55 protein-coding genes (2 of these 55 cut by a window edge) are annotated in these 57,671 nt (G+C 45.3%); 42 read left to right on the top strand and 13 right to left on the bottom strand.

Going from position 1 to position 57,671, the window contains the following annotated elements:
• The 4 genes from MHB63_02035 to MHB63_02020 form a co-directional block, all read left to right on the top strand.
• Window positions 1–350 carry the end of a serine hydrolase gene (locus MHB63_02035; GenBank protein ID MEK3805368.1) on the top strand. The gene continues 733 nt to the left of window position 1, outside the view, so the window shows 350 of its 1,083 coding nt (coding positions 734–1,083); its start codon lies beyond the left edge, outside the window; its stop codon occupies window positions 348–350.
• Between the two features lie 161 nt (window positions 351–511).
• Window positions 512–832 carry a DUF3870 domain-containing protein gene (locus MHB63_02030; protein ID MEK3805367.1) on the top strand — a complete coding sequence of 107 codons (321 nt, stop codon included), beginning with the start codon at window positions 512–514 and terminating at the stop codon, window positions 830–832.
• A gap of 22 nt (window positions 833–854) precedes the next feature.
• Window positions 855–2,516: a sigma 54-interacting transcriptional regulator gene (locus MHB63_02025; GenBank protein ID MEK3805366.1), complete on the top strand. Its 1,662-nt coding sequence runs from the start codon at window positions 855–857 to the stop codon at window positions 2,514–2,516.
• A 109-nt stretch (window positions 2,517–2,625) separates the two neighbouring features.
• Window positions 2,626–3,168, top strand: coding sequence for a DUF420 domain-containing protein (locus tag MHB63_02020; protein MEK3805365.1), 543 nt, complete (start codon window positions 2,626–2,628; stop codon window positions 3,166–3,168).
• A gap of 40 nt (window positions 3,169–3,208) precedes the next feature.
• Here MHB63_02020 and MHB63_02015 read toward each other — a convergent pair whose 3' ends face one another.
• On the bottom strand, window positions 3,209–3,949 hold the full coding sequence (locus MHB63_02015) for a collagen-like protein (GenBank protein MEK3805364.1): 741 nt from the start codon (window positions 3,947–3,949) through the stop codon (window positions 3,209–3,211).
• A 355-nt stretch (window positions 3,950–4,304) separates the two neighbouring features.
• On the opposite strand from MHB63_02015, the gene MHB63_02010 reads away from it, so the two are divergent.
• The 22 genes from MHB63_02010 to MHB63_01905 all read left to right on the top strand — a co-directional run bounded on the left by MHB63_02010 (window position 4,305) and on the right by MHB63_01905 (window position 27,580).
• Window positions 4,305–4,832, top strand: coding sequence for a sigma-70 family RNA polymerase sigma factor (locus tag MHB63_02010; protein ID MEK3805363.1), 528 nt, complete (start codon window positions 4,305–4,307; stop codon window positions 4,830–4,832).
• Window positions 4,813–6,144, top strand: a complete 1,332-nt coding sequence (locus MHB63_02005; protein ID MEK3805362.1) for a DUF4179 domain-containing protein — start codon at window positions 4,813–4,815, stop codon at window positions 6,142–6,144. Before MHB63_02010 ends, MHB63_02005 begins: the two co-directional genes overlap by 20 nt.
• Window positions 6,145–7,248: 1,104 nt before the next feature.
• A complete protein-coding gene (locus MHB63_02000; protein MEK3805361.1) occupies window positions 7,249–8,397 on the top strand; it encodes an acyl-CoA dehydrogenase family protein in 1,149 nt (382 codons plus the stop codon).
• Window positions 8,398–8,416: 19 nt separating this feature from the next.
• Window positions 8,417–9,682, top strand: a complete 1,266-nt coding sequence (locus MHB63_01995) for an MFS transporter (GenBank protein MEK3805360.1) — start codon at window positions 8,417–8,419, stop codon at window positions 9,680–9,682.
• A 12-nt stretch (window positions 9,683–9,694) separates the two neighbouring features.
• The gene (locus MHB63_01990; GenBank protein MEK3805359.1) at window positions 9,695–11,314 is read left to right on the top strand and encodes a long-chain fatty acid--CoA ligase; all 1,620 of its coding nucleotides are present in this window, start codon (window positions 9,695–9,697) and stop codon (window positions 11,312–11,314) included.
• On the top strand, window positions 11,295–12,173 hold the full coding sequence (locus MHB63_01985) for a 3-hydroxyacyl-CoA dehydrogenase family protein (GenBank protein MEK3805358.1): 879 nt from the start codon (window positions 11,295–11,297) through the stop codon (window positions 12,171–12,173). The genes MHB63_01990 and MHB63_01985 overlap by 20 nt, the downstream gene beginning before the upstream one ends.
• Window position 12,174: 1 nt before the next feature.
• A complete protein-coding gene (locus MHB63_01980; protein ID MEK3805357.1) occupies window positions 12,175–12,993 on the top strand; it encodes a 3-hydroxyacyl-CoA dehydrogenase NAD-binding domain-containing protein in 819 nt (272 codons plus the stop codon).
• Between the two features lie 12 nt (window positions 12,994–13,005).
• Window positions 13,006–14,154, top strand: a complete 1,149-nt coding sequence (locus MHB63_01975) for an acyl-CoA dehydrogenase family protein (protein ID MEK3805356.1) — start codon at window positions 13,006–13,008, stop codon at window positions 14,152–14,154.
• Between the two features lie 20 nt (window positions 14,155–14,174).
• Complete coding sequence (locus tag MHB63_01970; protein ID MEK3805355.1) at window positions 14,175–15,356, top strand: thiolase family protein; 1,182 nt, start codon at window positions 14,175–14,177, stop codon at window positions 15,354–15,356.
• Window positions 15,357–15,746 carry a hypothetical protein gene (locus MHB63_01965; protein ID MEK3805354.1) on the top strand — a complete coding sequence of 130 codons (390 nt, stop codon included), beginning with the start codon at window positions 15,357–15,359 and terminating at the stop codon, window positions 15,744–15,746.
• A 4-nt stretch (window positions 15,747–15,750) separates the two neighbouring features.
• The gene (locus MHB63_01960) at window positions 15,751–16,533 is read left to right on the top strand and encodes an enoyl-CoA hydratase-related protein (protein MEK3805353.1); all 783 of its coding nucleotides are present in this window, start codon (window positions 15,751–15,753) and stop codon (window positions 16,531–16,533) included.
• 16 nt (window positions 16,534–16,549) lie between these two features.
• Window positions 16,550–16,969 (top strand): PaaI family thioesterase, encoded by a 420-nt coding sequence (locus MHB63_01955; GenBank protein ID MEK3805352.1) that lies wholly within the window; start codon window positions 16,550–16,552, stop codon window positions 16,967–16,969.
• Between the two features lie 432 nt (window positions 16,970–17,401).
• Entirely contained in the window at window positions 17,402–18,226 is an 825-nt protein-coding gene (locus MHB63_01950) for a M55 family metallopeptidase (GenBank protein MEK3805351.1), read from the top strand.
• 13 nt (window positions 18,227–18,239) lie between these two features.
• A complete protein-coding gene (locus MHB63_01945) occupies window positions 18,240–19,172 on the top strand; it encodes an ABC transporter permease (protein ID MEK3805350.1) in 933 nt (310 codons plus the stop codon).
• A complete protein-coding gene (locus MHB63_01940) occupies window positions 19,172–20,125 on the top strand; it encodes an ABC transporter permease (GenBank protein ID MEK3805349.1) in 954 nt (317 codons plus the stop codon). The genes MHB63_01945 and MHB63_01940 overlap by 1 nt, the downstream gene beginning before the upstream one ends.
• A gap of 4 nt (window positions 20,126–20,129) precedes the next feature.
• Entirely contained in the window at window positions 20,130–21,125 is a 996-nt protein-coding gene (locus MHB63_01935) for an ABC transporter ATP-binding protein (protein ID MEK3805348.1), read from the top strand.
• A gap of 32 nt (window positions 21,126–21,157) precedes the next feature.
• Window positions 21,158–22,774 carry a peptide ABC transporter substrate-binding protein gene (locus MHB63_01930; GenBank protein MEK3805347.1) on the top strand — a complete coding sequence of 539 codons (1,617 nt, stop codon included), beginning with the start codon at window positions 21,158–21,160 and terminating at the stop codon, window positions 22,772–22,774.
• A 58-nt stretch (window positions 22,775–22,832) separates the two neighbouring features.
• On the top strand, window positions 22,833–23,762 hold the full coding sequence (locus MHB63_01925) for an LD-carboxypeptidase (protein ID MEK3805346.1): 930 nt from the start codon (window positions 22,833–22,835) through the stop codon (window positions 23,760–23,762).
• Window positions 23,763–23,767: 5 nt separating this feature from the next.
• Complete coding sequence (locus MHB63_01920; GenBank protein MEK3805345.1) at window positions 23,768–24,871, top strand: dipeptide epimerase; 1,104 nt, start codon at window positions 23,768–23,770, stop codon at window positions 24,869–24,871.
• Window positions 24,868–25,788 carry a C40 family peptidase gene (locus MHB63_01915; protein MEK3805344.1) on the top strand — a complete coding sequence of 307 codons (921 nt, stop codon included), beginning with the start codon at window positions 24,868–24,870 and terminating at the stop codon, window positions 25,786–25,788. The genes MHB63_01920 and MHB63_01915 overlap by 4 nt, the downstream gene beginning before the upstream one ends.
• Window positions 25,785–26,798: an oligopeptide/dipeptide ABC transporter ATP-binding protein gene (locus MHB63_01910; GenBank protein MEK3805343.1), complete on the top strand. Its 1,014-nt coding sequence runs from the start codon at window positions 25,785–25,787 to the stop codon at window positions 26,796–26,798. Before MHB63_01915 ends, MHB63_01910 begins: the two co-directional genes overlap by 4 nt.
• On the top strand, window positions 26,795–27,580 hold the full coding sequence (locus MHB63_01905; GenBank protein MEK3805342.1) for a serine hydrolase: 786 nt from the start codon (window positions 26,795–26,797) through the stop codon (window positions 27,578–27,580). The genes MHB63_01910 and MHB63_01905 overlap by 4 nt, the downstream gene beginning before the upstream one ends.
• Window positions 27,581–28,048: 468 nt before the next feature.
• Here the strand turns inward: MHB63_01905 and MHB63_01900 are convergent, their stop codons facing one another.
• On the bottom strand, window positions 28,049–29,287 hold the full coding sequence (locus MHB63_01900; GenBank protein ID MEK3805341.1) for an ATP-binding protein: 1,239 nt from the start codon (window positions 29,285–29,287) through the stop codon (window positions 28,049–28,051).
• Window positions 29,288–29,471: 184 nt separating this feature from the next.
• Here MHB63_01900 and MHB63_01895 point away from each other — a divergent pair, with 184 nt between their 5' ends.
• From MHB63_01895 to MHB63_01865, 7 genes are all read left to right on the top strand, one after another.
• Window positions 29,472–30,329, top strand: a complete 858-nt coding sequence (locus MHB63_01895) for a dimethylarginine dimethylaminohydrolase family protein (GenBank protein MEK3805340.1) — start codon at window positions 29,472–29,474, stop codon at window positions 30,327–30,329.
• A 134-nt stretch (window positions 30,330–30,463) separates the two neighbouring features.
• Window positions 30,464–30,922, top strand: a complete 459-nt coding sequence (locus tag MHB63_01890; GenBank protein MEK3805339.1) for an RDD family protein — start codon at window positions 30,464–30,466, stop codon at window positions 30,920–30,922.
• Between the two features lie 113 nt (window positions 30,923–31,035).
• Window positions 31,036–31,950 carry a LacI family DNA-binding transcriptional regulator gene (locus MHB63_01885; protein MEK3805338.1) on the top strand — a complete coding sequence of 305 codons (915 nt, stop codon included), beginning with the start codon at window positions 31,036–31,038 and terminating at the stop codon, window positions 31,948–31,950.
• 59 nt (window positions 31,951–32,009) lie between these two features.
• Complete coding sequence (locus tag MHB63_01880; protein MEK3805337.1) at window positions 32,010–33,770, top strand: glycoside hydrolase family 13 protein; 1,761 nt, start codon at window positions 32,010–32,012, stop codon at window positions 33,768–33,770.
• Between the two features lie 105 nt (window positions 33,771–33,875).
• Window positions 33,876–34,919 (top strand): M42 family metallopeptidase, encoded by a 1,044-nt coding sequence (locus tag MHB63_01875; protein ID MEK3805336.1) that lies wholly within the window; start codon window positions 33,876–33,878, stop codon window positions 34,917–34,919.
• A gap of 153 nt (window positions 34,920–35,072) precedes the next feature.
• Entirely contained in the window at window positions 35,073–38,153 is a 3,081-nt protein-coding gene (locus MHB63_01870; GenBank protein MEK3805335.1) for a cell wall-binding repeat-containing protein, read from the top strand.
• 155 nt (window positions 38,154–38,308) lie between these two features.
• On the top strand, window positions 38,309–39,703 hold the full coding sequence (locus tag MHB63_01865; protein MEK3805334.1) for a cell wall-binding repeat-containing protein: 1,395 nt from the start codon (window positions 38,309–38,311) through the stop codon (window positions 39,701–39,703).
• A gap of 62 nt (window positions 39,704–39,765) precedes the next feature.
• Here the strand turns inward: MHB63_01865 and MHB63_01860 are convergent, their stop codons facing one another.
• Window positions 39,766–40,410, bottom strand: a complete 645-nt coding sequence (locus MHB63_01860) for an alpha/beta hydrolase (protein MEK3805333.1) — start codon at window positions 40,408–40,410, stop codon at window positions 39,766–39,768.
• 153 nt (window positions 40,411–40,563) lie between these two features.
• On the opposite strand from MHB63_01860, the gene MHB63_01855 reads away from it, so the two are divergent.
• From MHB63_01855 to MHB63_01835, 5 genes are all read left to right on the top strand, one after another.
• Window positions 40,564–41,517 (top strand): ABC transporter ATP-binding protein, encoded by a 954-nt coding sequence (locus tag MHB63_01855; GenBank protein ID MEK3805332.1) that lies wholly within the window; start codon window positions 40,564–40,566, stop codon window positions 41,515–41,517.
• Window positions 41,514–43,034: an osmoprotectant update ABC transporter permease/substrate-binding subunit OpuFB gene (opuFB, locus tag MHB63_01850; GenBank protein MEK3805331.1), complete on the top strand. Its 1,521-nt coding sequence runs from the start codon at window positions 41,514–41,516 to the stop codon at window positions 43,032–43,034. The genes MHB63_01855 and opuFB overlap by 4 nt, the downstream gene beginning before the upstream one ends.
• Before the next feature lie 301 nt (window positions 43,035–43,335).
• Window positions 43,336–44,265, top strand: a complete 930-nt coding sequence (locus MHB63_01845) for a patatin-like phospholipase family protein (GenBank protein MEK3805330.1) — start codon at window positions 43,336–43,338, stop codon at window positions 44,263–44,265.
• Window positions 44,266–44,364: 99 nt separating this feature from the next.
• On the top strand, window positions 44,365–45,873 hold the full coding sequence (locus MHB63_01840) for an MDR family MFS transporter (protein MEK3805329.1): 1,509 nt from the start codon (window positions 44,365–44,367) through the stop codon (window positions 45,871–45,873).
• 462 nt (window positions 45,874–46,335) lie between these two features.
• Complete coding sequence (locus tag MHB63_01835) at window positions 46,336–47,952, top strand: M14 family metallopeptidase (GenBank protein MEK3805328.1); 1,617 nt, start codon at window positions 46,336–46,338, stop codon at window positions 47,950–47,952.
• 45 nt (window positions 47,953–47,997) lie between these two features.
• Here MHB63_01835 and MHB63_01830 read toward each other — a convergent pair whose 3' ends face one another.
• The 10 genes from MHB63_01830 to MHB63_01785 all read right to left on the bottom strand — a co-directional run bounded on the left by MHB63_01830 (window position 47,998) and on the right by MHB63_01785 (window position 54,441).
• Window positions 47,998–49,179 (bottom strand): NupC/NupG family nucleoside CNT transporter, encoded by a 1,182-nt coding sequence (locus tag MHB63_01830; protein ID MEK3805327.1) that lies wholly within the window; start codon window positions 49,177–49,179, stop codon window positions 47,998–48,000.
• 158 nt (window positions 49,180–49,337) lie between these two features.
• Window positions 49,338–49,958: a hypothetical protein gene (locus MHB63_01825; protein ID MEK3805326.1), complete on the bottom strand. Its 621-nt coding sequence runs from the start codon at window positions 49,956–49,958 to the stop codon at window positions 49,338–49,340.
• A gap of 157 nt (window positions 49,959–50,115) precedes the next feature.
• Entirely contained in the window at window positions 50,116–50,844 is a 729-nt protein-coding gene (locus tag MHB63_01820; GenBank protein MEK3805325.1) for an amino acid ABC transporter ATP-binding protein, read from the bottom strand.
• Between the two features lie 29 nt (window positions 50,845–50,873).
• Window positions 50,874–51,539 carry an amino acid ABC transporter permease gene (locus tag MHB63_01815; protein MEK3805324.1) on the bottom strand — a complete coding sequence of 222 codons (666 nt, stop codon included), beginning with the start codon at window positions 51,537–51,539 and terminating at the stop codon, window positions 50,874–50,876.
• A 32-nt stretch (window positions 51,540–51,571) separates the two neighbouring features.
• Window positions 51,572–52,351 carry a transporter substrate-binding domain-containing protein gene (locus MHB63_01810; protein ID MEK3805323.1) on the bottom strand — a complete coding sequence of 260 codons (780 nt, stop codon included), beginning with the start codon at window positions 52,349–52,351 and terminating at the stop codon, window positions 51,572–51,574.
• Between the two features lie 170 nt (window positions 52,352–52,521).
• Window positions 52,522–53,025 (bottom strand): hypothetical protein, encoded by a 504-nt coding sequence (locus MHB63_01805; protein ID MEK3805322.1) that lies wholly within the window; start codon window positions 53,023–53,025, stop codon window positions 52,522–52,524.
• 142 nt (window positions 53,026–53,167) lie between these two features.
• Window positions 53,168–53,401 carry a hypothetical protein gene (locus MHB63_01800; GenBank protein ID MEK3805321.1) on the bottom strand — a complete coding sequence of 78 codons (234 nt, stop codon included), beginning with the start codon at window positions 53,399–53,401 and terminating at the stop codon, window positions 53,168–53,170.
• A 79-nt stretch (window positions 53,402–53,480) separates the two neighbouring features.
• Window positions 53,481–53,903 carry a pyridoxamine 5'-phosphate oxidase family protein gene (locus tag MHB63_01795; protein MEK3805320.1) on the bottom strand — a complete coding sequence of 141 codons (423 nt, stop codon included), beginning with the start codon at window positions 53,901–53,903 and terminating at the stop codon, window positions 53,481–53,483.
• A gap of 113 nt (window positions 53,904–54,016) precedes the next feature.
• Complete coding sequence (locus tag MHB63_01790) at window positions 54,017–54,223, bottom strand: PH domain-containing protein (GenBank protein MEK3805319.1); 207 nt, start codon at window positions 54,221–54,223, stop codon at window positions 54,017–54,019.
• A 35-nt stretch (window positions 54,224–54,258) separates the two neighbouring features.
• Window positions 54,259–54,441, bottom strand: a complete 183-nt coding sequence (locus MHB63_01785) for a hypothetical protein (GenBank protein ID MEK3805318.1) — start codon at window positions 54,439–54,441, stop codon at window positions 54,259–54,261.
• A 202-nt stretch (window positions 54,442–54,643) separates the two neighbouring features.
• On the opposite strand from MHB63_01785, the gene nagA reads away from it, so the two are divergent.
• The 4 genes in view from nagA to murQ are tightly spaced (each overlapping or abutting the next) and all read left to right on the top strand, a layout consistent with a single transcriptional unit that may run on beyond the window.
• Window positions 54,644–55,828, top strand: coding sequence for an N-acetylglucosamine-6-phosphate deacetylase (nagA, locus tag MHB63_01780; protein ID MEK3805317.1), 1,185 nt, complete (start codon window positions 54,644–54,646; stop codon window positions 55,826–55,828).
• The gene (nagB, locus tag MHB63_01775) at window positions 55,825–56,580 is read left to right on the top strand and encodes a glucosamine-6-phosphate deaminase (GenBank protein ID MEK3805316.1); all 756 of its coding nucleotides are present in this window, start codon (window positions 55,825–55,827) and stop codon (window positions 56,578–56,580) included. The genes nagA and nagB overlap by 4 nt, the downstream gene beginning before the upstream one ends.
• On the top strand, window positions 56,577–57,305 hold the full coding sequence (locus tag MHB63_01770; GenBank protein MEK3805315.1) for a GntR family transcriptional regulator: 729 nt from the start codon (window positions 56,577–56,579) through the stop codon (window positions 57,303–57,305). The genes nagB and MHB63_01770 overlap by 4 nt, the downstream gene beginning before the upstream one ends.
• On the top strand, window positions 57,302–57,671 hold the 5' portion of the coding sequence (gene murQ, locus MHB63_01765) for an N-acetylmuramic acid 6-phosphate etherase (protein ID MEK3805314.1). The gene runs 539 nt beyond the window's last position; the window shows 370 of its 909 coding nt (coding positions 1–370); the start codon lies at window positions 57,302–57,304; the stop codon falls past the right edge of the window. The genes MHB63_01770 and murQ overlap by 4 nt, the downstream gene beginning before the upstream one ends.

Genomic DNA, 57,671 nt, shown 5'->3' with positions numbered 1-57,671 from the left:
CCAATGACGGGAAATGGAAAGATAAGCAAATCATTCCGAAAAATTGGATTGATGCCAGTTTTGAAGCGTACTCTGAAATAACCGATGTAGACAGATTTACGGGGTACGGCTATTTATGGTGGCTGGAAAAGCAAAAGGATCAAACGCTGCAATGGGCGGTTGGTTCAGGGGGACAGTATATTGTTGTAGACAGAGAAAGCAAAATCTCTCTTGCGATGATGAACAACACGGGGACTTCTCCATTGGGAGTGTTCTGGTACCGCACATTTGATGGAGGGGAGGAACCTTATTCAGATGTCAGGGACGTTTTTGAGCTCGCTAAAAACAGTGTAATGAACAAACAGAAGTAAACTGCAGCCCCTTATGCTTATGCTGAGGGGCATTTTTTATGAGCTGTATTTTCATAAGTAAACGACTGTACGTTTTTGATTCAAAAGGAAGGATATTCGCAAATTGTAAAGAAGTAAGGTTTAAGAAACGAATTCATTTATTGAAAGAGAGGGACCTCACCATGCACTCACAGACGATGTTTATTGCGGGACATGCGCGCCTGCCGGCAGGAATGGCGGCGAAGAACGTATACGATATGCTGACGATCACGGTTGAAATTGATAAAAGATACGCGGTGATACTGGAAGCTTCCTGCACGCTTGCAACGGAGCACGGAAGGGATTTTGTCGGTCGCCTTCTCCGGGGCTACAGCCTTCAGAACGGGGTGGACGAAGTCACTGAGCATGTCAGGGAACATTATTGCGGAAAAGCCATCCATGCCATCACCGCTGCGCTGTCAGATCTGCATTTTCAGTATCAGCAGCTGAAGATCGAACGGTGAGGACATGAAAGCAGAGACCCTGATGAATATCCCTTTTCCGTGCATGATGACTACAGAAGAGCAAGTGATTGTACAGGCCAATGCCTCTTTAAAGAAGCTGAGTGGCGGCATGGAAACTAAGAGCCGTCATATTAATCAAGTGTTTGATGTGTGGGAAAAGCTGGGCGGCGGGAAGCTGATTCACGCTGCGTGCGGGAATACCAGCTGTATTTTTATCAAAACGTCCATACAGGATTCAGCGGACTGCCTGTATATCGGCACGATTTCGACTGAGCTTGTATCATTGATCGATGAACTGAAGGAATCACAACGGATAAACCGTGAACTGGATGCGATTATTGATAATTCCTATGACGGCATTTATATAACAGATAAAGATGGGGTCACGCTCAGAACGAACCGGGCTATTGAGCGGATTACAGGCATACCAAAGGAATATTACGCGGGGAAAAATGTAAACGCTCTTATTGAGCGCGGAATCCTAGAAAATTCGGTGACCCATAAAGTGATGGAAAAACGAAGAAGCGTGTCAGTTGTGCAGCTCAACCGGACAGGAAAGGAAACACTGCTGACAGGAAACCCTGTCTTTAATGACAATGGTGAAATTGAGAGCATCGTCACGAATATCAGAGACCTGTCCGAACTCAACGATTTGCAGAACGCTCTCAGAAAAGCGACAAAACTCAATGACAGCTATAAAAAAGAAATTGAACGGCTGAAAAGAAAAAACAGCAGCAGTGACGTCATTATCGAGAGCGAAGAGCTTGCCGCCATTTATGAAACGGCTGACAGAATTGTCAACGTGGAAGCGACCGTTCTCATTTTGGGAGAGACAGGTGTCGGGAAAGATGTGCTTGCCCGCTATATTTACAACAGGAGCGGGCGGTCAGATAAAGGACGGTTTATTAAAGTGAACTGCGGAGCAATCCCCCCGGATCTTCTGGAGTCTGAACTGTTTGGCTATGAAGGCGGAGCCTTTACAGGCGCTAATAAACATGGAAAGCCCGGGATGTTTGAGCTTGCAGATGGAGGCGTCCTTTTTCTGGATGAGGTGGGTGAGCTTCCGCTGAATCTGCAGGTCAAGCTGCTTCGGGTCATTCAGGAGAAAGAAATTCAGCGGGTCGGTGCAACGGTTTCTAAAAAAGCGGATGTCCGGATTCTTGCTGCGACAAATAAGGACTTAAAAGAAATGGTTCATAACGGAGAGTTCCGCGAAGATTTGTTTTACCGTCTCAATGTTGTTCCAATTTTCATTCCTCCTCTCCGGAACCGGAAAAACGACATACTGCCGATCGTTTCTTTCTTTTTGGAAAAAGCCAATTTGAAGTACGGCAAGAGCAAACGGATGGAAGCAGCGCTGAAAGATTTCTTTTACACGTACAGCTGGCCCGGCAATGTCCGCGAGCTCGCCAATTTAGTGGAGAGGCTTGTGCTGATCAGTGAAGAGGATGTGCTGACTCATAAGAATCTGCCGAATGAGTACAGAGAGGAAGGGCCGATCAAGCTTTCTGAAATTGTCACATTAAAAGAAGCAGCCGAACTTGCGGAAGAAAAAATCCTGACTCTTGCTGTTCAAAAATACAGGACAACGTATGAAATTGCAGAAGCTCTGGACAGCAGCCAGCCTACGATTGTCAGGAAACTGAAAAAGTACGGACTTGCAGTCAGGCAGCCTGTCCACTAATTTGCCTGCGGAACGGCCCATCAGCAGCACATCCTTCATACAATTGTCGAATATTCTGCGCTCTCTCCGTGGTACAATAAAGCATATTGAAACACAAGGAGAGAATTTTATGGAACAGACACATCGCTCAGGCAAGAATTACACGGCGATTATCGTAACCCTTTCCCTTGTCGTCAATGCGGTTATCCTCGGTTTATTCTTTTTGCCGATCGGATACGGCGGCGAGGTTACATTCGATATTCATATTTTCCCGCGCATCAATGCCGTACTGAACAGTTTTACATTTGTCTTTTTAGTTATTGCGCTCGTATCGATTATTAAGAAAAACGTCAAGCTCCACAAAGGCTTCATTCTGGCGGCCTTTACGACAACCCTGCTTTTCTGCGTGTCGTATTTGACCTATCATTACCTTTCAGTTGAAACAACGCGGTTCGGCGGAGAAGGAATCATCCGCAGCGTTTATTTCTTTATCCTGATTACACACAGTTTCCTTGCAGCCATCATCGTGCCGCTTGCGCTTTTCTCACTCGTTTGGGGTTGGACAGGCCAGCTTGACAAGCACCGCAAAATTGTCCGCTGGAGCATGCCGATCTGGCTTTATGTAAGCTTTACAGGTGTAGTTGTGTATTTAATGATCTCACCTTATTATTAAAAAGATGGTCCAGCTGAGCTGGACCATCTTTCTTTCATGTTTAGAAATTTTGCGAGCAGTCTGTACACGGACCGCCGGTTGGCTGGAATACTACGTTGTCGACATAAGAAGCAGCTCCTACGCCACCGCTGGTAGATATGTTCTGAAATGAGATGCATGCCATTGTCACATCTTCTGGTATACACACGACAAGCGTGTAGTGCTGGAATAATGACTGCGGCTGGTTGTCAACAGGCACGATGTGCGGTATCCCGTTTGGACCAAGCGTAGATGGTTCCGGGGGACAATCCTGTTCCAGTTCAGGAAACGATACCGATGCCACGAGCCTCCCGTTATCTCTTACATTGGCAGCAAATGACAAAGTATAGCAGCAGCCTTCATCCACCATTACAGTCTGTGTAACAAATCGTGTAGGGAGTATTCGGACAGACTGAATGCTTAGGGTGCCGTCCGGTAAAAATCGTCCACTGTGTGCATTAGGGAATCCCACTTCAGCAACGCCTGCTACTGACTGGTTCCATCCGGGCACAGGATCACCTGTTACCCCCGGTTCGTCAAAACCTGGATTATCTAAAAGGTTATTGCACGGACAGCATCCCTGAGCTGCTGGTCCGGTTGGTCCCTGAGGTCCAGTGGCACCAGTGGCACCAGTGGCACCAGTGGCACCAGTGGCGCCGGTAGCACCAGTAGCCCCGGAAGGTCCAGTTGGCCCCTGAGGTCCCGTCGGCCCTGGAGGACAAGGCGGACAAGGACATTGCGGCACGTTCACATTAACATTAATTTTGGGCTTAAATGTGATTTCACATTTGCACTTTGATTTACCGCAATCAGGACATTTCTTTTTGCATTCACACTTTCTATGACCGCATTCATCACACTTTTCTTTTTTGCATTTGCATTTCTCTTTGCCGCATTTGCCGCACTTTCTCTCTTCTTTACACTTGCACTCTTCATACCCGCACGATGGACATTTCCCATTGAAATATGCTTTTCCCATCAAAAACCTCCTTGAATTTTCGAACTAAAACAGACTATGTGCATAACAGGATAATTGCATGGACATTCCCCTCAATTTTTTTGAAATATGAAACTTTTTTTTGATCAAACGCCTCTAACTTTTGAAAGGAGAGGAAGAAGTGGACATACATACAGTAAAAAAAGCGATTAACGGCAATGAAAAAGCCTTTGAACAGCTGATTAAACTCGAGAGTGCCAAGCTTTATAAAACTGCTTTTATATATGTGAGAAACAAAGAAGACGCACTGGATGTTCTTCAGGAGACGGTCTGCAAGGCGTTTGTATCAATTGGAACGTTAAAACAGCCTGAATATTTCCGTACGTGGCTGATGAAAATTTTAATCAGGACAGCCTTTGAGCTGCTGAGAAAAAAGAAGAAAACTGTGGCCATGGATAGTGCGTTTCTTGAGAACGTTTCTTTTGTGCAAAAGGAGAATGACCTTGATCTTGTCCATGCGATAGGAGGACTTAGTGAGAACTACCAGACGGTTATTATTTTGTTTTATTATCACGATTTACCAATCCGGACGATTTCAGGCATGATGGAAAAACCCGAAAATACAGTGAAAACCTATTTGCGCAGAGCTAAAGCTGAGCTGAAAGCAGCCCTTGAAGGAGGAAAAGACCATGAACAAAAGCTGGTTTGACAGTCAGATTGATCAAATTGCCGTACCGGAAGACGACATGATGGCAGCCGTGTCCCGCGGAATACTTGAAGGTAAAAAACAAAAAAAGAAGAAAATGTTCGCTTCTGCCGGTGTTTTGTCAGGATCTGCAGCTGCCATCATTCTTGGAACAGGGTTTTTCTTTGCGCCAGTTAATGGGGTGCTCGCGAGTGTTCCTCTCATTGGGTCACTTTATGAGCCGTTTTCCTCCTTTACCATAGGAAAAGAACTTGCTTCAGCAGGACTCGTGAATGAACTGAACGAAAAGGCTGAAAGCGGAGGAATAAGTGTGACGCTGACAAGTGCTTATTATGAAGGAAATGTTGTCGGAATCACGTTTAAAGCCGAAGGGGAAAATCTGCCGGAGAAATGGAAAGAAGGCCCGAATGATCCCGCTTCCGACTACAGTCTGTCTTTATTTGACGGCAAAGAGTCCAGTCAGTTGGCGGGCAGTCATTCCCTGGTTGAAACAGAAGATGGATACATTGGAACGGCTGAGTATTATTTGGATGAAAAGAAGCTTCCCTCAGATTTTACTCTTCCGGTGAGATTCACTTCCATTGCCGGCGAAAAAGGAGACTGGCGATTTGATGTACCTTTAAAGCGGATTGAACCTGAGGTACTTGGCGTAAATAAAGTGTCGAGATCGGGAAGCGAATCGGTGACTATTCAAACTGTCGCAAAAGGGAAAGCGACAACCGTGATTGAATACAAAACGGTTCTTTCAAACGAATCTGATAACCTTTCTTTTAAGATAAAGGATGCTGGGGGCAAGGAACAGCTTCCAGTCAGCAGCGAGGTGATTCGTTCAGAAAAAAAAGATGGAATGACAGTTACAGACTGGCGCGTGTTATACACGGATGATCTTTTGAAAAATGCAGATGTATTAAGCCTTCTTCCTTTAATAGACCGGGATGAGCCTCCGGCAATGGCTAAACTTTCACCTTCGCTTGTCGTTGAGAGCAGCCGATTTGGCTATCAGCTGCATGTGGAACAGGTGAAAAGAGATGGAGATCAGCTCATTGTTGATTATCAGCTTTCAAATGATTTTGGTGAGGAGTTCAAAAAGGACGTATTTCAGAACTTTGCAGAAGAAGTTTCTATTAACACAGAGACCCTTATAAAGGGCAAAATAAGCATAGCTGCTGATCAGAAGGAACTCCGCTTTCAGTCGGTTTATGCAATCCCTTCTGAATCCGATCTGAGTGATTTAACATTGTTTGTGCCATTTGGTGTACTTAGCATGAACAGGTCTTCTGAAAAAATGGAGCCGATAAAGGTTGAACTGCAATAGACCGGTTTGTATCTAATATAAAATGATGCCCCCAACCTATAGTTGGGGGCATTTTTAGTGAGGGCTGTTGATGGTTTATAGATTTGGAATAGTGACATCAAATCTGGTTCTGCCTGTGTTTGATGGTCCTGATCGACCGGAAAAGAACCCCCAAGCCAGCAGGAGTCCGTACTTGTTGGTCATGAACATCCTCGGGCGAGCCCCTTACTGAGTTTGTGTTGCTAAATCTTTTTAGAACACTTTCGGCGGAGCATCGCACTGAGTTTGTGTTGCTAAATCATTTATAGAACACATTTGGGCTGGCATCGCACTGAGTTTGTGCAGCTAACTCATGCTTAGAGCACTTTTGGGGGAGCATCGCACTAAGTTTGTGTTGCTAAATCATTTATAGAACACTTTCGGCGGAGCCCCGCACTGAGTTTGTGCAGCTAACTCATGTTTAGAACACTTTCGGCGGGGTATCGCACTGAGTTTGTGTTGCTAAATCATTTATAGAACACTTTCGGCGGAGCCCCGCACTGAGTTTGTGCAGCTAACTCATGTTTAGAACACTTTCGGCGGGGTATCGCACTGAGTTTGTGTTGCTAAATCATTTATAGAACACTTTCGGCGGAGCCCCGCACTGAGTTTGTGCAGCTAACTCATGTTTAGAACACTTTCGGCGGGCCATCGCACTGAATTTGTGCAGCTAACTCATGCTTAGAACACTTTCGGCGGAGCCCCGCACTGAGTTTGTGTTGCTAAATCATTTATAGAACACTTTCGGGCTGGCCCCGCACTGAGTTTGTGCAGCTAACTCATGTTTAGAACACTTTCGGCGGGGATCCGCATTGAGTTTGTGAAGCTAATTCATGATTACCCCAAGCTAGCACCAATCAGCCCTTGATGCTCCCGAAGGTTTGGCATAGTACCCTCAAACAGTCCCCTCTATCATTCATTACTGAATCATCTGATTCAAAATTGAATCGCAAATACCCCGTATTCTCGACAAATTCAATTCAAAAATGAATCACCTCTTTTTCAATACCCAAAAGAATCCCCGTTTTTCATCTTGGCACACTTCTTGCATCAATATAAGCAACAACACAAAAGGGGGATTTAAGGATGCAGGCAACCGTTACACCGGAAATTGAACAAATGAGGAAAATGGTTAGGAGTTTTGTTGATCAGGAGGTCGAACCTTACGCTCAGCAGATTGAGGATGAGGACAGAATTCCGGATCATCTTGTGGAGCAGGCGAAGGATCTGGGACTGTTTGGGATCAGCATTCCTGAAGAGTACGGCGGCATTGGACTGAATGCGGTCGGAAAGGCGGTCGTGCTTGAACAGCTTGGCCATACCCACAACGGGTTTGTGAGTCTGATCAGTGCTCACACAGGAATTGGAAGCACAGGACTGGTGAAGCTCGCATCAGAACACTTAAAACAAAAATATTTGCCGGAAATGGCAGCGGGGAAAAAGATTGCTGCGTTTGCTTTATCTGAGCCGGGTGCAGGGTCTGATGCGACAAATCTTTCAACTCGTGCAGAAAAAAGAGGCAATCAGTGGGTCCTGAACGGAACAAAGCATTTTATTACGAATGCACCTGTTGCGGATGTGTTCACGGTTTTTGCTCTGACAGACAAGGAAAAGGGAGCTAAAGGCGGCATCACCGCGTTTTTAATCGAAAAGGATTTCCCGGGTTTTTCTCTTGGAAAAAAAGATAAAAAAATGGGCCTTCGCGGGTCTCATACTGCGCAGCTGATTTTTGAAGACTGTATTGTTCCTGAGGAGAATGTAATCGGCGAAGTCGGGATGGGATACATGTCGGCACTGAAAATTCTGAGTGAGGGAAGGGTTGGGCTTGCAGCAAGGGCCGTCGGGTCATGCGACAAACTGATAGCGCTTTCAGCATCGTACGCGAAAGAAAGGGTTCAATTCGGAAAACCGATTGCCGACAATCAGGCGATTCAGTGGATGCTTGCAGATATGGCAACAGAAACAGAGGCGGCACGGACTTTGACGTACATGGCTGCAGCGATGATTGATGAAGGGAAAAAAGTAATCAAAGAAGCATCGATGGCTAAGCTTTTTGCATCAGACGTTTTTAACCGTGTTGCGGATAAAGCGGTACAGATCCATGGCGGCATGGGCTATGTTTCCGACTATCCGGTTGAGCGCTTTTACCGTGATGCGCGAATTACAAAGATTTATGAAGGAACGAACGAAATTCAGCGTCTGATCATTGCAAGACGCGTGCTTGAAGAAAATTAGGCGACTGGGGGGAATCAACATGCGCTGGACTGTGCTTGTACTGCTGTTTTTCGGAATGTTCATTAACTTTGCTGATAAATCCATCACTGGACTTGCGGCTGTGCCGATCATGAAGGAATTTAACCTTTCCTATGCCGACTGGGGTCTTGTGGGAAGCAGCTATTACTGGCTGTATCCGGTGACGGGTATTTTCGGGGCTGCCTGGGCAGACAGGGTCGGAGCAAAGAAAGTGCTTGGTTTCCTGATGCTTACATGGGCTGTGCTGCAGATTGGAGTGCTGGCCATTGCCGGTCTTCCGCTGCTTTTGCTTTACAGGTTTTTGCTCGGAGCGTTTGAAGGTCCGTTCAGTCCGATTGCCTATAATCACGCCAATACGTGGTTTCCGCCGAAGCTTCGCGGCCTGGCGAATTCCGTAGTCGTATCAGGAGCAACTCTTGGAGCAATGGTCGCCGCTCCGATTTTAGTCGCACTGATTCACATGTTCGGCTGGAGGGTTGCGTTTGCCGTCCTTGGTCTGGCAAGCATTGTCTGGTTTGTGGCGATTCAGTTTACCAGAGATGTTCCTCGTGCAGATGAGCTTGAAGAAAACGAAAAGCCGAAAGTGAAGAAACTTGAAAAGCTTGATTTGAAAGCCTTTATGCTGATGCTGTCAAAGCCTTCCGCTCTTTTTACGACTCTTGCTTATTTTTCAACCTATCTTCTTGTCGTCTGGTTTGCCGTCTGGCTGCCTGTTTACCTTGTGAAGGTTGTCAATATGAGCAGCATGGAAATGGGTTACGCCGTATCAGGAATCGGTCTCGTTTCAGTTGGCGTTTATATCGGAGTATCTGTTTTATCAGACAGAATGTTTAAGAAAAACAAAGACTGGAAGACCTCGCGCGTATACGTTGTCGGTTACGCCATGATTATCGGGGCCGTGCTTCTTGCTTCTACTGCTCTTATCACAAACGCAGTCTGGGTCATCATCGCTATGTGCCTTGCGAAAGGTCTTACATATGGCATTCTGACGATAGGACCGACGATTATGATTCAGCTGCTGCCTGACAGAGGAAATCTTATGACGAGTATTCTGACGTCTTCAGGGAATCTTGCCGGAATTGTAGGTCCGCTTATTACAGGGTATATCGTTGCTGCCGGCGGAGAAAACAGTTCAGCGGGGTTCGACTGGTCCATCTTATTTATGGCCGGCCTGATCGTTTTGTTCGGAGTCTTATTTACTGCATTTGTCAGACCGCAGCAGAAAATCGATCTTGCGCCCGATCAGCAGGCCGCAATTGGCAAGTAGGAGGGATGCAATTTGAAAAAAGAAAAAGAACGGCCCTGGAACTCTTTTTATCAGCACAGGGATGTCCATCTGCCTGAGGAATCTCTCTACATGCTGCTGCAGAATACAGCAGAGAGATACGGAAATCAGACGGCCATTTTGTTTGAAGGGGAAGAGATGTCTTATTTGGAGCTTAAGGACAGGGTTGACAGGCTGGCAGGATCCTGGAAGGAACTGGGACTCGCAAAAGGGAACCGTATTGGCCTCATGCTTGCCAATCACCCTGATTATGTTGTTTCGTACTATGCTGCACATGCACTCGGTCTTGTTGTGGTTCAAATTAATCCGATGTATACGGCACGAGAACTGATCCAGATTGTGATGGATGCAGAAGTAACATCTATTGTAGCTGATGCAGCCGGAAGAGAAACCATCAGGAAAATCAGTGATATCTTCACATTCACCTATACATTTGGTTCTCAGCTGGAGCAGCAGGATGATTCATTTTACGATCTTGATCAGCTGATTGAATCCGGGAAGCCTCTCCATCAGCCGGAAGGAATTGATGCAGCGGAAGATGTGGCGGTCATTCAGTACACAGGCGGGACAACCGGGAAAATGAAAGGTGCCATGCTTACTCACTACAACCTGACCGCAAATGTCTATCAAAGCTATCTGATGTATGGCGACTCCATGATTCAAGGAGAGGAAACCGTACTCATTGCAACGCCTCTCTACCACGTTTACGCGATGACAAGCGGGATGAATCTCGGCATTTTCATAGGCGGAAGGCTTCTGCTTTTCAGAAAGTTTGAGATTGATGATGTTCTTGAAAAAATCAAGGAACACAGACCGACTTTCTTTCCGGGTGTTCCAAAGATGTACATTGCCTTTGTCAATCATCCTAAAATTGAGGAAGCTAAGCTCCATTGCCTAAAGCTGTGCTCATCAGGATCCGCTCCGCTTCCCGTTGAAATCATTCAGCGCTTTGAAAAGCTGACAGGCACAAGAATCGGAGAAGGATTCGGTCTTTCCGAAGCTTCACCTTCCACCCACCGCAATCCGCCTTTTGGAAAGAGGAAAATCGGCAGCATCGGCATTCCTGTTCCCCTGACAGACTGCATGATTGTAGATGAAGACAACAGGGAGCTTGGTCCAAAAAGCGTAGGGGAGCTGCTGATCAAGGGGCCCCAGATTATGAAGGGCTACTGGAAAAATGAAAGCGAAACACATGCAGCCCTCCAAAACGGCTGGCTGTACACGGGAGACCTCGCGACGATGGATGAAGAAGGCTATTTTTACATCGTCGGCCGGAAAAAGGAAATGATCATTCTTGGCGGATTTAATATTTATCCACAGGAGGTTGAAGGTGTCCTTTATGAGCATCCGGATGTAAAAGAAGCTGCTGTAGTGGGTTTGCCGGATGAAGAGCACGGAGAGAGAGTCAAAGCTTACGTTGTTCCTAAAGACGGAAGAATAGTAGATGCAGAGGAATTAAAAGGATACTGCTATACAAAGCTGACACCTTATAAAGTGCCGAAGCAGTTTGAAGTCAGGGAGAGCCTCCCGAGAAACACAGTGGGAAAACTTCTGAAGCGGCTGCTGATTAAAGAAGAAAGCGAAAGAGGGGAGAATGAAAATGAAGGTTCATGAGATTGCTGTGATTGGTTCAGGAACAATGGGATCGCAGATTGCTATGGTGTGTGCGCTTTCCGGCTATCCTGTAACGCTTCAGGATGTGAGTGAGGAGAGTCTGGCAAAAGCAAAGGATTTTCTTCAGCAGCAGATGGATAAGCGGGTGAAAAAGGGGAGATATACAGCCGAAGAAACGGATGCTGCATTCAGCAGAATTTTATTTACCTCAAGCTTGGCAGATGTTAGGGATGCCGACCTTGTCATTGAGGCAATTGTTGAAAAGCTGGATGTGAAAAGAGAACTGTTCAGGCAGCTGGATGACCTCACGCAGCCGCATGCCATTTTGGCTACAAACAGCTCGACAATCGTAAGCTCGAAACTAGCTGATGCAACAAACCGCCCTGAAAAAGTCTGCAACATTCACTTCTTTAACCCCGCCCTCGTCATGGAGCTTGTAGAAGTGGTAAAAGGGCCGCATACATCAGAAGAAACAGCAAATACGGCGATGGAATTTGTTAAAACCATTAAAAAGACTCCTGTTTTATTAAAAAAAGAGATTTCTGGTTTTATAGCCAACCGCATATTAGGCAAGCTCATGGATGAAGCTGTCTTTCTGCTTGAGAACGGCTATGCCTCTCACGAAGAAATTGATCTTGTGTGCACGAAAGCTTTGAACCATCCGATCGGTCCTTTTGCCCTGATGGACCTGACAGGTATTGACGTCAATTACTTTGTCCGCATGCAGCGCTATGAAGAGAGCGGGGATGAACGGGACATGCCAGCAAAAATAGTCCGTGAAAAAGTGCAGAACGGAGAACTCGGCCGGAAGACCGGAAAAGGCTTCTATACGTACGAAAAGGCCCCTGTGGAGGGATAGTGTGAAAAAAATCAGTGTGATCGGTGCAGGAACGATGGGGCGCGGAATTGCCTATGCGTGTGCTGCTGCAGGCTATGAAGTGACCGTTCAGGACATTTCAGAACAATCTTTGGAAATGGCGCGATTTTATATCAGCAGACAAGCTGAAAAAGCCGGTTTAAGCATAGAGAAAGCAAACCTTGCATTTACAACTGACATGAAATCAGCCGCAGAGGACGCAGACTTAATTATAGAAGCCGTTCTTGAATTAATGGATCTTAAAATCAGTGTGTTTAAAGAGCTTGACCGGTATGCAAAGCCTTCAGCCATTCTTGCGACGAATACATCAACCATGAGCCCGACTGAAATTGCCGCGCAGACAGGCAGACCGAAGCAGTGCATTGCCCTGCACTTTTTCAACCCTGTCCCTAAGATGAAGCTGATTGAAGTCATATGCGGACTTGAAACATCTGATGAAACGGTTGAAAGCTGCTTTCATTTTGGCGAAAAACTTGGAAAAGAATGCGTGAGAATTAATGAATATCCGGGTTTTGCGGTCAGCAGGATGAACTGCCTGATCGGCAATGAGGCAATGACCATGCTTATGGAGGGTGTCGGATCTGCTGAAGACATCGATAAAGCAATGAAGCTTGGATTAAATCACCCTATGGGCCCTCTCGAATTAGCGGATCTGGTAGGACTTGATACAAGGCTTCGCAACATGGAATATTTGCATCAAACACTCGGTGAAAAATTCCGCCCCTGCCCGATTCTTGTGAAATACGTGAAGGCCGGCTGGCTTGGAAAGAAAAGCGGCCGCGGTTTTTATACTTACAGCTAGGAGGCCATGCATATGAATTTTCAATTGGATGAGGATATTCAGCTGTTAAAGCGGGGTGTCCGGGACTTTGTTCAAACAGAGGTTGAAGCTGCTGCGATGGAAATTGAAGAATCAAATGCGATCCCTGAACGGATCATTGCCATGTCAAAAGAACTCGGCTTATTTGGATTAAGTATTCCGGAAGAATACGGCGGCCTCGGCATTGGTATGGTTGGAAAGTGTGCCCTGTACGAAGAGATCGGCGCTACACATAACGGTTACACCACTCTGATTGGCGCTCATACAGGAATCGGCACCGTTGGAATTGTGGAGATGGGAAATGAAGAGCAAAAACAAAGATATCTCCCCAAAATGGCAGCCGGAGAGCAGATCGGGGCGTTTGCACTGACCGAGCCGAGCGCCGGATCCAATGCGACAAACCTGAAAACAACAGCTGTAAAAAGAGGCGATAAATACATCCTGAACGGGACGAAGCATTACATTACAAATGCCACGGAAGCTGGTGTTTTCACTGTAATGGCTGTTACGGATCCTGCAAAAGGGCCGAAGGGAATCACCTCCTTTATTGTGGAAAAAGATTTCCCCGGCTTTCAAGTAGGGGCTGTTGAAAAGAAAATGGGTCTTCGCGGGTCACATTCGGCTGAAATCATCATGGAGGATTGTGAGGTTCCTGCTGAAAATGTGCTGGGCGAGGAAGGACAGGGGTATGTGAATGCCCTGAAAATTCTTGCCAATGGAAGAGCGGGCCTTGCTGCGAGAAACCTTGGTTCATGTCAAAAATTGCTCGACCTTTCCATGCTTTATGCAAAGGACAGGGTGCAATTTGATGTCCCGATCTTTGAGCATCAGGCCGTTTCTCACATGATTGCGGAGATGGCCATGGAAATTGAAGCTTTGCGTTCTTTTACTTACAGGGTCGCCTGGATGGTTGATGAAGGCATGAAGGTCATTAAAGAAGCAGCCATGCTGAAGCTGTTTGGATCAGAGGTGTACAACAGAATTGCTGACAAGGCGGTTCAGGTGCACGGCGGAATCGGATACATTGCGGATTATCCGATTGAACGTTTTTTCCGTGATGCAAGAATCACAAGGATTTATGAAGGCACGTCCGAGATCCAGAAGAACATCATTGCAGGCCAGCTGAAAAAGCAGTATCAGTAACAATTGAAAGGGTGAGGGGTATGGATCCGATTATTATTGCAAGTGCTGTCCGGACAGCGATTGGACGGTATGGAGGGACTTTGAAGGACGTAGAGGCAAGCGTGCTCGCGACCAGGGTCATTCAGGAATCGATTGTCCGCGCGGGTATAACGCCGGAACAGGTTGATGAAGTCATTTTAGGAGAAGTGAGACAAACGACTATGGCATCAAATGTTGCCAGGGTGGCAGCGCTCCGTGCGGGAATTCCTGAATCTTCACCCGCCTTTTCCATCAACCGCCTCTGTGCATCCGGCATGCAGGCCATCGCATCAGGAGTCCAGCAGATCATGTCAGGGCAGGCCGAAGTTGTCGTTGCCGGCGGTACCGAAAACATGAGCCAGGCTCCCATTTATTTGAGAGGATCACGCTTTGGAGGAGATACTGCTGTTCTTGTAGATTCAAACAAAGAGAATGGGCAGCAGCCTAGAGAAATATACGGTGAGCACCTCGGAATGGGAATAACAGCTGAAAATGTAGCAGAAAAGTATGGCGTTTCAAGGGAAGATCAGGATGCTTTCGCAATTGAAAGCCAGCGGAGAACAGCGGAAGCCGTTAATCAAAAGGTTTTTGAAGAGGAAATCGTACCTGTTGAAGTGCCGAATAAAAAAGGCTCGGTTTTATTCAATACAGATGAGCACCCCCGTCCGGAATCAACCTATGAAAAACTGTCACAGCTAAAGCCCGCTTTCCGCAAATCAGGAACTGTGACAGCAGGAAATGCGTGCGGAAGAAATGACGGGGCTGCAGCCGTTGTTCTGATGAAAGAGAGTAAAGCAAAAGAGCTTGGTATTACGGCGATGGCAAGAATCACGGATTGGGCAGCAGCTGGCGTTTCCCCGGAAATTATGGGGATCGGACCCGTTCCGGCCGTAAGAAAACTGCTCGAGAGAACGGGAAAATCCATAGAAGACATCGATTTATTCGAAGTGAACGAAGCCTTTGCTTCCCAGGCTCTGGCCGTCATAAGAGAACTTGGACTCGATTCTTCGAAAGTAAACGTAAACGGCGGAGCGATTGCACTCGGACATCCGCTTGGGGCTACAGGTGCAAGAATAACGGTCTCTCTGCTGCATGAAATGAAGCGGTCCGGCAAAAAGACCGGCATTTCAACTCTCTGCATCGGCGGCGGACAGGGTATGGCACTGATGCTGGAGCTCGTATAAATGAAAGCTCCGGACATGGTGCATTCCTCGTTTTTCAGCCATCTATCGATGAAAAGAGAAGAGGATCAAGGGGATGCTGTTGTTGTTTCAGTTGAAACGAGCAGGGAGCATTTGCTTGATGATGAAACGGTTGGGACCGGTGTGTTTTACACACTGCTTGATATTGCCATGGGGACGGCAGCATCACAGGCAGGAGCAGCTCCGACTGCAACAATCGTTTTGAGTACATTGATTCTAGACCCGTCACCTTCTCCTTTTTTTACCTGTACAGCTAAGGTTATTTGCTCCAGGGACGGGATGTCGTCTGCAGAAGGCTGGGTATACAGATCAGATCAGACATTGGCAGCAATTGGCCACGGAGATTTTAAATTACTGAAAAAAAGGGGCTGAAACGATGAATGCTTTTGCAAATATTGAAGTTAAAAAATCGGGGAACCTTGCCTATTTGATTATTAACCGTCCTGAGCGCAGGAATGCATTAAACAAAGAAACGCTTGATGAAATGACCGAAGCTCTTCAGGAACTGGCAAAAGACGATGAAACAGGCTGCGTCATCTTTACAGGAAGCGGCGAAAAATCATTTGCTGCAGGAGCTGATATTGGCCAGCTGAAAACGCGGACTGCCCTGGATGTCTTTAATCCTGGAGGCATGCAGCAGGTATACGACTACATAGAGTCATATGAAAAGCCGACGATTGCCATGGTCAATGGGTTTGCATTAGGAGGAGGCTGCGAGCTTGCTATGGCCTGTGACATCCGCATTGCTTCTGAACATGCGAAGTTCGGCCTGCCGGAACTGAATCTGTCCATTATCCCAAGTGCGGGAGGAACCCAGCGGCTTGCAAGACTGATAGGAAAAGGCCCAGCGATGAACATGATTCTGAGAGGGAAGATCATTGATGCAACTGAAGCCTATCGCATAGGCTTAGTGTCTGAGGTTGCAGGAAACGGACAGCTGCAGGCGCAAACAGAAGAAGCGGCAAAGGAGATTCTATCGAAAGGGCCGCTTGCTGTGAAGCTTGCCAAACTTGCCGTGCATGCGGGCTTTGACGCTGATCAGAGAACGGGTCTCCTGATTGAGAAGCTCGCCCAGGCCGTTCTGTTTTCCACAGAGGATAAAAATGAAGGAACGGCAGCTTTTTTAGAAAAACGGAAGCCGCAGTTTACGTCAATGTAGAAGGGGGGGACGTTTTATGGCAACGGCAATGGACGTGAAAGAAATAAGGCGGAGCTTTGAGGAAAGTCCTTTTTTTCAGCACATGGGAATCGACATCGTGCACTTTGAGGAAAATGAAGTGAAAATCAAGCTTGAGATGAAAGAGTATGTCCTGAATGCAAACGGCACACTGCACGGAGGCGTACATGCCACCATGCTTGACTATGTACAGGGCATGCTCCTCAGGTCTGTGTCGAAAACAAGGTGTGCAACCATGAATTCCAGCATCCAGTACCTTGCACCGAGCACGGAAGGAGAAATCTATGCGGAAGGAAAGATTCTTCAGCTGGGATATAAGACGGCTTTTATGGAAGGTGAAATAAGAGATTCAGAGGGGAAGCTGCTTGCAAAAGGCTCCGGAACGTTCAAGCTGATAAGAGAAGGGGAAAATGATTAGGCAGACGAAATTTATGCACATGAAAAAAGACAGGGAGTCTAAATGACTGTTTTTCGGCTGCCGAAACAATAGACTGACAATCCAAAGTATGCGGATGGGAAAAAGGAAAACAGTCATCTTTAAAATGGATATTCCTTCTGCGGGAAAGAGAAAGAGTTCCTTTGTTATCAAGGATTCTTTCTCTTTTTTTGAACATTATTGTTTTTTGAAACAGCGCATAAACTCATTCTTTTACTCTATCAAAAGGCAAGCGAGATAGGATGGTATGCACGTTTGCTTTCAGGGGATATGGAATATATTAGGTCTTATGAATCATGGGAGAAGAAGGAATTTCATTCGTTATTCTGCATGTTTATGTAAATGTTATTGTAAAGTAATGATTTATAATTTATAATTTTAAGAAAATTAGAAATAAAAACAGGAGGAATACAGGTGAAGGTATATGTCTCAGTTGACATGGAAGGAATCACTGGACTCGCTGATGAGACACATGTGAATTCATCTAAGCTCAATTATGAAAGAGGCCGAAAAATCATGACAGGGGAAGCGAATGCGGTAATAGAAGCGGCTTTTGAATCGGGGGCAAATGAAGTCGTGGTCAATGACAGCCATTCGAAAATGAACAACCTCCTGATTGAAGACCTGCACCCCGATACACAGCTGATCACGGGTGATGTAAAGCCGTACAGTATGGTTCAGGGGCTCGACGGCAGTTTCAGGGGAGCTGTTTTCACGGGTTATCATGCACGTGCTTCAAAAAAAGGGGTTATGTCCCATACGATGATTTTCGGTGTGAGAGAAATCTGGATCAATGATGTGGCCGTCGGTGAACTGGGATTTAACGCCTATGTTGCAGGCTATCACGGAGTTCCGGTCATCATGGTTGCAGGAGATGACCAGGCAGCTATGGAAGCGGAGGCTCTTATTCCGAACGTCACAACCGCAATTGTAAAGGAGACGATTTCACGATCAGTTGTTAAATCACTTACTCCTCAAAGAGCACAGGAGCTGTTAAAAGAGAAGACGGCACTTGCCATTAAGAATAGAGAACATGTAAAACCGCTCACTCCTCCAGACCGTCCCCTCATGGCCATTGAATTTGCCAATTATGGACAGGCTGAATGGGCAGCGCTCATGCCGGGAACAGAGCATAAAGAAAACACCACGATTGTCACGTTCCAGGCCAGGGACATCCTGGAAGCCTACCGCGCAATGCTTGTGATGACGGAACTGGCTATGAGAACGACATTCTGTTAGGAAGTGGGATAGCATGAATACATACTTTGTAAAACGCCTGATTTCTATGGTTTTGACAATCTGGCTGATTATTACTCTTACATTTGTTCTGATGCATACAATCCCGGGTTCTCCTTTTAACGAAGAGAGAGGCACGAGCGAAGCTGTCCAGCGTAATCTTGAAGCTTTTTATCACCTGGATGAGCCGCTGCCGGTTCAATATGCGATGTACATGAAGTCGCTTGTCACATTTGATTTTGGCCCTTCAATCAAAAAGTCGTCACAGACGGTTAACGAGCTTCTCGGCCGAGGATTTCCGGTGTCGTTTGAGCTTGGAATTGTCACCTTGACAGTTGCCGTTTTTTCAGGAATTGCTCTTGGCGTGATTGCTGCATTGCGGCATAACGGATTTATTGATTATCTTGCCATGACCATAGCGGTGCTTGGAATTTCTGTTCCAAACTTCATTATGGCCACACTGCTTATTCAAAACTTTGCGGTTAACTGGAACATCCTACCTGCTGCTACGTGGTCAAGCCCGCTGCATATGATTTTGCCGACCCTTGCGCTTGCAACTGGGCCAATGGCGATTATTGCCCGTCTGACGCGCTCAAGCATGCTTGAAGTGCTTACTCAGGACTACATAAGAACAGCGCGGGCCAAAGGACTTTCTCCAGTCAAAATCGTTTTCAAGCATGCCTTGAGAAATGCTCTTTTGCCGGTTGTGACTGTCCTTGGAACGCTCGCAGCAAGTATTTTGACAGGAACATTCGTCATCGAAAAAATCTTTGCAATACCGGGTATGGGAAAATATTTCATTGAAAGCATCGGCACGAGAGACTATCCCGTCATTATGGGAACGACAGTCTTTTACAGCACCATCTTAATCGTGATGCTGTTTTTAGTAGACATAGCGTACGGAATTCTTGATCCGAGAATTCAAGTGGCAAAACGGGGGGGACGATAATGGAACTGAACAAACAGCAAGATCCGCACCTGTCCCGGGATATTCCTGATGCATGGTTTGCCCCTAAAGGCAAAGACAGCAAAGCAGCAGAAGCGGTTGTAAGACCTAGTCTCTCCTACTGGCACGATGCCTGGAGAAGGCTCCGGAAAAATAAACTGGCTATGACAGGCCTCATCTTTTTGATTTTTATAACGTTAATGGCCATTTTCGGCCCATTGATTTCACCTCACTCCGTCAGAACCCAGGTGCTGACAGATCAAAACCTGCCGCCGTCTGCGAAATACTGGTTCGGTACAGACGAGCTTGGCCGCGATGTGTTTACAAGAACGTGGTACGGGGCAAGAATCTCCCTGTTTGTAGCGGCCATTGCTGCTCTGATTGATTTTGCAATCGGAGTTCTGTACGGCGGGATTGCCGGCTACAAAGGCGGAAAGACAGATCATTATATGATGCGCGTGGTCGAAGTTTTATACGGGCTTCCGTACCTTCTTGTCGTCATTCTTTTGATGGTTGTGATGGGACCCGGTCTTTTCACCATCATTGTTGCACTAACAGTGACCGGATGGATCGGCATGGCACGAATCGTGCGTGGACAGGTCCTGCAGATCAAAAACTATGAATTTGTGCATGCTTCAAAATCATTCGGCACGAAAACAAGCAGAATCATCAGGAAAAACCTGCTTCCGAATACGATGGGTCCAATCATCGTGCAAATCACGCTTACTGTCCCGTCTGCCATTTTCGCAGAAGCATTTCTAAGCTTTCTCGGTCTCGGTATTCAGGCTCCGTTTGCGAGCTGGGGCGTTATGGCAAGTGATGCCCTCTCGACAATTCTAACTGGACATTGGTGGCGCCTCTTTTTTCCTGCCCTGTGCATCTCCCTGACGATGTTTGCGTTTAACGTGCTTGGAGACGGACTGCAGGATGCGCTTGATCCAAAGCTAAGGAGGTAGCAGCATGACGAAAGTACTTGAAGTAAATGATCTCCATGTTTCGTTTCAGACGTATGGAGGCACTGTAAAAGCTGTCCGCGGAGTAACATTTGACCTCCGCAAAGGAGAGACTCTTGCCATCGTCGGAGAATCAGGCTGCGGAAAAAGCGTTACATCCCAAAGCATTATGCGTCTGATTCCCGAACCGCCAGGCAGCATTGACTCAGGTTCTATTCTCTTTAAGGGGAAGGATCTGACAAAGCTGAAGGAAAAAGACCTCCGGAAAATAAGGGGCGCTGATATCTCGATGATTTTTCAGGATCCGATGACAGCACTGAATCCTACCCTGACAATCGGCGATCAAATTATGGAAGGCATCATGCAGCATGAGAGCATGTCAAAGAGCGAAGCAAAGAAAAAAGCGCTTGAGATGATGAACCTCGTCGGCATACCAAGTCCTGAAAGCCGTATGAAGCAATACCCTCATCAGTTCAGCGGAGGGATGAGACAGCGGATCGTCATTGCGATGGCTCTTGTCTGCGAACCTGAGGTACTGATTGCAGACGAGCCGACAACAGCCCTTGATGTCACCATACAGGCCCAGATCCTTGATCTTTTCAGAGACATTCAGAAAAAAACAGGTGTCTCGATTATCCTGATCACACATGACCTGGGAGTTGTCGCCCAAGTCGCGGACAGAGTGGCGGTCATGTATGCAGGGAAAGTGGTGGAGGCAGGCTCAAGAAGAGAAATCTTCTATCAGCCGCAGCACCCGTACACAAAAGGACTTCTCCGCTCGATACCGAGACTTGATATCGAAGGGGAAGAGCTTATCCCGATTGCGGGTTCGCCTCCTGATCTCTTTTCGCCTCCGCAGGGATGCCCGTTTTCCGCAAGATGCGAGCATGCGATGGAGGTTTGCGACAGGATCTATCCATATACGTCAGCCCTGAGCAAAGAGCACCACGTAGACTGCTGGCTGCAGGACAGCCGGGCTTTAGCCGCAGCATCAATGAAATAACATATAAATCAAACAATAAGAGGGGGAAGATGATGAAAAAGTGGTTGGCAATGTTCCTGACGGCCATGCTTGTATTTGTGCTTGCAGCATGTACGGCCAATGAGAGTGCAGGAAATGAGACAGACAAAAAAGAAAAAGACGAAGAGAAGATTCTGTATTTAAATAACGGGGCTGAACCAACATCCTTTGATCCGGTCATCGGATTTGATGCAGTTTCCTGGAATGCGCTGAACAACCTTATGGAAGGTCTTACCCGTCTTGGCAAAGATCACGAGCCTGAAGCGGCAATCGCTGAGAAATGGGATGTGTCGGAAGATGGCAAAACATACACATTCCACATTCGCGAAGACGCCAAATGGTCAAATGGCGACGATTTGACAGCAAACGATTTCGTTTTTGCCTGGAAGCGTCTCTTAAATCCTGAAACTGGATCAGGGGCAGCTTTCCTCGGTTACTTCATTGAAGGCGGAGAAGCCTATAATAGCGGAACTGGATCAGCAGACGATGTGAAAGTAAAAGCAGTTGACGAGAAAAAATTTGAAGTGACATTAATCAGCCCGCAGGCTTATTTCCTTAGTGTTATTGCAAATCCTGCCTTTTTCCCGGTCAACGAGAAAGTGGCTACAGAAAATCCTGAGTGGTTTGCAGAAGCCGATTCATTTGTAAGCAACGGACCTTTCACGCTTGAGTCGTGGGAGCATGATAAAGAATTTGTCATGAAGAAAAATGATCAGTACTGGGATGCAAAAAACGTGAAGCTTGACGGCGTCCACTGGGCAATTGTAGAAGATACAAACACAGAATACCAGCTTTACCAGACAGGTGAGCTAGATTCGTCTGACGTACCTGCTGACCTTGCGGATACACTTTTTGAAGAAGGAAAAGCAAATGTTGAGGAGCAGGCGGGAGATTATTTCTACCGTATGAATGTCACACTTGAACCATTCCAGAATGTCAACATCCGCAAAGCGTTCGCAATGGCTGTTGACCAAAAGCAAATCGTTGATTTTGTAACGAAGAACCAGGAAACAGCAGCTTACGGCTTTGTATCGCCGGGCTTTAAAGATCCTTCAGGAAAAGATTTCCGTGAAGTCAGCGGCGATCTCGTTAAAACTGACGCAGCTGAGGCGAAGGCCCTTTTAGAAAAAGGCATGAAGGAAGAAGGCTATGAAACACTTCCTGAAGTAACACTTACGTACAGCACAGATGACACACACAAAAAGATTGCTGAAGCTCTGCAGCAAATGTTCAAAGAGAACCTTGGCGTGGACGTGAAGCTTGCAAATCTTGAAGCAAATGTATTTGCAACAGACCAAAAAGCACTGAAATTCCAATTGTCACGCAGTTCGTTCCTGGCAGACTATGCAGATCCTGTGAACTTCCTTGAGAACTTCCAGACTGGCCACAGCATGAACCGCACAGGCTGGACAAACGCTGAGTACGATCAGCTTATTAAGGACTCAAAAAATGAGTCAGATGAAACAAAACGCTTTGAAATGCTTTACAAAGCTGAAAAGATCTTGTTTGATGAAGCACCAATCATTCCAATTCATTTCTACAACCAAGTGTACCTTCAAAATGAAGATGTATCAGGCATCGTCCGTCACCCTGTCGGATACCTTGAACTGAAATGGGCAGATAAGAAGTAAGCTGTGCAAAAGGGGTGTTCACATGAACACCCCTTTTGTCTATAAAGGAGAATGAACGATGATCAAAGCTCAAGCATTAAAAAAGGGAGACACCGTCGGAATTATTTCCCCGGCAAGTCCCCCGAATAAAGAAAACCTTAAACGCTCTCTCTCATTTCTGGAAAAAAACGGTCTGTCTTACCGGTTTGGAAAGCACGCTCAGGACGAGTACGGCTACCTTGCAGGAAAAGATGAAGACAGGGCGGCAGACGTGAACAGCATGTTTGCAGACGAAAGCATCCAAGCGATTATTTGCGCATGCGGCGGATTTGGCACGGCGAGAATGGCATCTCTCTTAGACTATGACCTTATTAAGAAGTATCCTAAAATTTTCTGGGGATACAGTGATATTACATTTTTACATACAGCCATCAGACAAAATACCGGCCTTGTCACCTTCCACGGACCGATGCTGAGTTCTGATTTTGGAGAAGAAAAAGGCGTTTTGCCGCTGACAGAATCCTATTTTCAGCAGCTGTTTGACGGCAGCAGCATCACATATGACGAATCCATTTCACCTCTTGAGGTCATGACAGAAGGGGAGGCTGACGGGGAGCTTACGGGAGGCAATCTTTCACTGCTTGCAAGCTCACTTGGAACGCCTTTTGAAATTGATACTGCCGGAAAACTGCTTCTAATCGAAGATATTGATGAAGAACCTTACGCGATTGACCGGATGATGAACCAGCTTTATTCAGCAGGCAAGCTGACCGAGGCAGCAGGCATTGTCGCGGCAGACTTTCACAATTGTGTTCCTCAAAAACGAAAACGCTCTATTCCGCTTGACGAAGTGCTGGAACACTATGTTGGTCTATCAGGCAAACCTGCCATGAAAGGGTTCAAAATCGGGCACTGCAGTCCCAATATTGCTGTGCCGCTCGGAACGAAAGCTGTCATGAATACAAAAACGAAAACCTTAACCATTCAAAGCGGAATCTCGGGAGTCTGATGATGATGAAAATTGAAAGAATCGAAACATTCAAAGCCGCGGTGCCTCTCATCAAACCTTTTAAAACGGCCCTCAGAACGGTTGTCACTGCTGAAACCGTCCTTGTGAAAGTGACTTGTTCAGAAGGCATAACCGGGTGGGGGGAAGCACCCCCTACACATGTCATCACAGGTGACAGCACAAGCAGTATTGAAGGCGCCATCCATCACGTTCTCAAACCATTTTTAATCGGAAAAGATCTAGTAAACTATGAAGATGTTTTCCAGGGAATTCAAACGGTTCTTGCAGGGAATTCCAGTGCAAAAGCAGCAGTTGATATCGCTCTTTATGACTGTCTTGCAAAATACAGCAGGCTCCCTCTTTATCAATATCTCGGCGGATACAGGCAGGAGCTTGAAACCGATTTTACAGTAAGTGTGAATGATGTGAAGGAAATGGGAGAGGATGCCGTTTCGTACGTCCAAAAGGGCTTCAACGTCCTGAAAATTAAAGTGGGTCTCGGAGACAGCAGTCTCGACATTGCAAGAGTGCAGGAAATACGCAGCAGGGTCGGCCAGGATATTAAGGTCCGCCTTGATGCCAACCAGGGATGGAAGCCGAAAGAAGCTGTGAAGGTTATTCAGAAAATGGAGGATTTGGGTCTTGATATCGAACTTGTGGAGCAGCCGGTTAAGGCACATGATATCGAAGGTCTTAAGCAAGTAACAGATGCCGTGGAAACACCGATTATGGCGGATGAAAGCGTGTTTACTCCAAAACAGGCATTTGACGTGCTGAAAACGAGAAGTGCCGACATGATCAACATCAAGCTTATGAAAGCAGGCGGAATCTATCAGGCGTCAATGATCAGCCGGCTTGCAGAAATATGCGGGGTAGAATGCATGACCGGAAGCATGATCGAAACGAAAGTCGGCATAACCGCTGCTGCTCATTTTGCCGCAGCAAGGAAAAACATTACCCGCTTTGATTTTGATGCGCCGCTGATGCTTGCTAAAGAAATCGTAGAAGGCGGCATCAAATATGACGGCAGGCATATCACTTTTTCAAAAGGAAATGGCCTTGGCATTACGGATGTATGGATAAATGACGGGGAGGCGCTCTCAATATGACAGTAAAAAAAGGAAGAGTAACAGTTGCAGCAGCAACTATCTGGACGGATAAGCACTCACCGAGGGAACTGGATGAAAAAGCCGTATCAAATCCGGCCGATCTTGATGGCTGGCTGAAGGGGCTAACGCATGAAACAAGACTTGCGCTATGTGATGAAAACCGGATTCAGACGCAGGCCCTTTTTGGAGAAGAGGTTCTGATTCTTGCAGAAGAAGATGGCTACGCGCACGTCATCGTGCCGAGCCAGGCTTCCTCAAAAGATGACCGTGGATACCCGGGCTGGATGCCGATCGCCCAAATTGCCGTAGGGAAAGAGGAGAGCACTGGACCAATCGCCGTTGTGCAAAGCAATAAGACGATGCTGTTCTCTAAAGAAAAATCCCCTTTATTCGAGCTGAGCTTTCAGACGATTTTGCCGGTTGAAAAGGAAGACACTGAATGGATCAGAGTGAATACGCCTCTTGGCAGCTGTCTTTTAAAAGCAGAAGATGTATCCATTTCCGGTTCCTTTGAGGAGATCCCCAAAGGAGACGGTACAGACATTGTAAAAGATGGCGAGCGATTTCTCGGCCTTCCATATCTCTGGGGGGGAATGAGCAGTTTTGGCTTTGACTGTTCAGGTTTCAGCTATACGATGTGCAAAGCAAACGGGTATATCATCCCCCGCGATGCCCATGATCAGGCAGCATCAGGAGAGAAGGTTGAACTCCATCAGCTTGAGCCCGGGGACCTGCTGTTTTTTGCCTATGAAGAAGGAAAAGGCAGCCTGCATCATGTCGGGATCTATTATGGAGATGGAAAACTTCTGCACTCCCCTAACACAGGAAAAACAATTGAAATACTGGAAATGGCAGGAACGATTTACGAGAAAGAACTATGTGCAGCCAGACGCTACTTTCAGAAGACGGAGGGATAACAGTGGAGAATTTGCTTGAAGTGCGCAATCTGAAAAAACATTTTCATCTTGGCAAAGGGGCATCGCTGAAAGCGGTGGACGGAATTACCTTTTCAGTGAAAAAAGGAGAAACATTCGGGATCGTAGGAGAATCAGGATGCGGCAAATCAACAGCCGGAAGAACCATTCTCGGACTTTACGATCAGACAGATGGAGAAGTGATTTTTAACGGAAAGAACATTCATCAGCTCAAAGGAAAAGAGAAATTTTCCTTTTACCGCCAAATGCAAATGATTTTTCAGGATCCGTATGCCTCACTGAATCCAAGGTCTACCGTTCTTGAGATTATTTCTGAACCGATGGAAGTTCACGGGATGTACGGCAGCAAAAAAGGGCGGACAGAAAAAGTGCATCAGCTCCTCGAGGATGTCGGCCTGAACCGGGATCATGCCAACCGCTATCCGCACGAATTCAGCGGAGGACAAAGACAGCGGATCGGAATTGCGAGAGCCCTCGCCCTTGATCCCCAGCTGATTATTGCGGACGAGCCGATTTCAGCACTTGATGTTTCCGTCCAGGCCCAAGTTGTCAATTTGATGAAACGCCTGCAAAAGGAAAAAGGTCTGACTTATGTATTCATTGCGCATGATTTGTCCATGGTGAAACAAATCAGCGACCGTATCGGCGTAATGTATCTTGGGCAGATGGTCGAGCTTACGGAAAGCAGCAGCCTTTATAAAAAGCCGCTTCACCCATACACTCAGGCACTCCTGACAGCCATCCCGATTCCGGATCCTGATGTTGAAGATAAGCGGGAGCGGATTATTCTTCAGGGAGAACTGCCGAGTCCAATGAATCCTCCAAGCGGATGTGTCTTCAGAACACGTTGCGCCTATGCAATGGAAGCATGTGCTGTCAAAAAACCGGAGTTTCAGGAAGTGGAAGAAAATCACTACGTTGCCTGCCATTTATATGATGCCGGCATAGTCGGCAGCCGCGGCTCAGAGCAGATTGCAGCTGCAAAAAAATGAACGATTTTCTAAAGAATACAGCTGACATATTATCGAATTGTCCTGGAAGGGCCGGTGCATGTTTCTCGTGGAACGGTGAATGGCTCGAAGCCGGCAGCGGGGATGTTTTCTCATCTGCAAGCTTAATCAAGCTGCCGATTCTGCTTACAGCATTCAGGCAGGCTGAAAAGGGAAGTCTGGATTTAAATGAAAAGGTGAAATTGGATGATATTGAAAGAACTGGCGGAGCGGGTGTCCTTCAGGTTTTATCTGAGAATGCCGTCTTATCTGTACAGGATCTTTTGGCGCTGATGATCACGGTTTCTGACAACGCCGCAACCAATTGGGTGATTGAAAAAATCGGGATGCCTAAAATCAATGAGACCATTGAGGGGCTTGGTCTTGTCAACACGAAGCTTAATCGGAAAATGATGGACCTTGATGCCATCGGGTCAGGAATCGATAATTTCACATCACCGGCAGATATGGTGAGATGCCTTCATGCCATTAACGAAGGTGACTTTGTCTCTGATGACAGCAGGCAGAAGATGCTTGATATCCTGCAAAAACAGCAGTTTACTGATAAACTTCCTTACAGCATGGATAAAGAACTGCTGTACGCAGGGAACAAAACAGGAGAACTTCACGGAATTGAGCACGACTGCGCGATCATAAAGTACAGAGATTCATGCGTGTATGCTGCTGTAATGATCGATCAGCTTGAACAGAAAGAATGGGGAAGAAAAGCAATCAGTGAAATAGGGAAGCTGATTTATAAGAGGCTGCTGGATGGGAAAAGCTGAAGAGTGAGGATTGGAACCATCAAGCGGTTGGGAATCTGATTTGATGGAACTTATCGCGGAGATTGGAACCATGAAGCGGTAGGAATTCTTACTTGATGTCACTTATGTCTGAGTTCGGAACCATGAAGCGGTAGGAATTCTGATTTGAAGGCACTTATCGCGGAGATCGGAACCATCAAGCGGAGGGAAATCAGTTTTGATGTCCCTTATCGGTGAGATAGGAACCATCAAGCGCACGGAAATCTGATTTGATGTCCCTTATCGCGGAGTTCAGAACCATCAAGCGGTAGGAAATCTGATTTGATGTCACTTATGTCTGAGTTCGGAACCATCAAGCGGTAGGAATTCTGATTTGATGGCACTTATCACAGAGTTCACAACCATCAATAGAAGGAAAAACTGATTTGATGGCACATAAACAACCGGCAGCTGTTACCAAGCTGCCGGTTGTTTCGTTATAAAGAGTATTTACTCCGTCACCACAGGAAATTCCATATAGAAAACCGTTCCGTTTTCATCACTTTCTGCTGACATTGTCCCCTTGTGATTCTCAATGATTTTTTTTGAAACGGACAGTCCAAGGCCTGTGCCGCTGTCTTTTGTAGAGAAAAAAGGATCAAAAATATGGCGGATCGCAGAAGGGATGATGCCGCTGCCGTTATCCTTGAAAGCAACCTGAAGACGGTCGCCGGTCACAGCTGCAGTTAGCTGTATGATGAGCGGCTCTTTCTTTTTTGCCTGAAATGAGTTTTGAAACAGGTTGAGAAAAACTTGAAGCAGTTCATCTTTATTTCCGAGAACTGCCGCTTCTCTTGCCTGTGAATCAATGACAATTTCAACTTCAACCCCATATAATAGAGCTTCACTTTTCAAGATTCTTCCGAGGTGAATTTCCAGAAAGTCGGCTATTTTAAAGGTTTCAGACCTGATCTCCACAGGCTTTGCGATACTTAGAAAATCGGTAATGATCTTATTGGCGCGGTCGATTTCAGGAATAAGCACAGACTGAAACAGCGCTTTAGTATCCGGGTCAGCAGATTCCTTCAGCACCTGCAAAAATCCCCGCACTGTTGTAAGGGGGTTGCGGATTTCATGGGCTATGCCGGCTGCAATCCTTCCTGCGATTGCCTGCTTTTCTGCTTCTTTAATGGCATTTAAAAAGTAAAAGGTGCCTATGACGCGCATGATCGATCCATCTGCGTCCCTAAGAATGCGCGTGTTCAGGATGCCGTAATTTTTATCAAGCACTTCCCGGTCAACAAACTCAATGCCTGTTCGGGCGGTTTCCAGGGTCAACAGCTGCTCATCAGGGATCTGGACGAGCTCGCGCAAATGTTTTCCTACGATTGTATCTCTGTCAACGCCATGATCTCTGGCTGCCTGAAGATTGCATAATGTAATGATGCCCGATTCGTCGATGAAGACGATATGATGGGCAACAAGGTCAAAAATATCGGATAAGAATTTTTCTGTCTGTAAAAAAGAACCGGTTTCAGATGCAGATAAGAAGATGCGCTGTTCTGTGTAAGCCTGCTTATCTTCATATGTAAGCGTCCGGATTTCGGGAGGGCTGTGCTTTTTGGTCTTGCTGACTGAAAGCTCATGCTCCGTATTCACATATGTAAAGGCAGCGGGCCATTCGGCAAGAAGTTCCCGTAACATCTGATTTTCTTTTTTCAGAGCTTCCATTTCGTTTTCTGGTTTCATGTACCTTCCTCATTAGGAAAAAATTAGTTTAACCTATAAGACTATATAACATATTGGGTTGGTTGACAATTCCTAACAGTAGAGTTTGCGAAAATAGGCGTAAGATTTTATAACAAGGTAGTTTAATATTTTGCAGGAATAGGGAATAATCTCATAAAAGCATACTTTTTATGGGGGAATTCATTTGACAGCCATCAGAAAACCGGAAGAAACATTAGCTTGCTTCAGTGAATATGATTCTTTAAAGAGGGTGCTTGTTTGTGAACCTCATTATATGCGCATTACTGAAGTCATTAACGAAACGCAAAGGCACTATGCCAATGAAAATATCAATAAGAAGCTTGCAGCAGAGCAGCACCGCCAATTTGTACGTACCTTAACTGAAAACGGAGCAGAAGTGATAAAGCTTCAGCCTGATGAGCGGTATCCAGAGCAGGTTTTTACAAGAGATATAGGCTTTACGATCGGAAAGACGGTCTTTGTTTCCGAAATGGGCCAGGATATTAGAAAAGGTGAGGAGACTGTGCTCAGAGAATGGCTGGATGTTCAGGGCTATCCAATGGTTTGCCTTAATGACCACCGGATTGAAGGCGGTGATGTGATCATTGACTGCACAACCATTTTCGCAGGCGTAAGCGGCAGAACGTGCATGAGTGCCATCGAAAAACTCCAGGCGGAAGCGCCGGCGTTTCAAGTGATACCAGTGCCTTTTAAAGAAAAATATCTCCATCTCGACTGCGTGTTTAATGTCCTTTCTGAAAATGAGGCACTTGTTTACAAACCAGCTTTTGAAGAAAATGAACTCAACATGCTTAAGGAAAGATACACGCTGATTGAAATAAATGAATCTGAACAATTTACAATGGGAACAAATGTCCTTTCTATTGGAAACAGAACCGTTATCAGTCTTCCAGTCAACAAGGAAGTAAACAGCAGGCTGAGGGAAAAGGGATTTAATGTCATCGAAGTGGACATCTCCGAAATTATAAAATCGGGCGGCTCGTTCAGATGCTGTACGATGCCCATCTTAAGAACGGTATGATTGAAACAGCTGCTTCTGGCAGCTGTTTTTTTATGTTCTAAATGAATAGGTAAATAGTCTGTTTATTAAATGGGAAATAAGGGTAAAAGATTTCCAGATTCAAGAAAAATAAACGTGAAAGAGGATTGATGTTGATGAATGAACAAAGACCTGCAGGATTCTGGATTCGGTTTGCCGCCGCAACGATCGATGGGCTGATAACGAACGTCATTTTTTTCGTTCCCATCATTTTTTTAATGGTATCTGGAGAAACAGAAGGGGTCCTTCCAGCATTAGTAGGGTTTTTAACTCTTGTACTATTAATAGGAACAATCCTGTACTTTGGAATGATGCCGGCAACCTCCTTTCAGGGAACGCTTGGAAAAAAGATGCTGGGGCTGAAAGTCGTTAACGATTCCGGAGGGAAAATTTCCATGGGTCAATCGTGGATCAGATACCTCGGATACATAGTAAGCAGTATTTTTTATGTTGGCTACATCATGGCTGCTTTTACGGACAGAAAACGAGCCCTGCACGATATGATGGCAGATACATATGTGGTTAAAGCGGAACCGGATTTCCAGGCAGCTTCTGAAAAAAGACTTCAGGCATGATGGTCAAAAGCCGGCTGTACTCCAGCCGGTTTTTGTCAAAGGAAGATCAGCTGGACATTGACTAAATGATGCTTTATAATCAACTTAAACGATTAAGTGAAAATGGTGAAACAATGAAAAAAGCAACAATGAAAGATATTGCGGCAGAAGCAGGTGTGTCGGTTGCGACGGTCAGTTATGTACTGAACGGCGCGCAAAATCAGACCATTCCGTCAGAAACGAAGGAACGGGTGCTTGAAATTGCCAAAAAACTGAACTATGTCCCGAATCTTGCGGCGAGATCGCTCGTGAAACAAAAAACAGGTCTTGTTGGCATCCTTTTGAACAGGGGAGCTGATGAAAGGGTATGGAAACGGTCCCATCAGGCAGAATTTCTCTTTGAACTGGAAAAACTTCTGACTAAACAAGGGTATCATGTTCTGCTTTCAAGTATAGATGTTGAAAAGCCGAATCTTGAAATTATTGCGGAACGGAAACTTGACGGGGTTATTCTTGTTGATGTGAAGGAGGACTTCTTCTACAGCATCTCAACCACCGTTCCATCAGGGGTCCCGCTGGTCATAGTCGACAGCATCATTGATGATGATCTCTTTTATAAAGTCATCTTTGATTATCAGGCTGCATTTCAGGCTGCTAGAAAGAACTCGCCCGAGCCTGCTGTTTTAATTATGGAGGCTTATCACAATGCAGGAATCACGGAAAAAATGATGAAGGATTCGGGTTTTCACAAGGATGATATTCATATCACTTCCGGTGAGAAGGATCTTCTTGCGTTCTTGGACAAAAAGAAGGACCAACCTGCAGTCATTCTCAATGAATTTCTTGCTTCTTCAATAAGCAGGCACAGAAACATTGAAAAGGACACGGTCATATGCACATCCGGCTGTCCATCCATTCTGCCGGCAGGAGTGAACTGCGTCGAATTTAAAGAAACGAAGGCAGCCGCCGCGTTCAACGTTCTGTCTGATCTGATGAAAGACAACCGCGGTCTCCATTTGGAAAAATATACGTCTATTCAAGCAGAGTAAAATCTGCTCTTTTTCACCAATACTTAAACGTTTAAGTTATTAAACAGGGGGAATCTACAATGTTAACTAAAGAAGCAGTCTATCACCGTCCAAAAAACAATTTTGCTTATGCTTACGATAAAGACACTTTGCATATCCGCTTGCAGGTTAAAAAAAATGAGGCAGAAATTGTGCGCCTGATATGGGGAGATCCATTTACATGGGACCAGGACAAAGACGGCGTGTGGAAATGGAAATCAGAAGAGCATGCTGAAATGACGCTGCTTGGAAAGACAGAACTGTTTGATATTTGGACAATTGCTTTAAAGCCTCCGCACAAACGGCTGAAATACGGATTTGAAATCATTGCCGGGGGAGAAAAGCTGATTTACACAGAGCAAGGTTTTATTGAAAAGAAACCTGAACATAACGGCGGATATTTTACCTTCCCTTATCTTAATGAAGAAGACATTTTCACTGCTCCTTCATGGGTGAAAGATACAGTCTGGTATCAAATTTTTCCTGAACGATTTGCAAATGGGGATGAAACGCTGAATCCTGCAGGAGCTTTGCCTTGGGGAAGCACGGAGCCGACTGCAAACAACACGTTTGGCGGGGATTTTGAAGGCGTCATTCAGAACATTGATTACCTCGTTAAGCTTGGCGTAACGGGCATCTATTTTACACCTATCTTTAAAGCGTTCTCAAATCACAAATATGACACGATCGATTATATGGAGATTGATCCGCAGTTCGGAGATAAGGAAACCTTTAAGCGATTGGTTGACATCTGTCATGAAAATGGAATTAAAGTCATGCTTGATGCAGTTTTCAACCACTGCGGCTATGAATTCCCGCCTTTTCAGGATGTTGTTGTAAATGGAGAGCATTCGGAGTATAAAGACTGGTTCCACATTAACAGCTTTCCGCTGAAAAAAGATGGTAAGGTGGAGTATGAAACGTTCGGATTCTCTGAAAATATGCCAAAACTGAGAACAGGCAATCCAGAAGTAAGAGAATATCTCCTTGAAGTTGGACGGTACTGGGTGAAGGAATTTGGCATCGACGGCTGGAGACTTGATGTTGCAAATGAAGTGTCCCATGATTTCTGGAGGGAATTCCGAAAAGAGATCAAGGCCATTGATCCAGAGGTCTATATCCTTGGTGAAGTTTGGCACGACGCAATGCCGTGGCTTCAGGGAGATCAGTTTGATGCGGTCATGAACTATCCTTATACAAGTGTTGCGATTGAATATTTTGCTGAAAGGAAAGTAACGGCAAGCGAGTTCATCAACCGTACATCCGAAGCTTTGCTTATGTATCCTGAGCAAATATCAGCAGTTGCCTTTAATCTCCTCGGCAGCCATGATACGCCACGCATCGCGACCGTCTGCGGAGAGAATACGGCAAAAGTGAAGCAGCTCTTTACGTTTCTTCTATCCTCCCCGGGGGCACCGTGCATCTACTACGGAGATGAAATCGGCCTGACGGGTGTAATGGACCCTGGCTGCAGAAAATGCATGGTATGGGATGAAAAAGAGCAGGATACAGATCTGCTCAGCTTTATTACACAGCTGATTTCGCTGCGGAAAACGAATCCTGCATTCGGGAACAGAGGGCGGATTCAGTTTATGGAAGCGGCAGCAGAGGATGAGGTTGTTATGTATACAAAAACATACGAAGATCAAACCATATTGTTTGTTCTAAATGGAACAGACCGTGATGCAGCAGCACGTCTGCCTGAAAAAGCAGCTGGCGGACAATGTGTGCTGACAGGTGAAAAAGTGAATGGTTTATCCATTAAGCTAAATCCGCACGGAATCGCTATGATTTCATACTGACACACATTTAAATGGCATTGAAAAACCGGTGTTCCGTGCGGAATATCGGTTTTTTCTATATAAAGGATAAAAGAACCTGCTATACTTGAAAAAAAGATAAATGAGGTGTCTGCCGTGAAAGATACAATGCAGCTTATAAAAGAACTAGTCTCCATACCGAGTCCATCGGGAAATACAAATGAAGTCATTACATTTGTTGAAAACTATTTATCCTCCTGCGGCATAGAAACAAGACGCAACCGAAAAGGCGGCCTGATTGCAACAATTCCAGGCAAAGATCAGAGCCGCCACCGGATGCTGACCGCCCATGTGGATACACTTGGCGCCATGGTAAAAGAAATTAAAAGCAGTGGACGGCTGGCACTCGACCGGATTGGAGGGTTTACCTACAACTCCATAGAAGGCGAATACTGTAAAATAGAAACGTCTTCAGGAAAAACAATCACTGGAACAATCCTCATGCATCAAACGTCCGTGCACGTGTATCACGATGCAGGAAAAGCGGAGCGCAATCAGGCGAACATGGAAATCCGCCTCGACGAAAAGGTGAAAAATGCAGAGGATGTCAGAAAGCTTGGAATTGAAGCCGGAGATTTTGTTTCGTTTGAACCGCGTGTGGAAATCACGGACAGCGGCTACATAAAATCACGTCATTTAGATGATAAAGCAAGTGTTGCGCTTCTGCTGGAGCTTATGAAGAAAATTAAAGAAGAGGCAATCGAGCTTCCCTTTACCACGCATTTTCTCATTTCCAACAATGAAGAGATCGGATATGGAGGCAACTCGAACATCACGCCTGAAACGGCTGAATATCTGGCGGTTGATATGGGGGCGATGGGAGATGGGCAATCAACCGATGAATATACCGTTTCGATTTGTGTCAAAGACGGAAGCGGACCTTATCATTACGGACTGCGAAAGCATTTAACAAAGCTTGCTCAGGACAACGGGATAAACTATAAGCTCGACATTTATCCTTACTACAGTTCAGATGCATCGGCAGCCATCCGTGCTGGTCATGATATCATCCACGGATTGATTGGCCCGGGCATTGATTCATCACATGCTTATGAACGGACTCATATGGAGTCACTTGAGAACACGGCAAATCTGCTTTATCATTACGTCCTATCGGAAATGGTTCTATAATCCTGCAAAGACCCGGATCTCATCCGGGTCTTTTGTCAATCCTTTTCACAATATTAAATCTACCTTAAAAAAGTAGAAAAGTTTTCCAAATTCTGAATTTCTGTGATTTAATAGATTTGTATTAGCAATGAATCTAGTAACGGAGGTAGTTAAATGAAAAGAACCATCAGCAGTTTCATGGCATTTGTCATGATTTTTTCACTGTTTTTCAGCCAGGCTCCTGTAGGGGCAGCTGAAGCTGATGTTCCCAAAGAAGAAGCTCTTCTTAAAACCGGAACACCTGTTGAAGGACTGTTTGAAGCAGAAGAAAATGTAAAATGGTACACAATCGATCCGTCATCATCAGAAGTGAAGGATTTCACTCATCTCAGAGTGAAATTTCAATCAGAGCTTGAGATGAATATCACTGTTTATTCAAGTCTTGAAAACGCCGTTGATAACCGCGCGTTTGACAGATACATGGGGTACTCCTATGCGAATGAACCGGTGCAGCTTGATTTCCCGGTAGCATGGGCAGGCCCTTTCTATGTAAAAGTAGAGCATTATCCGTATGAAGAAGAGTACATAGAGGGAGAAGAAGCTCCGGAAGCACCGGCTGCGGCCTTCACTCTTTCTTACGACGGGGTAACACTTCCGCCGTCAGAGTACATTAGTTCTGATGAGTGCCCGGCTGAGCTGAGCACGAAGGAAAGAGAAAACGGAAAAGCGATTTTGAAAGACCTCAGAACAATTCGTGAAGATGTGCTTGCAAAAACGGAAAACGGCAAGGAACTTTCTGCTATGTATTATAAAATTGCGCCATTTTTGAGCACGAAGATGGTTTTCAGCAAAACGATCCGCGACCAGGTCTACCAAGATCTTGTTCAGCTTAAAGGTTTATTTGCTGATGTAGCTGAAAAAGGAAGCAGCAGCACGTACAAAGTGACAAAAGAGGATCAGGATGCTATCAACCGCCTCTACTCTACAGCACTTGATTCAGTTCCATCGTTCCTTCATGATTCAATTAAGAAAACCGGCAATGCAGTCGGCATCAGCAGTTTAACAGATAAAACGGTATCATCCATTCTGCAAAAGGGCGGCTATAGTGTTCCTTCAGCAGGAATTGCTGAACACCGTGTCATTGTTAAACTTAAAGAAGGCAAAAAGCTCAGCAGCATTCAATCGAAAACAAAAGCTTTCGGCATCCAGTCTGCAGCACCTTTAAAAGCAGACAAATCCGTCATTCCAGATACGTATGTTATGGAAGTTGAAGGCAGCACAGGAGGCTTTAAAGCTTCTTCAAGCAGTGTGAAATCTGCAGTGAGCAGTCTTTCAAAACTGCCTGAAGTAGAATATGCAGAGCCTGTTCAGCACTATCAGTCATTTACAGCTGACGCTCAATATCCTTACCAGTGGTCACTTAAAAATGAAGGCCGCGATGGAGGAATGGAAGGCGCAGACATCAAGTTTGAACAGCTTCAGGAATTGCTGAAAGGCAAAGAACTTAAAGATACAGTCATCGCCGTAGCAGACACAGGAGTTGATCATACGCTTGCTGACTTAAGCGGTCAAGTTCTGACAGACAAAGGCTACAACTTTATTGGTAAAAATACAGATGCCATGGATGACCACGGCCACGGGACGCATGTATCCGGCATCATTGCCGCTAAAGCGGACAACGACTATTCAATGGCAGGAATTAATGCGCATGCAAAAATCCTTCCGCTAAAAGTCCTTGATTCAGCAGGAAGCGGTGACACAGAAGGAATTGCTTTTGGCATCAGATATGCGGTGGATCAGGGAGCACAGGTAATTAACCTGAGCCTTGGAGGAAGCTACAGCCGCGTCATTGAAAGTTCGTTAAAGTATGCATATGATCATGGTGTAACAGTAGTAGCTGCCAGCGGAAATGACGGCATGGAGGAGCTTTCTTATCCAGCTTCATCTAAGTATGTTATATCTGTCGGCGGAACAAACAGAATTGATCTAGTTTCAGACTACTCTAACTATGGAAAAGGTCTTGACCTTGTCGCACCGGGTACAGACATTCCGAGTTTAATGCCTGACGGAAACGTTACAAACATGACTGGTACGTCTATGGCAACACCGCATGTTGCAGCGGTTGCAGGTCTGCTTCTTTCACATAAGCAGGATCTTACGCCTGCTGAGATTGAAAAAATTCTGACGAAGACCGCTCAGGATATCGCTTTTGATGAGCAGGATAATCCGTGGGAAAACTATGAAGAATACCCAGATGAAGAAGAGATTCCATATGAGGAAGAAGAAGTGATTCCAGGCTATGACAGAGTATCCGGCTGGGGCCGTCTTGATGCTCCTGCAGCAATCAACGGAATCGGAAAGAACTTTACTGAATGGACGCGCATTTCGGGTGAAAACCGCTTTGAAACAGCGGTAAAGCTTTCTGAAGAAGGCTTTGAAACGGCAGAGACTGCCGTTATCGCAACTGGCCGCAACTTCCCGGATGCGTTAAGTGCTACGCCTCTGGCGTATAAAAACGACGCACCGCTTCTTTTGACTGATACAAATCAGCTTCCAGTCATCGTGCAGGATGAATTAATAAGACTGGAAACTGAAACGGTTATTCTTGTTGGAGGAAAAACAGCTATTTCTGCAAATGTAGAAAAACAGCTGAAAGAGCTTGGAGTAAAGAACATCAAACGCATCAGCGGCGCTGACAGATATGCAACTTCTGTCAAGATTGCAGAAGAGCTAGAGGAGCCTTTCTTCGCAGCAGTTGCAACAGGAGAAAGCTTTGCAGATGCCCTTTCTATTGCACCTGTAGCCGCATCTTTGGAAATGCCTATCCTTCTTACTAAGAAGAACAGTGTGCCGTCAGTTGTCAGAAACTTTGTCGATGAGAGCGGAATTGAACTTTCTTACATTATCGGCGGAACAGGCGTGATTTCTGACAAAACGGCAAAATCATTCCCTGAGCCTGACAGAATTGGCGGTTCTGACAGATACGTGACGAACAGCAGGATTATCTCTTACTTCAGTGACACGCTGAATATGACTGCACCGTATATTGCTACAGGCATGAACTACCCGGATGCCCTTGCAGGATCTGCCCTTGCAGCCAAGAACGGAAGTCCTGTGATTCTTACAAGCCCGTCCGGAGCTAAGCAAACGACGAAAGATACACTGGCTGATTATGCTGATACAGCTTCAATGTATTACATCATCGGCGGAGAAACAGCTTTACCGGAAGATTCTATTCTTTCATTATTTGAATAAGAGGTTAAGAATCAGGCCCTGGCACTTGCCGGGGCTTTATTTATGTCAAAAAAAGTCGAAAAAAATCAGCTGGAATAATAGATAATACCTATTACATTCAGCACTGATAGAATGTATAATCTAGTAGATTTGATACATAGAAATAGGGGGATACTATGAAAAAGGAATTATTGCTGGCCTGCGGGCTAGTGCTTGCCTTGCCTGGCATACAGGGATTTGCAGCAGAAAAAACGACAGAGAAATGGTCTGCAGCGCAGGTTCAGGCAGACAAAATGAAGGCATTTGGATTTGATGAAGAAGAAGGAATGTATTATGAGGAAGAGCCTAACAATCTTTTAACAAAAGCAAATCCGATTGAAGTTGATTACTGGATTCAGGGTGACACAGGCGGCAAGGACATCGATTATTATAAGTTCACAGTAAAAAGCGAAGCACATTACAGCCTTATGGGATTTACTGAGACTGGATATGGCAGCACATTGAATATCCGCCTACTTTCTGCTGATGGGAAAGAAGCAGCCAAAAGCAAGTTTGATAGTGAAGATGGAGAAATAGGCACTCAAGATATTGAACTGCAAATAACTCCTGGAACTTACTACTTAGAAGTGACCAATTCAAATTCGACAAGTGAAGAATATTATCTTGTCCATAGCTTGATGGAAAAATATCAGAGAATTTCTGGTGGAGACCGCTACGAAACAGCTGTCAATATTTCAAAGGAATACTGGTTTGAAGGAGACACAGATACGGCCGTTCTTGCAACCGGTACAAGCTTTCCGGATGCTTTAAGTGCTACTCCGCTAGCCTACAGACATTATGCTCCTTTATTGTTGACAAGACCGGGGGCACTGCCAGGTGTTGTTAAGAATGAGTTAACGCGTCTGGATGTCACAAAAGTCATCATTGTCGGGGGAACAGGGGCCGTTTCTGCCAATGTTGAAAAAGAATTAAAAAACATGGGACTGAGAGTCTCAAGAATCAGCGGTGCTGACCGCTATGCAACTTCTGCTAAAATTGCTGATGAAATCGGCACGTACGGTCCGGTCACTCTAGCAACAGGCTTAAACTTCGCGGACGCTCTCTCAATTGCACCATTTGCGGCACAGATGGAAATGCCAATCCTTCTGACAAGAAAAGATTCAGTGCCGGGTGCTGTTCATACATTTATGAAAAATTGGGAAGTAGACGAGACATATGTTATTGGAGGATCAAGTGTTATTTCAGATGCATCTGTAAAAGCATTGCCAGGCAAAAAACGCATCAGCGGCTCAGACCGTTATGCAACGAACAGCAAAATTATTAAAACATTTATGGACGAAAATGATTTTCCTATGATGTATTTTGCAACAGGTGCAAACTATCCGGATGCCCTTGCAGGTTCTGCTCTTGCTGCTAATTACCATAGCCCTGTTGTTCTTGTAAATCCAGCAAAGTTCAACTCATCTACTTATCAGACAGTTCAGACTTACAAGGAACAAACAATTATCAATTACATCCTCGGCGGTGAGACAGCTCTCCCTCAAAAAGCAATCGATCAGCTTTTTGAATAAAGCCATAGCATGAGAAAGGCCGGTGAGCATTAGCTGCACCGGTCTTTCCATTTAGAAGTGATTTAAAACCTCTTAATTTTCAACATAACATCCTTCAGCACATCGACTGAACCAACCGCATCCTCGGAATCTTCCAGGCTGTGGTCAGCCCCGTTAATGAGGACACGCTCAAGAAATGCATTACCAGAAAGCTTCTCAAAGCGCTCCTGATCATAGCAAGGGTCTGAATCGCCGATGATGCATAACCCTCTCTTTTTGCTTGTGTACATGCCCTCAAACACATCATCCCTTTTCAGCAAAGGCGTGAGCCAGACAATTTTCGCATCGAGAAATGCCGTTCTCCCAAGTTCAGCAGCAAGTGCAATTGTGCCGAGTGATTTTCCTATCAAGTAAAAATGTTCATAGGAGTGCGCGCTTAATACGGTATCAATGACATGCCGGACATCTCTTTTTAACGCATCTTCAAGCTCTTTATCTGAAAACGATTCATAAAAAGGTGACTGGTAGGAGTAGTTAAGATGCAGCACATCCTCACCGCGGTTCAGGAAAATTCCTGTTGAATAGTGAAACAGCGGGCCCTGCGCTGTATACCCGTAGCCTGGAAACATAATAGCAAGTGTTTTTGCTTGAGAGGCTTTTTTGAACAGGGAATAGGAAACAGTGCCGTCTTTGTAGCCTGTGATGGAATCTTTCTGGATTTGGACCATTGGATTTTATCCTCTCTTTTTTAGTATGATACTACTAATTCCACTAATTGGGTGGAGATTCCTTTCTTCAGTAAAAAAGAAGCTTATCTTTCGCCGGGAAAGGGTAATACATTTGGTGGCGCTATGATAACACTATAGAAAACAGGTGAGCAGATGATCCGGTTTGAGAATGTGACAAAGGTATACAAAGACGGTACGAAGGCAGTAAATGCCCTTGACTTAACCATTGAAAAAGGTGAATTTTTTGTTTTTATCGGGCCATCCGGCTGCGGCAAGACAACCACGATGAAAATGATCAACAGGCTGATTGATGCAACAGACGGCACTGTCAGCATAGACGGCAAAAATGTACATGATTATGACATTCACGAACTGCGGTGGAATATAGGGTATGTTCTCCAGCAGATTGCGCTTTTTCCTCATATGACGATTGAAGAAAACATTGCGGTTGTTCCTGAACTGAGGGGATGGAAAGCAGAGAAAATACGGAAACGCACAGATGAACTTCTGAATATGGTGGGGCTTGATCCGGATACATACAGAACGAGAAAACCAAATGAGCTGTCCGGCGGTCAGCAGCAGAGAATCGGGGTCATCAGAGCGCTGGCTGCAGACCCGGACATTATTCTGATGGATGAGCCATTCAGTGCACTTGATCCGATCAGCAGGGAGAAACTGCAGCAGGATATCATTGACCTGCAAAAGCGAATTCATAAAACAATTGTGTTTGTCACTCATGATATGCAGGAGGCCCTTGCTCTCGGGGACCGGATTTGTGTGATGAAAGACGGGGAAGCCGTGCAAATTGACAGCCCGGAAGCAATCATCAGACGTCCTGCCAATGATTTTGTCAAAGAATTTATCGGGAACAGAGGACAGGCAGCCATTCTCGAAGGTTCCATTGAGCCGTGGATCAGGCCTCTGCAGGAAACAGATCCACTCAAAAAGCCGATATCTTTTACGGCTGACCGAAAGGAAGCCCTCCAGAGACTGGGGACAGAAGACTTGATTCCTGTTGAGCGGAACGGGCAGATTATCGGGACGATAACGAGAGAGTCCGCGGTTCAGTTCTTAGCCGGCCGTGCGGAAGAAAGAGGGAGAGTATGACGGCATTTATTGACGTATTTAAAGAACGGCAAAGCGAGCTTTTAGCTGCTTTGCTTGAGCATATCCAGATCTCATTTATTGCTTTGCTGCTTGCGGTCGCCATTTCCATTCCGCTCGGCATTTATTTGACCAGAAAATCAGGAGCCGCAGAAGGTGTGATTGGTGTTTCTGCCGTCCTGCAGACGATTCCGTCACTTGCCCTTCTCGGACTGCTTATTCCTCTCGTGGGCATTGGAGTAGTGCCTGCCATTATTGCACTGGTCATCTATGCCCTGCTTCCGATATTGCGAAATACGTACACCGGCATTAAAGAAGTGGATTCCTCTTTAATTGAAGCAGCCCGCGCCATGGGGATGAACAGCATGAAACGGCTATTTAAAGTGGAGCTCCCGCTTGCCATGCCGGTCATCATGGCTGGTATCCGCACGGCGATGGTGCTGATTGTTGGAACCACTACACTTGCGGCCCTTATTGGTGCTGGAGGACTCGGGAAGCTTATTTTGCTTGGCATCGACAGAAACGACAACATGCTGATTCTGCTTGGAGCGATTCCTGCTGCCCTGCTTGCTATTTTGTTTGATGCCGTTCTGCGAGGCGTTGAAAAAGCAGCAGCGAGACGATCAATGAAAGTGATCGGCATTGCAGGATTAATCGTACTGCTGGCGGTGGCGGTGCCGCTTGCGTTCGGCACCGGCAAGAAAGACATTGTCATTGCCGGAAAGCTTGGTTCTGAACCCGAAATACTGATCAATATGTACAAGCTGCTGATAGAGCAGGAGACGGATCTTGAGGTTGAATTAAAGCCCGGTCTTGGAAAAACGTCATTTGTCTTTAACGCTCTTAAGTCAGGGGATATTGATATTTACCCTGAATTTACAGGAACAGCGATTACGACCTTTTTAAAAGAAGAGGCCGTCAGCACAGACCGGAATGAAGTGTACGAGCAGGCAAAAGCGGGAATGCTTGAGAAATTTGATATGGCGTATCTTGAGCCGATGTCATTCAACAACACGTATACACTTGCTGTTCCCAAAGAAGCTGCAGAGCAATACGGACTTGAAAAAATGTCAGACCTTAAACCGGCTGCAGGGAATATAAAAGCAGGATTCACTCTTGAGTTTTCGGACCGGGAGGATGGCTACAAAGGCATCCAGAAAGTTTACGGCACCACCTTTGCGAACTTGAAAACAATGGAGCCTAAGCTCAGATATGAAGCCATTCAGACAGGCGAAATCAATTTAATTGACGCTTATTCGACAGACAGTGAGCTGAAACAATATAATCTTTTAGTCCTTGAAGACGACAAAAACCTGTTTCCTCCCTATCAGGGAGCACCGCTGCTGAGAACGGAAACGCTTGATGAGCATCCTGAGCTTGAGGAAGCACTGAATCAATTGTCAGGAAAAATAACGGATGACGAAATGAGAGAAATGAATTATCAGGTAAACGTTGAAGGAAAACCGGCTGCAGAAGTTGCTGAGCAGTATTTAAGTAAAGAAGGCTTATTAGGGAAGTAAGGAAAAAGAGGGAGAATGTCATGATTCTCCCTCTTTTTCTGGTGTTAAGGAATTATTAAAGAATAAAAGGCTGTGTATAACATAACAAAGTAATCATCGGCAAGCGGAAGCGCCTAGATCCTCTGCCAGAACAAATCCGTCAAAAAAGTCAAAACCGGACTTTTCTGCCGGATTCTTATCTGTCTATCGGATCTGATCAAGGCGCTTGCGCTTTTGTTCTTGGATTGATGTGTTTGACAAAAAGGATTTATGACAAAAAACAAGAATAAAGATAGAAGATCATTCCGGAGGTGAAGCACAGATGAAGGCTGACGGAGTATTTGAGGGCGGGGGAGTCCGGGGTATTGCGTTTACTGGTGCTATTCAGGCAATGGAGGAAGAAAAAATTGAGTGGGAACGCCTTGCAGGTACATCTGCGGGTGCTGTCATTGCCGCCCTTTTGGCAGCAGGCTATAAAAGCAATGAAATCAGGGAGCATCTCACAGAGCTTGATTTTACGAAATTCAGAGGGAGAACCTTTTTGAATTATATCCCAATCATCGGCGGACTGCTTCAGCTCATGATTCATCTCGGTTTTTACAAAAACAGCTATCTGGAAGAATGGATAGACGGTCTCCTTTCGGCAAAAGGGATCAATACATTTGCAGACCTGCCTGAAGATAAGCTGAAAATTATTGCATCAGACGTATCCAATGGAGAAATTCTTATCCTGCCTGATGATCTGCCCAAATACAAGATGAAACGCTCAGACTTGAAAATCTCTAAAGCGGTTATGATGAGCGCATCCATTCCCTTTTTCTTCAGGCCGGTAAAATGGAAATCATCTTCCCAGTTCACTTCCTATATATTAGATGGCGGACTGCTGAGCAATTTTCCGATCTGGCTGTTTGATTCGAAAGAAGAACCGCGCTTTCCAACCTTCGGATTCCGTTTTATTAAAGAAGAAATCAAGGCGGGGGCTGTTATACCGACACCGGTCCATCTTTTTAAAAATATCTTTAAAACGATGCTGCAGGCTCACGATCTGAGGCATTTGACTGAAGAAACAAAAGGACGCACGGTGCAAATTCCCACAGGAGGAATAACAGCAACCGACTTTGACTTGAATAGAGAGGAAATCGAGTACTTGTATCAGTCAGGGTATTCTTCGGCACAGCAGTTTCTGAAAAGCTTTGATTTTGAGAAATATAAAGAAATACGAAAAAAATCCAAAGCCGCTGCGGGTCTGTAACTGGCCCGCTTATTTGCAGTTTATGCTGGTATCTTATTCAAATTTGACTATAATAGTAAATGAAGCTTCATCAACTTAACTATTAAGGAAGTGAAGGAAATGGACGCATCTCAACAACATACCCGGCTGGTTGTCGCAGGTCTCCTCCTCGGTATTTTTATGGCTGCGATTGATAACACGATTGTTGCAACTGCCCTTGGATCGATTGTCAGTGATCTCGGAGGGCTTGATCAGTTCGTGTGGGTAACGTCTGCCTATATGGTGACGGTGCTTGCGGGTATGCCGATTTTTGGAAAGCTTTCTGATATGTACGGGCGGAAACGGTTTTTCATCATTGGACTTATTATTTTTCTTGCAGGATCTGCCCTGTGCGGGGTTGCACAGAACATAACTCAGCTCAGCATCTTCAGGGCTGTTCAGGGAATTGGCGGCGGTGCGCTTCTGCCCATTGCATTTACCATTGTTTTTGATATTTTCCCGCCGGAAAAACGCGGGAAAATGACAGGGCTTTTAGGTGCTGTTTTCGGATCTGCATCTGTTTTCGGCCCGCTCATCGGAGCGTATTTGACAGAATATATCAGCTGGCACTGGGTTTTTTATGTGAATATTCCAATCGGTCTTTTATCCGTCATTCTGGTCGGAAAGTTTTATCATGAAAAAGCAAAGCTTGAAAGCCAGAAAATTGACTGGGCCGGAGCACTCACGCTTGTAGCCGGCGTTGTCAGCCTTATGTTTGCACTGGAGCTTGGAGGAAAAGAGTTCTCCTGGACTTCTTGGCAGTTCTTTTCATTGTTCGGCTCTTTTGTCTTATTTCTGATTTTATTTTTAGTTGCCGAAATAAAAGCAAAAGATCCAATCATTTCTTTTTGGATGTTTAAAAGCAGACTGTTTGCAAGTTCTCAGATTCTTGCCTTTTTGTACGGGGCTTCGTTTATCATACTTACGATTTTTATTCCGATTTTTGTTCAGGCTGTATATGGGGGATCAGCTACAAGTGCAGGTTACATCCTCATGCCGCTTATGCTTGGGTCGGTTGTCGGCAGCGGACTTGCAGGTGCGTTTATGACAAAAACAAGCTACCGCAGCATCATGTTCGTTTCCATCACTTCTTTTATAGCCGGAATGGGACTCCTCAGCACGATGACGCCGGATACGGGAAGGCTGCTGCTGACGCTGTTTATGATTCTATCGGGATTTGGCGTCGGATTTTCCTTTTCGCTCCTTCCAAATGCGTCCATTCATAACCTGGATCCTCGTTTCAGAGGTTCAGCGAACGCAACAAATGCCTTTTTCAGATCGCTTGGCATGACAATCGGTGTGACAATATTCGGAGCTATTCAGACAAAAATCTTCACAAGAGAGCTTGAAAACGCCGGATCTGCCGGCAGCGGGTTTGATATGAGCAATCCTCAGGGGATTTTTCAGCCGGAAGTACGGGGGCAGATTCCTGCCCGGGTGCTTGAACCGGTAATAAATGCGATGTCAGATTCTATTACAGCCATGTTCCTGTTCGCGCTTATTCCGCTTGGAGCTGCCCTGATCACCGTCTTTTTTATGGGGAAAACAAGACTGAACATCGAGAAGAAAGAGGCAGCATCCGCTAAATGAAGAAAGAGCTTAAATGAAGCATGGGGCTTTGTTTAGGCTCTTTTTTATATTTAAGGAAATTATAAAGAGCAAAAGGCTGTGGATAACATAACAAAGTTATCTTCGTCCAGCTCCAGCGCCTAAATCCTCTGTCAGAACAAATCCGTCAAAAAAGTCAAAACCGGACTTTTCCGCCGGATTCTTATCTGCCTATCGGATCTGACCAGGGCGCTTGCGCTTTTGTTCATATGAAAGGTTTTTGAAAAATTGAGCCAAAAGACGCTCTTATCAGGCAGACTGCCATATACTGCGAGTATTTATTCACTATTATAAGGAGAATCAGAACCTGTCCATGTTCCTGTTTTGATTCAGATTGAACACACTATAGGAAGACATAGGAATTTGAAACTAGTGTGAATTTTTTGATAATATTATCTTTTTCCTCTATGATTGTAAGCAAATGACAAGAGGAGTTGGGAAAATTTGAAGAAAAAGGCGATTCCTGTTTTGCTGACAGCGAGCTTCCTTCTTGCCCCTGCAGTCAGCGCCGAAACACCATACTATGGAAAAACGTATACACAGCCCGAACAAGTAAGGCCGCTTTTTCCCGATGTTGCTTCAACAGATGAAACACCGGCTTTTACAAAAGGTGAAGAAGCCTTCACCACCCAGGAGGAAATGCTTGCTTACATAGAAGAACTCAAAACAAAATCTCCTTACGTGTCAGTAAAAGAGATCGGCAAATCGCAAAACGGCATGGCAATTCCTGCACTTTACTTTACAAAGGACGGGAGCATAAAACCGAGCTATGCATCTCGTAAGCCGACGGTCTGGATTCAGAGCCAGATTCACGGAAATGAGCCTGCAAGCGGTGAATCCATTCTCGCCATCGCTAATCGTCTGACAGGCGAGCTTGGGAAAGAGCTGCTGGATGATATCAATATTATTATTGTTCCACGTGTAAATCCGGATGGATCCTACAACTTTAAGCGGCAGCTTCAAAATGGCCTTGACGGCAACCGTGATCATGTCAAGCTGGAGTCACCGGAAGTGCAGGCTATTCACCGTGAATACAATAAGTACACGCCTGAAGTTGTCATTGATGCCCATGAATATTCGCCGTACACCCGTTCGTTTGACCGGTTTGGAGAAGACGGTCTCCTGAAGTATCATGATATCCTTCTGCTCTCAGGCAGAAATTTAAACATTCCTGAAAAAATCAGAACGATGTCAGACAGCCTTTATGTTGAACCTGCGTTTACTGCACTTGAAGATCAGGGATATTCGGCTGACCGCTATTATACAACCGCTGTGACAAACGGTGAAATTGATATTTTAGAAGGCGGGACAGAGCCGCGCATCGGAAGAAACTCCTTCGGACTGCAGCCTGCCTTTTCGTTCCTTGTGGAAAGCAGGGGCATTGAAATTGGCAGGGAGGACTTTGGACGCCGGGTCGCAGCTCAAATCGCCACACATGAAAGCATTTTAAGACAGACAGCAGAAAATGCCCGTAAAGTAAAAGTAACGGTTGCAGCCGAACGGGCAAAGCTAGTTAAAAAAGGCCTGCTTCCAAATGACAATGATCCTGTTTATGTGAACAGTGAAGCATTGGAGATAGAAGGACAGACTCTTGAAATGATTGATATTGAGAGCGGAACTGTTCAGGATGTACCTGTTAATTATTTCAGTGCAACAGAAGCTGTTCCGACATTAACACGCGAGCGTCCGACCGCATATGTACTGCAGCCTGATCAGGGTGATGCTGCGGCCAGGCTGATGAATCAGGGAGTAAAAGGATTTAAGCTTCCGAAACAAATGAAACTCCCTGTTGAAGCCTATCAGATAACAAGCAAAGAAGAGACAGAACTGTACGAAGGAAAGCAGCTGGTTGAAGTGGAGACAGAGCTCACAAAAAAAGAGGTCGTTTTCCCGAAAGGCTCATTTATCTTCTTGTCTGCTCAGCCGCAAAATAATCTGCTGTCTCTCTCCCTTGAGCCCGAGTCGATTGACAGCTATGTAACATTCGGCTATATTCCGTCAGAAATTGGTGAAGAATTGCCGGTTTACCGGTTTATGTTTGATGGGAAAAAGCTGAAGTAAGCAATAAAAAACAGATCCCGCTAAATCACGGGATCTGTTTTTTCATTATAATACGATACTTACAATAATCGCTGACAGGATACTCACAAGTGTAGCACCGTAAAGCAGTTTCAAACCGAAACGTGCAACTACGTTTCCTTGTTTTTCATGCAGACCCTTCACCGCACCGGCAATAATTCCGATGGATGAGAAATTGGCAAACGAGACAAGGAAGACGGAGATGATGCCAAGCGTACGCTCACTGAACGTATCTGCAACATTAGCCAGGTCCATCATCGCTACAAATTCGTTTGTCACAAGCTTAGTTGCCATAATTCCGCCCGCAGCTACTGCTTCGTTCATAGGAACACCCATGATAAAGGCGAATGGGGCAAAGATGTATCCAAGAATACCCTGGAATGTAATGCCGAAGATCATATCAAAAATGTTGTTGACCGCTGCAATCAGGGCAACGAAACCAATCAGCATAGCGCCGACAATGACGGCTACTTTGAAACCGTCCATGATGTATTCGCCAAGCATTTCAAAGAATGACTGCTTTTCTTCTTCCTGAATGACAAGAATATCTTCTTCATCTGAAACAGTGTACGGATTAATGATTGAGGCAATGATAAATCCGCCGAACAGGTTGATGACGATTGCCGTTACAACATACTTCGGCTCGATCATCGTCATGTATGCTCCAACAATCGACATGGATACAGTCGACATTGCAGATGCGCAAAGTGTGTACAGACGCTGTGAAGACAGCTGTCCAAGCTGTTTTTTAACGGTGATGAAGACTTCGGACTGACCTACAATCGCTGATGCAACTGCATTGTAAGACTCAAGCTTACCCATGCCGTTAACCTTGCTCAGTACATAACCGATGCCCTTCATAACAAAAGGCAGAATTTTAAAGTACTGGAAGATCCCGATCAAAGCAGAGATAAAGACGATTGGGAGAAGAACGTTCAGGAAAAATGGAGATTGTCCATCATTCGCGAGTCCGCCAAAAACAAACATGATTCCTTCGTTTGCATATTCAAGCAGCTTGCCGAATCCGTCGGCAATTGCAGTAATTAACACGAGACCAAATTTTGTGTTGAGTAATAGGAACGTTAAAGCAATTTGTATAACAATCATCAGTGCAACAGGTTTAAACTTGATTTTCTTGCGGTCGCTGCTGGCAACCCAGGCGAGACCAAGTACGATGGCAAGTCCAAGAAGGGCAATCAGGTATTTCATTTCGTTCACCTCTGTGATGGAATTATAAAACAATTTTTGAAAGACACTGTATACGCTTTCATCCTCTTCAAAAAAGAGAGTCAGTATGATCAGATGTCTGACCTCTGACGTATTCAACTATAATAGATTTATAGGAACAAAGCAACAATAAATTTTTGCTATTTAAAGGATAATCGGCTGCTGCTCATTCGCAGCAATAACCCTTCAAATTTAGGATGGAAATATTGAACAACAAAACCAAGTGTCAATGTCACGACAAATGTGCCGATGCCGATTGCTCCCTGAAAAGCAAAAGCGAGAAGGAGCGCAAAGGTTTCGCTGATGATCCTTGAATTTCTTAAATTAAAACCGAAACGGGTATGAATGGCAACCATCAGTGTATCCATCGGACTGGCAGGGAACTTTGCCTGCAGATAAACGGCTACTCCAATGCCCATGGTGAGTATTCCGGCAATCAGAGCAGATGCCTGGAAGAATAATCCGGCAGGGGAATAGTGTTTTAAAACGACTAGAAGCCAGAAATCAATCAAAGCTCCAATTAAGAGAATGCTTCCTGCTGCGAGCAACTCGGGTTTCTTCTTCATCAGAAATGAGTTAATAAAAATTAAAACGATTCCATTTATAAAGATACAGGTACCGACAGTGAGTCCAAAAAGATTGGATTCTCCTACTGCAAGTGCGTCCCATGAGGATGCGCCAAGACCTGATTTGATAATCAGGGCTACACCGAGCGTAAGAGCCAGTAAGCCTGTCATGAAAAACAGTATTCTTTCTTTCATATTGTGTCCCCTCTCACGTGGAGTTATTAGTTGTTAGTCGTCAGACCTCTTGAATTCGTTTACATCATATCTAATATTGGCCGTTTTGGCAAGAAAAATTATAGTGGAAGAAGGATCCATGAAAAAAACCGCAGAATCCATGTTCTGCGGCTTTTACTCAGCTGAGCTGAGTGGTCTTTAGAAACTCTTTTGTCCGTTCTTCTTTTGGATTAGAAAAGAACTCTTCCGGGTGTCCGATCTCAACAACTCTTCCTTCGTTCATATACACGATCCAGTCAGCAACCTCTCTTGCAAACTGCATCTCATGCGTGACGACAACCATTGTCATTCCTTCTTCAGCAAGTTCTTTCATGGTGGCGAGAACCTCTCCGACAAGTTCCGGATCAAGAGCGGATGTAGGTTCGTCAAACAGCATGATTTCAGGCTTCATCGCAAGTGCCCGGGCAATGGCAACCCGCTGCTTTTGCCCGCCTGACAATTTGTTCGGGTAGACATCTGCTTTGTCGGAAAGCCCTACTTTTTCAAGGAGAGCACGTGCTTCCGCTTCAGCCTGGTTCTTTTTCATTTTCTTTACCATCAGCGGTGCTTCCATAATGTTTTCAATCACTGTTTTATGAGGGAACAGCTGGAAATGCTGAAACACCATGCCGACTTTTTGCCGGACTTCGTTGATATCATGAGTTGCCTGTGTGACTTCTTCACCGTTTATGATGATTTTTCCGTTATCTTTTTTCTCAAGAAAGTTGAGGCACCTGAGAAGGGTGCTTTTTCCGGATCCGCTTGATCCGATCAAACATACAACATCGCTTTCACCAACTTTCATATCAATATCTTTTAAGACATGCAGGTCGCCGAATGATTTATTCAGCTTTTCCACTTTGATCATTTCTTTTGATTCCAAAAAGATTCCCTCCTTTAGCGGTCACTGATGGACATTTTCTTTTCAAGTCCATTTACAACGAGTGTCAGTATTGCAACTAGTATTAAGTAGTAAACGGCAACAATGAGCAGGAATGTCATCTCATCAAAGTTGTTTGAACCGAGTGTGGTCGCCACGTTAAATAATTCATTGATGGAAATAAAGGCTGCCAGAGAAGAATCCTTCAAGCCGATAATCATCTGGTTTCCAAGCGGAGGCAGGGCGCGTCTGAACGCCTGCGGCATGATGATCCGCCTCATTGTCAGAGCTCTGGTCATTCCGAGAGAACGGCCTGCTTCCATTTGACCTTTGTCTATGGACTGGATGGTGCCTCTGAAAATTTCGGCAATATAAGCACCATTGTGGAAGGCGAGAGCAAGTGATGCAGCCCAGAAGTCAGGGATGAGAAACAATCCGCTGAAACCGAAGTACAGGATGAAAATCTGAACGATCAATGGTGTACCTCGGACAAGGTAGATATAAGCATCTGAAATCCAGCCGAGAACCTTCAGTTTGGATATTTTCAGCAATGCGAAAAAGAGGCCGATGATAATTCCAATTAAGATAGACACAACCGTCAGTTGAAGAGTGACGAGCATTGCATCAAAAAATACACCTCTGCTGGCTATGAGTGAATCAAAAAAATGTGAAAAGCTGGGCAATATAAACAGCATCCTTTCTGTACAGGCAGTGATTATTCCGGTTTTACTGTAATGTCTTCTCCAAAATACTCAATGCTGATTTTTTTAAGTGTTCCGTCTTTGCGCAGATTTTCGAGCGCTTCATTAACACGTTTCAAGAGTTCGGGGTTGTCCTGCGGAATGACAACAGCCTGTTCACTTCGTTCAATCAGCTGCTGTCCGGTAATTTCAAATCCGCCTTTGGCTGCACTTTTTCCTGTTACAAAATCCGTGATCACCGCGTCGTGGCGGCCTGTACTCAGTGCTTTGAGGGCAGTGATATCGCTGTCGTACATCTTTATGTTGTTTGTATATTTCTCTGCGGTTGCAGCATATGTAGAGCCTTTGGCTACAGCGACTTCTTTTCCTTTGAGATCTTCAACTGTTTTGATGCTGCTGTCTGTGCGCGTGAAAATTTGAGGTCCTGAATAGTAGTAGGGTGTGGAAAAGGACACGTGCTTTGCCCGCTGGTCATTGATGGTGTGGCTTGCCACAGCGGCGTCGGCCCGGCCGGTTTTAACACCTTCAACAATCCCTTTGAATTTAATCCGTTTTTGAACTGGCTTCAGTCCAAGCTCCTTGGCAATCGCTTCTCCGACGGCGACATCAAACCCGGTCATTGTCATATCATCCTTCACATAGCTGAAGGGTTTGAATTCACCTGATGCAGCAAAGACGAATTCATCCTTGTCAATCAATTCTGTTCCGTCTGACAACTTTTCTTTCTCGGCACAGGCTGATAAAAAAACACCTGTTAATAGAACAAGGATCATAAGATAAACTTGTTTTTTCATAAGATGCTCCAAGTCTCCTTTCTGAATGGTATGAGTGATTATGGTAAACAGGAAAAAATGCGCTAGTTGTACATACCCTTATCTTACTTACTGTAATCGTATTTTTTAGAATTTTTTAGAAAAGGAAAATGTAAACTTGCGTAAAAAAAGAAGCAGCTGTATAGCTGCTTCTACTGCATTGCATTCCATTCAATTTCTCCTGCCTGCTCTTCATAATCAATGTTTACTTTAAAGTCGTGCTTTTCATAAAAGTGCACAAGACGGTCGACATGATCCCAGTCTCTCTTGGCGATATCTCCGGTAATAGTCGGGATGTTCTGGTCTTTTGCGATTTCTTTTAAATAATTCATGCAAATTGATCCGTAGCCTTTGTTGGCAGGTCCTTTAATGTCGCCAATATGAATGGCATGATCGTCTGAATAGGTGGCATGAATGGAAAAATCCCATTTCCCCCTATAGGCTGTTTCGCAATCGTTCAGCATCACTTTGCATGAATCACCGTCATTTTGTGCATAAACAACGACCCATTTGTCTTCTTTCGTCTGATCAATTCCGACAACTTTCCACCTCTTGGCTATTTCCTTGAGATTATCCTGCATTCTAAAGAGCTGAAACTGCAGTTCTTCCGCATCCACAGGTGCCTGATTTTCGCCAGTAAGTACAGATTGATACATACTGATCTCCTTCCTATATAGTAGTCCGTACGTAAAACACAATTATCTATTTTACTGGACTGCGGCAAAAGCATCAACCGTTTTGCTCGAATTGGAAGGAGTTGCTTACTAAAAAAAACGGCGCCAGTACAGGCGCCGGATGCTATTCTTCTTGACTGTCATAAATACAATGGTCAAAGCTGTCATTGTGGATATGGTTCAGTTCCTTAACCCCGTAAATTAAAAACTGGTGGTCGTCGCCATACAAGTCAAGCTTGTTTGCTTTTTTATAATGCTCTAATGCTGTGCGCGCTTTATCTTCCTCTGTAAAGACACCAACTACGTTTGAAGCCTCTCCGCAGTCGGAGCAGCCTATATCAACTACCACATAGTACATGAAATCACCCTTTATGCGTTCTTTCGTCCCCTATTTTCTCACGACAGCCGGGTGAAAACAAGGAATTGGCATAAGCGGATCAGACATCCAGTGTCTGAGGTGTTTTCTGTCCGCTGTTCATCAGGCGGATTTTGTTCGGTTTAATGGCAAGAACAATATAGTCCGGGTCATCAGGACCCTTGAACCAATTTTTCATATGCTCATTCCAGATCCGGTCTTTCAGTTCCTGGTCGCTGCTGATTTCCGCTGTTCCCTCAAACTCTACATAGGAGTCCCCGTATCCTTCGCCTTCATAGCCCAGCAGGATATGTACATTCGGATTTTTATCAATTTCCTCTGCTTTGTGCGTGTGAACATTAGTCGGAGTATAGAGCATAAGTTCATCATTGGAAAAGGTCATATAGCGGGAGTGGGGTTTATTGTCCACTACGGTAGACAGTGTCCCTACTTTGTGTTTTTCAAGTACCTGAAGGACCTCTTGATTCAGTGTCTGCTTGTCCATGGTAACATCTCCTTTATACGTATTAATGTATGTATTCCTTCATTTTCTTATCTTGAAACATGAAAGTGGAGTGTTGGCTGACACGCAAATGCCTCCCGCTATGAGGGAGGCATTTATGGGGTGGAAACAGACGGATTAACTGCGGACAGTTCCCTGAAGAAAAGCTTTTCATCTTTTGGCAGCGAAACAAGCGCAAATTTTGAATAGGCAGGGCGGCTGGATGAAAAAGAACCTGTGTACACGATTTTCAGGCGCTTGAATGTCCAGGCCGGAGAAGATAGTGGATTCATCGAATAGTGCACTTCTTTAATGTCTCTAATAAAAATTTCTTTTCTGATGAGTCCGAATACAATTTTCAGTTTCTGATCGGCGATGAAAAATAAGAGTTAAGAAGAGCATGTGCAAGAAAGGCTGCAATTAAAAAAGGAAAAACAAGAGGTGGTGCGGGTTCACCCTGATACAGAAGAAAAAACGGGAAAACAATTAAAAAAACGACGATACATACAAGGATTGGGTTCCGTTTTACTTTAAACGTCATGACAGACCTCCTTACATTAATTTTAGCATATTTTACCTTTTGATGACGGGTAAATTTCGTTTGTTCTTATTGGCAGCACGTTACTGTTACAGGGAAGCAGGTATACGGGAATGATTTAAAAAATACTGATTCAAACTGGTATAGACAACTAGTTGAATAGATGTTATAGTATGTGTGAAAACGGATGCAAGGAGCTGTAATGATGGCAGAAATATGCTTATTGAACGCTGAAATTTATACTGGCGAATCCATTATTGAGAGTGGGTACGTTTTAATAGAAGATGAAAAAATAACACAAGTCGGGATGATGGAGGATTATCAGGAGCAGAGCGGATTTGAGCGCGTAATTGATTTAAACCACGCTGCAAGAGTCGTTCCGGGCTTTATTGATCTCCATATCCACGGAGCACACGGTGCGGATGTGATGGACGCTTCTTTAGAAGCGCTGCAAATAATGACTTCAAAGCTTCCACTTGAAGGAACAACAAGTTTTCTGGCAACTACAATGACTTCAAGTAAAGAACAAATTTCTGAAGCTCTTGTCAATGCGGCCGCATACTTAAAAGAAAAAAATCAAACCGGTGCAGAGATCCTTGGCATCCATCTTGAAGGTCCATTTTTAAATCCGAAACGGGCAGGGGCTCAGGCACCAGGAAATATTATTGAACCCTCAATTGACCTTTTTGACAGGTGGCATGAAGAGTCAGGCGGAAGCATTAAACTTGTGACACTGGCACCGGAGCGCGAAGGCGGGTATGCGCTTGCCGGCCATTTAAAGAGTTTGTCCATCGTCCCGTCTATCGGCCACAGTGATGCTGTTTATCAGGAAGTGGAGACGGCGATTGCAAGCGGTGTCCATCATGCGACACATCTTTTTAACGGAATGAGAGGGATTCACCACCGCGACGCAGGCACTGCAGGAGCTGTTCTGATGAAGGATGAAGTGATAACGGAAATGATTGTCGACGGCATTCATATTGCACCTGAAATGGTCAAGTTTGCTTATAGGATGAAAGGCAGTGAAAGGGCCATTCTTATAACTGATGCTATGCGTGCCAAAGGGCTCGGTCCAGGCACTTACGATCTTGGCGGACAGGAAGTAACAGTTGACGGGGAGCGGGCGACACTCGCTGATGGGACACTTGCAGGAAGTATTCTTACATTCAGAGATGCGGTAGTCAACATGATGTCATTCACGGGGTGCTCCCTTCAGGATGCTGTCACGATGTCATCTGTTAATCCTGCTAAACAAATTGGGGTCTACGACAGAAAAGGCAGCCTTGAGAAGGGAAAAGATGCAGACATTGCCGTGCTCGATGACCAATTGAATGTGATGATGACGATCTGCAGAGGAACGATATCTTTTACAGGGAGTGCTGACAAATGAAGCTGATTGAAGCGAAGGATTACAAGGAAATGAGCATGCTTGCTTCAAGAATGATCTCAGAGCAGGTCCGGTCCAAAAAAAACTCAGTGCTAGGACTTGCAACGGGCGGAACAGTTTTAGGCACCTATCAGCAGCTGATCCTTGACCATCAGGAGAACGGAACGGATTACTCTGAAGTAAAAACCTTTAATCTGGATGAATATGCCGGTCTCCATAAAGATGATGAAAACAGCTATCATACTTACATGAAAAAGCACTTTTTTGACAGCGTCAATGTCTCTGATGAAAATACACACCTTCCTGACGGAGAAGCATCAGATTTAGAGAATGAGTGCAGAGATTACGACAGGCTGATCATCGAAAGCGGGGGCATTGACCTGCAGCTTTTGGGGATCGGTCAAAACGGGCACATCGGGTTTAATGAACCAGGCAGTTCATTTGAATCAAACACCCACCTTGTAAAACTGGAAGAATCAACCCGTCAGGCAAATGCAAGGTATTTTAACACGATTGAGGATGTGCCGAAACATGCGGTGACGATGGGAATCGCTTCAATCATGAGAAGCAAAAAAATTCTTCTTCTTGCATCAGGTGTTCAAAAAGCAGCCATATTAAATGATCTTTTTCATGCAGATGTATCTGAAGAAATTCCGGCGACTGTCCTCAGAAATCACCCGAATGCCGTAATTATTGCAGACAGGGATGCACTTTCGAAGCTTCAGCCGGAAGAAAGGAAGATGTTTGCCAGATGATTCAAAAGAACTCACCCCTGCCAATCTACTATCAGCTCGAAGAAGCCATCAAAGAAGCAATACAAAATCAAGAGCTGACACCAGGCCAGATGATTCCATCTGAAAGAGAATATGCGGAAACGTACGGAATCAGCAGAATGACTGTCAGGCAAGCTCTTTCAAACCTTGTAAATGACGGCTTCCTTTACAGACAGAGAGGGAAGGGAACGTTTGTCGCCCACCAGAAAATTGAACAGCCGCTTCAAGGCCTGACCAGTTTTTCTGAGGATATGAGGTCACGCGGCCTTGAACCAAGTACGCGGGTCATCAGCTTTAAGGAAGTGCCTGCAAGTCATGACCTTGCTTCTAAGCTCGAGGTGGAAGCGGGAACGTCCCTTTTTGAATTAAAACGGATCCGGCTTGCAGACCAGCTGCCGATGGCCTATGAAATGCTGTACATTTCAAAAGAAACGGCACCTGATTTGACCGAAAAAATCGCTCAATCTTCTATCTATGAATACGTGGAAAATAAACTGGGCCTGAAGATTCACCATGGACGACAGGTTCTTGAGGCCTCTATTGCCAGAAGAACAGAAGCGGAAATGCTCCAGGTTGAAGAAGGTGCCCCGGTCCTGATGATCGAGCGGAGAAGCACGCTTGAATCAAATAAACCGCTAGAAGTTGTAAAGTCTGTTTACCGGGCGGACCGTTATAAATTCACAATTGATATGCAGCGATTGTCATGAAAAAGCGGGCAACAGAACAAAAAAACATCCGGACGTCTGCCATTGATGAAATGACTTCCTATGAGATGGCAAAACTTATGCACCAGGAGGACGCGGCAATATCTGCTGCTGTGGAGAAAGCACTTCCGCAAATTGCTGAAGCGGCTGATGAAATAGTCGCACGATGGAAAACGGGCGGAAGAGTGTTTGTGATTGGAGCAGGCACCAGCGGAAGAGTGGGCATGCTTGATGCAGTGGAGCTCGGACCGACTTTTTCTGTAGAGGAAGACAGATGGACGGCACTTGTGTCCGGCGGAAATGAAGCGATGTGGATGCCGCTTGAGGAGACTGAAGACGATGAAAACGCCATCAGGGAGGAATTGAAAT

The organism is Bacillus sp. FSL H8-0547 (assembly GCA_038002745.1).
Taxonomy (GTDB): Bacteria; Bacillota; Bacilli; order Bacillales; family Bacillaceae; genus Bacillus_P.
This window is presented reverse-complemented; position numbering and strand designations above follow the sequence as displayed.

Bases quoted from the DNA above. Each gene is read 5' to 3' on its own strand.
- MHB63_01975 (MEK3805356.1), top strand. From the start codon at position 13,006: ATGAATTTTCAATTGGATGAGGATATTCAGCTGTTAAAGCGGGGTGTC.
- MHB63_01905 (MEK3805342.1), top strand. From the start codon at position 26,795: ATGAACGATTTTCTAAAGAATACAGCTGACATATTATCGAATTGTCCT.
- MHB63_01825 (MEK3805326.1), bottom strand. From the start codon at position 49,958: ATGAAAGAAAGAATACTGTTTTTCATGACAGGCTTACTGGCTCTTACG.
- MHB63_01860 (MEK3805333.1), bottom strand. From the start codon at position 40,410: ATGGTCCAAATCCAGAAAGATTCCATCACAGGCTACAAAGACGGCACT.
- MHB63_01855 (MEK3805332.1), top strand. From the start codon at position 40,564: ATGATCCGGTTTGAGAATGTGACAAAGGTATACAAAGACGGTACGAAG.
- MHB63_01800 (MEK3805321.1), bottom strand. From the start codon at position 53,401: ATGTACTATGTGGTAGTTGATATAGGCTGCTCCGACTGCGGAGAGGCT.
- MHB63_01945 (MEK3805350.1), top strand. From the start codon at position 18,240: ATGAATACATACTTTGTAAAACGCCTGATTTCTATGGTTTTGACAATC.
- nagB (MEK3805316.1), top strand. From the start codon at position 55,825: ATGAAGCTGATTGAAGCGAAGGATTACAAGGAAATGAGCATGCTTGCT.
- MHB63_01770 (MEK3805315.1), top strand. From the start codon at position 56,577: ATGATTCAAAAGAACTCACCCCTGCCAATCTACTATCAGCTCGAAGAA.
- MHB63_01840 (MEK3805329.1), top strand. From the start codon at position 44,365: ATGGACGCATCTCAACAACATACCCGGCTGGTTGTCGCAGGTCTCCTC.
- MHB63_02000 (MEK3805361.1), top strand. From the start codon at position 7,249: ATGCAGGCAACCGTTACACCGGAAATTGAACAAATGAGGAAAATGGTT.
- MHB63_01985 (MEK3805358.1), top strand. From the start codon at position 11,295: ATGAAAATGAAGGTTCATGAGATTGCTGTGATTGGTTCAGGAACAATG.
- MHB63_01805 (MEK3805322.1), bottom strand. From the start codon at position 53,025: ATGTATCAATCTGTACTTACTGGCGAAAATCAGGCACCTGTGGATGCG.
- MHB63_01830 (MEK3805327.1), bottom strand. From the start codon at position 49,179: ATGAAATACCTGATTGCCCTTCTTGGACTTGCCATCGTACTTGGTCTC.
- MHB63_01965 (MEK3805354.1), top strand. From the start codon at position 15,357: ATGAAAGCTCCGGACATGGTGCATTCCTCGTTTTTCAGCCATCTATCG.
- MHB63_01940 (MEK3805349.1), top strand. From the start codon at position 19,172: ATGGAACTGAACAAACAGCAAGATCCGCACCTGTCCCGGGATATTCCT.
- opuFB (MEK3805331.1), top strand. From the start codon at position 41,514: ATGACGGCATTTATTGACGTATTTAAAGAACGGCAAAGCGAGCTTTTA.
- MHB63_01890 (MEK3805339.1), top strand. From the start codon at position 30,464: ATGAATGAACAAAGACCTGCAGGATTCTGGATTCGGTTTGCCGCCGCA.
- MHB63_01925 (MEK3805346.1), top strand. From the start codon at position 22,833: ATGATCAAAGCTCAAGCATTAAAAAAGGGAGACACCGTCGGAATTATT.
- MHB63_01795 (MEK3805320.1), bottom strand. From the start codon at position 53,903: ATGGACAAGCAGACACTGAATCAAGAGGTCCTTCAGGTACTTGAAAAA.
- MHB63_01785 (MEK3805318.1), bottom strand. From the start codon at position 54,441: ATGACGTTTAAAGTAAAACGGAACCCAATCCTTGTATGTATCGTCGTT.
- MHB63_01885 (MEK3805338.1), top strand. From the start codon at position 31,036: ATGAAAAAAGCAACAATGAAAGATATTGCGGCAGAAGCAGGTGTGTCG.
- MHB63_01930 (MEK3805347.1), top strand. From the start codon at position 21,158: ATGAAAAAGTGGTTGGCAATGTTCCTGACGGCCATGCTTGTATTTGTG.
- MHB63_01845 (MEK3805330.1), top strand. From the start codon at position 43,336: ATGAAGGCTGACGGAGTATTTGAGGGCGGGGGAGTCCGGGGTATTGCG.
- MHB63_01870 (MEK3805335.1), top strand. From the start codon at position 35,073: ATGAAAAGAACCATCAGCAGTTTCATGGCATTTGTCATGATTTTTTCA.
- MHB63_01935 (MEK3805348.1), top strand. From the start codon at position 20,130: ATGACGAAAGTACTTGAAGTAAATGATCTCCATGTTTCGTTTCAGACG.
- MHB63_02020 (MEK3805365.1), top strand. From the start codon at position 2,626: ATGGAACAGACACATCGCTCAGGCAAGAATTACACGGCGATTATCGTA.
- MHB63_02030 (MEK3805367.1), top strand. From the start codon at position 512: ATGCACTCACAGACGATGTTTATTGCGGGACATGCGCGCCTGCCGGCA.
- MHB63_01995 (MEK3805360.1), top strand. From the start codon at position 8,417: ATGCGCTGGACTGTGCTTGTACTGCTGTTTTTCGGAATGTTCATTAAC.
- MHB63_02005 (MEK3805362.1), top strand. From the start codon at position 4,813: ATGAACAAAAGCTGGTTTGACAGTCAGATTGATCAAATTGCCGTACCG.
- nagA (MEK3805317.1), top strand. From the start codon at position 54,644: ATGGCAGAAATATGCTTATTGAACGCTGAAATTTATACTGGCGAATCC.
- MHB63_01970 (MEK3805355.1), top strand. From the start codon at position 14,175: ATGGATCCGATTATTATTGCAAGTGCTGTCCGGACAGCGATTGGACGG.
- MHB63_01810 (MEK3805323.1), bottom strand. From the start codon at position 52,351: ATGAAAAAACAAGTTTATCTTATGATCCTTGTTCTATTAACAGGTGTT.
- MHB63_01900 (MEK3805341.1), bottom strand. From the start codon at position 29,287: ATGAAACCAGAAAACGAAATGGAAGCTCTGAAAAAAGAAAATCAGATG.
- MHB63_01880 (MEK3805337.1), top strand. From the start codon at position 32,010: ATGTTAACTAAAGAAGCAGTCTATCACCGTCCAAAAAACAATTTTGCT.
- MHB63_01865 (MEK3805334.1), top strand. From the start codon at position 38,309: ATGAAAAAGGAATTATTGCTGGCCTGCGGGCTAGTGCTTGCCTTGCCT.
- MHB63_01920 (MEK3805345.1), top strand. From the start codon at position 23,768: ATGAAAATTGAAAGAATCGAAACATTCAAAGCCGCGGTGCCTCTCATC.
- MHB63_01960 (MEK3805353.1), top strand. From the start codon at position 15,751: ATGAATGCTTTTGCAAATATTGAAGTTAAAAAATCGGGGAACCTTGCC.
- MHB63_01820 (MEK3805325.1), bottom strand. From the start codon at position 50,844: ATGATCAAAGTGGAAAAGCTGAATAAATCATTCGGCGACCTGCATGTC.
- MHB63_01915 (MEK3805344.1), top strand. From the start codon at position 24,868: ATGACAGTAAAAAAAGGAAGAGTAACAGTTGCAGCAGCAACTATCTGG.
- MHB63_02025 (MEK3805366.1), top strand. From the start codon at position 855: ATGAATATCCCTTTTCCGTGCATGATGACTACAGAAGAGCAAGTGATT.
- MHB63_01955 (MEK3805352.1), top strand. From the start codon at position 16,550: ATGGCAACGGCAATGGACGTGAAAGAAATAAGGCGGAGCTTTGAGGAA.